We start from the raw sequence: 55,585 nt of genomic DNA, 5'->3' as shown, positions 1-55,585 counted from the left end.
CCCGCGGGGAGAGCACCGGCGGCCGGGACGACGGGGTGCGGCGCGAGGAGCCGGTCCACGCCGGGCGGGCCGGACGCTTCACGATGTGCTTGAAGACCTCGGCGATCTCCTCCTTGCCCAGGGTCTCCTTCTCCAGGAGCTCCAGGACGAGGTTGTCGAGAACGTCGCGGTTCTCGACGAGGATCTCCCACGCCTCGTTGTGCGCGGTCTCGATGAGCTTCTTGACCTCCTCGTCGACCAGCGCGGCGACCTCCTCGGAGTAGTCGCGCTGGTGACCCATCTCGCGGCCCAGGAACGGCTCGGAGTTGTCGGTGCCGAACTTGATGGCACCGAGGCGCTCGGTCATGCCGTACTGGGTGACCATCGCCCGGGCGGTGGCGGTGGCCTTCTCGATGTCGTTGGCCGCGCCGGTCGTCGGGTCGTGGAAGACCAGCTCCTCCGCCGCGCGCCCGCCCAGCATGTACGCCAGCTGGTCGAGCATCTCGTTGCGGGTGGTGGAGTACTTGTCCTCGTCGGGCAGGACCATGGTGTAGCCCAGGGCCCGGCCGCGGGACAGGATCGTGATCTTGTGGACCGGGTCGGAGTTCGGGGAAGCCGCCGCGACCAGGGCGTGTCCGCCCTCGTGGTACGCGGTGATCTTCTTCTCCTTGTCCGACATGATCCGGGTCCGCTTCTGCGGACCGGCCACGACGCGGTCGATCGCCTCGTCCAGGAAGTGGTTGTCGATCAGCTTCTTGTCGCTCCGGGCCGTCAGCAGCGCGGCCTCGTTGAGGACGTTGGAGAGATCGGCACCGGTGAAGCCGGGGGTCCGCTTGGCGACGGCCGTGAGGTCGACGTCCGGCGCGACCGGCTTGCCCTTCTGGTGGACCTTGAGGATCTCCAGACGGCCCTGCATGTCCGGACGGTCGACGGCGATCTGCCGGTCGAAACGGCCGGGGCGCAGCAGCGCCGGGTCGAGGATGTCCGGGCGGTTGGTGGCGGCGATCAGGATGACGCCGCCCTTGACGTCGAAGCCGTCCATCTCGACGAGCAGCTGGTTGAGCGTCTGCTCGCGCTCGTCGTGACCGCCGCCGAGACCGGCGCCGCGGTGGCGGCCCACCGCGTCGATCTCGTCGACGAAGACGATCGCCGGGGCGTTCGCCTTGGCCTGCTCGAAGAGGTCACGCACCCGGGAGGCACCGACACCGACGAACATCTCGACGAAGTCGGAGCCGGAGATCGAGTAGAACGGCACACCGGCCTCGCCCGCGACGGCGCGCGCCAGCAGCGTCTTGCCCGTTCCGGGCGGACCGTACAGCAGGACGCCCTTGGGGATCTTGGCGCCGACGGCCTGGAACTTCGCCGGCTCCTGCAGGAACTCCTTGATCTCGTGGAGCTCCTCGACCGCCTCGTCCGACCCGGCGACGTCCGCGAAGGTCGTCTTGGGCGTGTCCTTGGTGATCAGCTTGGCCTTGGACTTCCCGAAGTTCATCACCCGGGAGCCGCCGCCCTGCGCCTGGTTCATCAGGAACAGGAAGATGATCGGGATGAGGATGAAGGGAAGCAGCGTGATCAGCAGCCCGACGAACGGGTTCTGCTTCGACGGGGCGACCGTGTAGCCGTCCTTGATCTCGCCGGTCTGGTACTTGGCCTGCAGGTTCTTCGCGATGTCGACGCCCTGGTCGCCGATGTAGCTCGCCTGCAGCTTGTTGGAACCCTCGATCTTGTTGTCACCCGACAACTCGATCTTGATCTTGTTCTCGTCGCCGGTCGTCAGCTCGGCGGATTTCACCTTGTTGTCAGTGATCGCCTTGACGACCTGACCGGTGTCCACCGTCTTGTAGCCGCCGGATTCCCCGACGACCTGCATCAACACGACCACGGCGAGGACGGCCAGCACGATCCACATGACCGGCCCACGGAAGTATCGCTTCACGTCCATCCATACGGAGCCGTCAAGGCCCCGTCCCTCCTGCCACAGTGAGGCACAACAGCCCTGCGGAGGGCTGGTCGTGCGTACGGTGTATTACTGGCCCGAAAAATTGAGTGCCTTCGGACGGTACCCCAGCATTGTCACCCGTCGGCGACGCCGACAGCGAACAATGCCTGTGCGGATTCCGTTCTCTGCTTCAACGGCGGGCGGCCCCGGCGGGTTCCCGCCGCCGTGCGGCCGCCACGCCGTGGCCGCTTCGGGCCCTCGCCGATCCGTACGGCCGGCGAGCGGGTGCCGTCCTCAGCCGCCGTACACGTGCGGTGCGAGGGTGCCGACGAACGGCAGGTTGCGGTATTTCTCGGCGAAGTCGAGGCCGTAGCCGACGACGAATTCATTGGGAATGTCGAAGCCGATCCACTTCACGTCGATATCGACCTTGGCGGCGTCGGGCTTGCGCAGCAGCGTGCAGACCTCCAGCGAGGCGGGCTCGCGCGAGCCGAGGTTGGACAGCAGCCACGACAGCGTGAGGCCGGAGTCGATGATGTCCTCGACGATCAGGACGTCCCGGCCCTTGATGTCGGTGTCGAGGTCCTTGAGGATCCGCACCACACCGGAGGACTTGGTGCCCACGCCGTACGAGGACACGGCCATCCAGTCCATCGTGACGGGGGTGGACAGCGCCCGCGCCAGGTCCGCCATCACCATCACGGCGCCCTTCAGGACGCCGACGATGAGCAGGTCCTTGCCCGCGTACTCCGCGTCGATCTTCGCGGCCAGCTCGGCCAGCTTCGCGTCGATCTCTTCCTTGCTGATGAGTACCGACTCAAGGTCGGAGCCCATGTCCTTGTCGTCCACCCGTGCCACTCTCGCTCGGTTCGGTGTCGTGTCCGTCGCCGGACTGATCAGGCGGGGCAGCGGTCCTGCGGCTCAGCCCTGCCGAATGACAAGTCTGCCACCCTGCCGTCGAACACCGACGCGCCCGGGGAGATTGAGACCGCCCTGACCACGCCAGGCAGTGATCAACCTGTCCACTTCCTCGATGTGCCGGGCGAAGAGCGAACCGGCCGGTGCGCCCGCGTCGATGACCGCCCGGCGCAGCACCCGGCGGCGCACCGCGGGCGGCAGCGCGAACAGTCCGGCGACGTCGAGCGTGCCCTCCGCGCCGCGGACCGTGCGTTCGGCTTCGGCGGCCCAGGAGTCGAGGGCGTCGGCGTCGTCCCGGGAGAGCTGGGCCGTACGGGCGAGGGCTTCGACGACGCCCTTGCCGAGCGCCTTCTCCAGGGCGGGCAGCCCTTCGTGGCGCAGTCGGGAGCGGGTGTAGGCGGGGTCGGTGTTGTGCGGGTCGTCCCAGACCGGGAGGGACTGGATGAGGCAGGCGGTGCGGGCGGTCTGGCGGTCGACGCCGAGGAACGGGCGGCGGTAGCGGCCCAGGTGGCCGGTGGTCGCGGCCATGCCGGAGAGGGAGCGGGTGCCGGAGCCGCGGGCCAGCCCGAGGAGCACGGTCTCGGCCTGGTCGTCGCGGGTGTGGCCGAGGAGGACGGCGGCGGCGCCGTGGCGTTCGGCGACGGCGTCGAGGGCGGCGTACCGGGCGTCGCGGGCGGCGGCTTCCGGGCCGCCCGCCTTGCCGACGCGGACGGTGACCGACTCGGCCGGGTCGAGGTGGAGGGCGCGCAGCCGCAGGACGACCTCGGCGGCGCGGAGATCGGAGCCGGCCTGGAGGCCGTGGTCGACGGTGACGCCGCCCGCACGGACGCCGAGCCGGGGGGCTTCGAAGGCGAGGGCGGAGGCGAGCGCCATGGAGTCGGCGCCGCCGGAGCAGGCGACGAGGACGAGCGGGGGCTCGGCCTTGGCCTGGGCGCAGTGCCGGGTGAGCACGTCGTGGAGTACGCGGCGGACCGCCAGGCGTATCGCGGCGACCGCTGGATGGGGACCCATGTCCGTTTCCAATCGTTCAGCTGGGGAGCCTTGGTCCGTGGACGACACATTCGTCACACAGGGTGCCTAGATGGTGACAGAGGCGAGCAGTTCCCCGAGCATTGCACGCCTATCCCCTGGTAACGGTCCCTCAGAAGGGTGATTACGGGGGCGCACATCTGCCGTCCGGCGTGCGCGCGGCGCGTCTCTGTCCTACGGTGCTCCATCCCCCGCATCCGGTGCTCCGTCCCCCGCGCCCTTCACCCGTGCGATCCAGTCCGCGGGCGCGGCGATCTCCTGCTTGGTGGGGAGCGTGTTGGGTGACGTCCACACGCGGTTGAAGCCGTCCATGCCGAGGTCGTCGACGACCGCGCGGACGAAGCGTTCGCCGTCGCGGTACTGGCGCAGCTTGGCGTCGAGGCCGAGGAGCTTGCGCAGCGCGAGGTCGAGACGGCCGGCGCCGCTGGCCCGGCGCTGCTGGAACTTCTCGCGGATCTCGGCGACGGAGGGCACGACCTCGGGGCCGACGCCGTCCATCACGTAGTCGGCGTGGCCCTCCAGGAGGGACATCACGGCGGTCAGCCGGCCGAGGATCTCGCGCTGGGCCGGGGTCTGGACGAGGTCGACGAGGGAGCGGGGCTCCTCCTCGCCGGACTCGCCCTCGGGCCGGGCGCCGGTGAGCGCCTGCGCGGCCTCGCGGAGCCGCTCGACCAGGGTGCCCGGGTCGATGTCGGTCTCGGCCAGGAACGCCTGGACCTCGCCCTCGATGTGATCGCGCAGCCAGGGCACGGCGGTGAACTGGGTGCGGTGGGTCTCCTCGTGCAGGCAGACCCAGAGCCGGAAGTCGTGCGGGTCGACCGCCAGCTCCCGCTCGACGTGGACGATGTTGGGCGCGACGAGCAGCAGCCGGCCGCCGCGGGCGCCGGCGGGCAGGTCCCGCGTGGCCGGGGCGAACGTCTCGTACTGGCCGAGGACGCGGGAGGCGAGGAACGACAGGAGCATGCCCAGCTCGACGCCGGTGACCTTGCCGCCGACGGCGCCGAGCACCGCGCCGCCGGGGCCGCCGGGGCGGCGCTCGGCCATCTTGCCCAGCAGGGGTTTGAGCACCGCGCGGAACCCGGCGACGTTGGCCTTGATCCAGCCGGGGCGGTCCACGACGAGGACGGGCGTGTCGTGCGGGGCCCGGGCGCCCGCGGCCCCGGGCTGCGCCATGCGGGTGAAGGCGCGGACGTATTCCTCGGAGGACCGGGCGTGCGCGCGCAGCTCGGCGACGATCGCCCGCGCCTCGTCGCGGCTGACCTCCGGACCGGGCCGCACGAACCGCGTCGCCGTCGCCGCCGCGAGGTTCCAGTCGACCATCTCGACACCACCGATGCTCGTCATGCGTTTCACGGTACGTGGGCACCCGGCCCGGGGGTAGCCGACCGGTCGTCCCCGGGGACGGCGGATCAGCGGCAGCCGCAGTTGGCGACCGCCGAGGCGAGGGTGTCGAGGGCCTTCTGGGCGCCCTGGGCGTCGTTGGTGCCGTTGGTCATGAACGCGAAGACCAGCAGCCGTCCGTCGGCGTCGACGACGGTGCCGGCGAGGGTGTTCACGCCGGTCAGGGTGCCGGTCTTGGCGCGTACCGCCCCGGCGCCCGCGGTGTCGGCGTAGCGGCTGCCGAGGGTGCCGGTGAAGGCGGCGACGGGCAGTCCGGTGACGATCGGGCGGAGTTCCGGGTGCTCGGGCGCCGAGGCGCGCAGCAGGAGGCGGGCGAGGAGTTCGGCGCTGACCTTGTCGTCGCGGTCGAGCCCGCTGCCGTCGTCGAAGCGGGCGCCGGCGAGCGGCAGGTGCCGGTCGGCGAGCGTCCGGCGGACGGCGGCGCCGGCGCCGGCGAAGCTGGCGGGCTGGTGGGTGCCGAGGGCGGTCTGCCGGGCCAGGGCCTCGGCGATGTCGTTGTCGCTGTTGGTCAGCATCCGTTCGACGAGGGCGGCGAGCGGCTGGGAGCGGACGGTGGCCAGGCGGGTGGCGTCCTTCGGCGCGCGGGCGGCGGTGGGGGCGCCGGCGACGTCGATGCCGCGCTTCTTCAGGCGGTCGGCGAAGGCGCGGGCGGCATCGGCGGACGGGTCGGCGGCGCGCGGCGCCGGGCCGTTGTCGCTGTCGTCGAGGCGGCCCTCGTCGGCCATGAGCGGGGTGACGCGGGCGAGGTTCTCGTTGGGGCCGATGGGGTGCACGGCGGGGCCGGAGTAGAGCGAGGTGTCGTAGCCGAGAGAAACCTTCTTGCGGCCGCGCTTCGCGAGGGCGCGGGCGGTGTCGTCGGCGAGGTCGCGCAGGCTGGCGGGCCCGTCGGCGCCCTGGGACGCCCGGGCGGTGAGCGTCGGGTCCCCGCCGCCGACCAGCACGATCCGCTCGGCCGCCGGCTTGCCGCCCTTGGCGTCGCCCGCGTCCTTCCGGTCGCCCTTGGCGTCCTTGCCGTCGTGGCCGTCCTTGCCCTCCTTGCCGTCCTCGGGATGCTTCCCGTCGTCCGCCGCGTCCGCGGCCGTCACCACCGTCGTCTCGATGCGGTGGTCGGCGCCCAGGGTCGTGAGGGCGGCGACGGCGGTGGCGAGCTTCACGGTGGAGGCGGGCACCGCCGCCGCGGTCGGCTTGGCGGCGAACACCTGGTGACCGGTGGCGACGTCGATGACCGACGCGGTCCGCAGCGGGCCCAGCGCCTTGTCCTTGAGCAGCGGCGAGAGCGCGTCGGCGAGCCCGCCGCCGGTGGGCTGCGGGGCGGCGCCGCGCCCGGCGGCGTCGGCCGCCGGGAGTCCGAGCGCCGGGAGGACCTGCGGGAGCGCGGGGCCGCCGCCCGCGTTGCCCGGCGCACCGCCGCGGCCGGGCGCCCCGCCGTGATGTACGCCACCCGTACCGGCCGGGGCCCCCGCGAGCGCCCGCTCGGCCGTACGCTGACCCGAGTCCCAGGGCCCGGCCACCGCCACCGCGGCCGTCGCGGTCGCCAGGCCCGCGGCGGTGGCCACCGCCGTCAGGCGCCAGGTGCTCCGTGTGTGCGGCGGTGCGGCGCGCCAGGTCCGGCGGACCTCGTGGCCGGCCCGCTGTGCCGTACGGGCCGCGGTACGGGCGCACGCCCGGGCCGACCGTCGCGCCGTCTCCCATCCGACCTGCCACGATCCGGTCTCCGGCACCTTGGACCAGCCCCTTTCGCCAGCACCCACCTGCGTGGGGGACACTTAATCACCAGACCTATGTGTTGATCATGGAGGAGCCACCCGTGGAGTTCGACGTCACCATCGAGATCCCGAAGGGTTCGCGGAACAAGTACGAGGTGGACCACGAGACCGGTCGGATCCGTCTGGACCGTCGACTCTTCACCTCGACCAGCTACCCCGCGGACTACGGCTTCGTCGAGAACACCCTCGGCGAGGACGGCGACCCGCTGGACGCGCTGGTCATCCTGGACGAGCCGACCTTCCCCGGTTGCCTCATCAAGTGCCGCGCGATCGGCATGTTCCGGATGACCGACGAGGCCGGCGGCGACGACAAGCTGCTGTGCGTCCCGGCGTCCGACCCGCGCGTCGAGCACCTGCGGGACATCCACCACGTCTCGGAGTTCGACCGCCTGGAGATCCAGCACTTCTTCGAGGTCTACAAGGACCTGGAGCCGGGCAAGTCCGTCGAGGGCGCCGACTGGGTCGGCCGCGCCGAGGCCGAGGCCGAGATCGAGGCCTCCTACAAGCGCCTGGAGGCGCAGGGCGGCGCCCACTGACACCGGGCACCCCGGGGGCCGTCGCAGGCCCCCGGATCCGGCGCGGTCGCGCGCTGATTTTCGTAACGGAACGGGCGGCACCCACTCGGGGTGCCGCCCGTTCCGTTGCACGGCGCAGATCGGCCGATGGTCAAAAGCCGCGGGTGCGCTTGGCCGCGCGGCGGCCGGCGCCGGGCATCTCCGGCCCGGGGGCTCGCAGGAAGAGCCGGGCGACCTCGCTGCCGAGGTTCACGCCGACGGCGATGGCGAGCGCCAGCGACGCCGCCTTGATCAGCGAGGCGATGCCGTCGAGGAGGTTGCCCTGGGCGAAGTTGAGCAGCCCGAAGTACGTGGCGCTACCGGGCAGCAGCGGGCCGATGGCCGCGGTGACGTACGGCAGCGCCGAGGCGTAGCGGTAACGGGACAGCAGCTGGCCGAAAAGGCCGACGAGACCGGCCGAGATGGCCGTGGACGGCACCGCGTTGAGCCCGGCGACGTTGGCGAGGGCGCCGTAGACGACCCAGGCCACCCCGCCGTTGATGGTCGCGAACGCCACCGTGTGCCGCTCCTGCTGGAGCAGGACGCAGAAGGCCAGCGCCAGCAGCATGGAGGCGCCGGTCTGCACCAGCGGCTCGTTGTAGACGTGCAGCGCCTGTTCGGGGTTGAGCCGCTTGAGCCCGGGGTCGAGCTGGAGCCCGATGTAGAGGATGCCGAGCACGCCGACGACGATGCCGACGATGAGGTAGACGACCTCCAGGAGGCGGGCGGCGGCGGTGATGTAATAACCGGTCAGCCCGTCCTGGACGCCCGCCACGAGGGCCCGTCCCGGGATCAGCGCGAAGAGGCCACCGGTGATGACCGCGGACGCCTGGACGTTGGCGTGTGCCAGACCGAAGCCGACGCCGATCGCCGCGGGCGGCATCGCGGCCACCACGAACTGGTAGAACTCCGGCAGCCCGCGGCCGGACGCCAGCCACGCCAGCCGGTCGCCGAGCATCGAGCCGACCGCGGCGGCCACGAAGACCAGCAGGCCACCGCCGACCAGTATCGACGCGCCGCCGGAGAGCAGCCCGGAGGCGAGCGTCAGCGCCCAGGTGGGGAACGGGTGGCGGTTACGGCGGATCTCGGCGAGCCCGCGGTACGCCTCCTCCAGGGTGATGCCCTCGGAGGTGATGTCGTCGACCAGCCGGAAGACCGCCGACAGCCGCGTGTAGTCCACGCCGCGGCGCCGCACGGTGCGGCTGGCGGTGACCGGGTCGTCGACCAGCGACGGCTGGTACGAGATGGACAGCAGGGTGAAGGTGACGGTCGGCTCGACACGCTCCAGCCCGTAGGCGTGCGCGACGCCGAACATCGCCGCCTCGACGTCCTCGGCGCCCTCACCGCCGGCGAGCAGGATCTCGCCGATACGCAGGGTGAGGTCGAGGACGCGGGGCACCGCGGGCCCGGTCTCGTCCTCGGTGCGCTCCGGCCGCTCGGGCATCGGGCGCTCGTGGATCGGCATCCGCAGCATGGTCCGCATGCGGTCCTGCCACGGCGCCTCCTTGGTGAGGCTGAGCACCGGAATGCCGTGCGGCGGGGTGAAGGCGGGGAAGCCGCCGGTGGGCGCGCCGCCGGGCGGGGCGAAGGCTGAACCTTCCTGCTCGGCGGGGGCCTCCGGCTTCAGCCCCTCGGGCAGTGCGAACTCGGAGGTGGTGCTGGACTCGTCCTCGGGAAGCGGGGGCTGGGGGACGCCCAGCGGCGGGGTGAAGGCGCTGCGCACCTCGTCCGACGTCGGCTTTCTGTCCTCGTCGGGCGGCTCGGCCGGGCCGTTGCCGCCGCTGCCGTTCCGCCCGCGGTGGTAGCCGTTCTGGGCGTGCGGTGTGCCGTTGGTGGAGCGCTGGCCGCGCTGTGGATCCGACGCCACGTTTCTTCGCTCCTCGTACGCCTCCTGCGACCGTCAAGGACACGATGCCTGATGACGCTTCCGGGCGCGCGGGGCGGGGGTTGACCGGTTCCGACAAAGGAGTCGGACAGGATGAACTGCACATTCCCGACGGCGCCGGGGGTCATGCCACGAAGGCGGGACCGAGGGGAGAGTAATGGAGCGCGGCGGCATGCTGTGGAGGCGCACCCCGTACCGGGAGTACGCCCGCGCGCCCCACGGCGAACCGCCCGCCCCCGGGCGTGGGGACGGGCGGTCGAGGGGCGTGCGACGAGGACGGCGCGGGCCCGGCGGCGGCCGGTTCCGCGGGCCTCCCGCGGGGCTCAGCGCCGGGCGTGGCGGCCGCGGCGGGTGTCACCGGGCGCGCCGCCGGCCACGGCCTGCTCGGCGAGGGCCGCCTCGGCCTTCTTGGCCTTGCCGCGGGCCCGCAGGTACTCGATGGCGATCGGCACGACGGAGATCAGCACGATCAGGACCAGCATCGCCTCGATGTTCTTGTGCACGAACTCGACGTTGCCCAGCGCGGCGCCGAGCAGGGTGACCCCGGCGCCCCACAGGGAGCCGCCGATGATGTTGAAGGTGAGGAACGAGCGGTAGTTCATCCGGCTCACACCAGCGATGATCGGCGTGAACGTCCGCACGATCGGCACGAAGCGGGCCAGGACCAGCGACTTCGGTCCGTACTTCTCGAAGAAGTCGTGGGCCTTCTCGACGTTCTCCTGCTTGAAGAGCTTGGAGTCGGGCCGCTTGAAGAGCGAGGGGCCCACCTTGCGGCCGAAGAGATATCCGGCCTGGTCACCGAGGACGGCGGCCAGCACCACCAGCGCGCACACCAGCCACAGCGGCTTGTCCATCTTGCCGGTGGTCACCAGCAGGCCGGTGGTGAACAGCAGCGAGTCGCCCGGCAGGAAGAAGCCGATCAGCAGGCCGGACTCCGCGAAGACGATGACCAGGACGCCGATCAGGCCGAAGGTGCCGATCAGGAAATCCGGGTCCAGCCACTGGGGGCCGAGCGCGAGAGTGTTCACGGGGTGAAGGCTCCTGTGTCGAGGGCGCCGGATCTGCGGTGCGACGGGGGAAGCTGCGGGGATCGGGCGCGTGTGCGGGCCCAAAGCTATCAACGCCGGCCGGCCGGACACGGTTCCCGCCACCCGCCCGCCCGGGGCCGGCAGGGCCGCCGCACCCGGGGCGCCCCGCTCCGGCCATCCGGTACGAGACGCCCTCCACCGCAGGTCGGAGCGGGTGCCGGTGGCCGCTCGTCCCGGCGGAGGATGCCCGGCCGCGGGATGCGGGCGATGCTTGCGTCACAGGCACCACACAGTGAAGGAAGTGCGAGACGTATGGGCATCGAGGAATTCGGCGGCGGACAGCAGGCCCAGTCCGACGTCCTGGTGGTGACGACGAACGACGTCCCCGGCTTCACCGTGCAGCAGGTCATCGGCGAGGTCTTCGGGCTGACCGTCCGCTCGCGCCATCTGGGCAGCCAGATCGGCGCCGGGCTGAAGTCGATGATCGGCGGCGAGCTGAAGGGCCTGACCAAGACGCTCGTCGAGACCCGTAACCAGGCCATGGAGCGGCTGATCGAGCAGGCCCGCTCGCGCGGCGCCAACGCGGTGCTGATGTTCCGCTTCGACGTGACCGAGGCGGCCGACGTCGGCACCGAGGTCTGCGCCTACGGCACCGCCGTGGTCATCGCCCCGAAGAGCTGACCCGTACGGGCCGGGGCGGCCGCCGCCGGGGCCGCCCCGGCCTGTGCCTTTCCCGGCCCGGGCGGCCCGTTGCGAAGGGCGCGCGCCGCGGCGTCGCCCGCCCCCTGCCGGGGCCCCGCGCCCCGCCGCCCCGCCGCCGGGCTCCCGCCCCGGACACCGCGCCGCGTCCGGGGCGTCCGCATGCTGAAAAGACTTGTGGCGGGCCGGGCACCGGGTGAGATTCTGCGGCCCATGTTCGGGATAACTGACCTCTCCACCTATTTGGCGGGCCTCGCCCTGATCATCCTGCTGCCGGGGCCGAATTCGCTCTATGTCGTCTCGGTGGCGGCCCGGCTCGGCCCCCGCGTCGCCTACCGCGCGGCCGCCGGGGTGGTCTGCGGGGACACGGTGCTGATGGCCCTGTCGGCGGGCGGCGTGGCCTCGCTCCTCAAGGCCAGCCCGATACTGTTCGCGATCGTGAAGTTCGCCGGTGCGGGCTATCTGACCTGGCTGGCCGTCGGGATGCTGCGCGGCGCCGTGGCGCTGTGGCGCGGCCGGGCGGCCCGTACCCCCGAGGCAACACCGGCCGGCGCCGAGCCGACGGCCGCGACCGCGGTGGCCGCGGCGGCGAGCGCGAAGGCCCCGGCCGGCGCGAAGGAGCCGGTGGAGCGCCCGTACCGCCGGGCCCTGGTGGTGAGCCTGCTCAACCCGAAGGCGATCTTGTTCTTCATCTCCTTCTTCGTGCAGTTCGTCGACCCGTCCTACGCCCACCCGGTGCTGTCGTTCCTGGCCCTGGGCGCCTGGGCGCAGGCGTTCAGCCTCACCTACCTGTCGATCCTGATCTTCAGCGGCACCTATCTGGCCGCGACGTTCCGGCGCCGCCGGAAGCTGACCGCGGGCCTGTCCGCGGGCGCCGGCGCCGCCTTCCTGGGCTTCGCCGCCAAGCTCTCCCTCGCCGGGACGGGCTGACCGCGACCGCTCCGCCGCGCGCCCGGGCCGACCCGCCCGGGCGCCCCGACCGGCCCCCGCGAACCTCCCGCGCCCCCGGCCACACGCCCGGCCCCTCCCCACGGGCCGCCCGTCGTCCGCCGCCCTAGGGTCGGCCGAGGAGGTGCGGCCATGACCCTGCACAAAGGCGCGCCCGCGCGGCCCGGCCACCCGGTCAACCCCTTCTACGGCGAGGCCGACCCCATCGGCGGCATGGACGAATCGCCGCCCCGGCACACCCTCCCGGACGGCCCGCTCGCCCCGCACACCGCCTATCAGTACGTCCACGACGAGCTGATGCTCGACGGCAACGCCCGGCTCAACCTCGCGACCTTCGTCACCACCTGGATGGAACCGCAGGCCACCGCGCTGATGACCGAGTGCCGCGACAAGAACATGATCGACAAGGACGAGTACCCGCGCACCGCCGATCTGGAGCGGCGCTGCGTGGCGATGCTCGCCGACCTGTGGCACGCGCCCGACCCCGCCGCCGCCGTCGGCTGCTCGACCACCGGCTCCAGCGAGGCGTGCATGCTCGCCGGGATGGCCTTCAAACGGCGCTGGAGCCTGGCGAAGGACCGCGAGGGCGCCCGCCCCAACCTCGTGATGGGCACCAATGTGCAGGTCTGCTGGGAGAAGTTCTGCACCTTCTGGGAGGTCGAGGCGCGCCAGGTCCCCATGGCGGGCGACCGCTTCCACCTCGACCCGCAGGCCGCCGCGGACCTCTGCGACGAGAACACCATCGGCGCCGTCGCCGTCCTCGGCTCCACCTTCGACGGCTCCTACGAACCGGTCGCCGATCTCTGCGCGGCGCTCGACACTCTCCAGGAACGCACCGGCCTCGATATCCCCGTCCATGTCGACGGCGCCTCCGGCGGCATGGTCGCGCCCTTCCTCGACCCGGACCTGACCTGGGACTTCCGCCTCCCCCGGGTCTCCTCGATCAACACCTCGGGCCACAAGTACGGCCTGGTCTACCCGGGTGTCGGCTGGGCCCTGTGGCGCGATGCGGCGATGCTCCCCGAGGAGCTGGTGTTCCGCGTCAACTACCTCGGCGGCGATCTGCCGACCTTCGCGCTGAACTTCTCCCGGCCCGGCGCCCAGGTCGTGGCGCAGTACTACACGTTCCTGCGGCTGGGCCGCGAGGGCTACCGCGCCGTCCAGCAGGCCACCCGGGACGTGGCGATGTCACTGGCCTCCCGCATCGGCGCGCTCGGCGACTTCACCCTGCTCACCCGCGGCGACGAACTCCCGGTCTTCGCCCTCACCACCGCCCCCCGCGTCACCGCCTTCGACGTGTTCGACGTCTCCCGGCGGCTGAAGGAACGCGGCTGGCTGGTGCCCGCCTACACCTTCCCCCCGAACCGCGAGGACCTCTCCGTCCTCCGCGTGGTCTGCCGCAACGGCTTCTCCCACGACCTCGCCGACCTCTTCCTGGACGACCTGGCGCAGCTGCTGCCCGAACTCCGCGCCCAGCCCTGCCCTTTGCAACGTCCCACCCGCAAAGCCACCGCGTTCCACCATTGACGCGGACCGCCACGCGACGCACCGTCGCCCACCCGGCGACCGGACCGGCCACCCGGCGGCGGCGCCCGGCCATCCGCCCCTACGCGTCGTCCCCCGGATGGACCTCACCCGTCGCGTACGGGTTCTCCGCGCCCTCCGCCAGCACGCCCACGAACGGCTCGCCCTCCCCCGCGAAGACGTACGCACCGCCCTCGATCCGCGCGATCAGCCCGCGGGTCCAGGCCGCACCGTGGTCGGCGGCGTCCACCCACATCCGCATGATCTCGCCGATGTGCCCGAGCGCGCCGGGCCCCTCCTCGGGCAGGTACTCCTCACGCGCCGTGGCCCGCCACTCCTCCAGGGCCCGCACCCGCTCCCGCAGCAGCGCCACCGCCTCCGCGCGCTCCAGCTCCACGAGGAAGCCGAGCCCGGCGCTGAGCACGTCGTTGCGCTGACCGGGCCGCGCCAGCGCATCCCGCAGCAGCGCGAAGAACTCCGCCTCCCCGGCGTCCGTCACCTCGTACTCGGTACGCGGCGGACCGCCGTCCGGGCTCGGCGCGGTGGCGTGGGCGCGCAGCAGTCCCTGCTTCGCCATCTGCTTGAGCGCGTGGTAGATCGACCCGGGCTTGGCCTGCGCCCACTCGTGCGCGCCCCAGAACTCCAGATCGCCCCGCACCTGATAGCCGTGGGCCCGCCCGTGCTGCCGGACGGCGCCCAGCACCAGCAACCGCATCGCCGACATCGCCCCTCCGTCCGCCGCACCCGGGGCGCCCGCGAAACCGGCGCGCCCGGTGGCACCAGCCTAGGCGGCGCCCCGGGACCGGCACCCCGGGGCGTACGACGCCGCCGTCAGAACGGGAAGCGGGAGCGGCCGTGCTGGATGGAGATCCACTTGGTGGTGGTGAACGCCTCCACCATCGCCTCGCCGTTGAGGCGGCCCACGCCGGAGCTCTTCTCGCCGCCGAACGGCACGATCGGCTCGTCGTGCACCGTGCCGTCGTTGATGTGGATCATGCCGGTCTCGATGCGCTTGGCGAACCGCACGCCCCGCTCGATGTCCGCGGTGTGCACCGCGCCGCTCAGCCCGTACGGCGACGCGTTGGTCAGCCGCACCGCGTCGTCGTCACCGTCGAACGGCACCAGCACCACCACCGGGCCGAAGATCTCCTGGGTCAGCAGCCAGGAGTCCTCCGCCACCCCGCCGAGCACGCTGGGCCCGACGAGCGTGCCCTCGGTCTTGCCGTGCAGCAGCGCGGTGGCGCCCTCGCCGACCGCCCGCCCGACCAGCGAGGTGATCGCCTCGGCCTGGCCCTCGTTGATCAGCGGCCCGATGTGGGTCGCCGGATCGGCCGGGTCGCCGACCTTGAGGGACGCGACCTTCGCCACGAACTTCTCGGTGAACTCCCGCTCCAGCGACCGGTCGATCAGCACCCGGTTGGCCGCCATGCAGACCTGGCCCTGGTGGACGAAGCGGCTGAAGACCGCGGCGTCCACGGCGTAGTCGACGTCCGCGTCGTCGAGGACGACCAGCGCGCTGTTGCCGCCCAGCTCCAGCACGGCGTGCTTGAAGTGCCCGGCGGCGACCGTCGCGACGTGCCGGCCGACCTTCTCGGAGCCGGTGAACGAGATGACCTTGGGGACCGGGTGGGCGATCAGCGCGTCGCCGATCTCGGCGATGTCGGTGACCACGACGTTCAGCAGCCCGGCCGGCAGCCCGGCCTCCTCGAAGATCCGCGCGACCAGACCGCCGCCGCAGATCGGGGTGTTCTGGTGCGGCTTGAGGACGACCGCGTTGCCGAGCGCCAGCGCCGGGGCCACCGACTTCATCGACAGCAGCAGCGGGAAGTTGAACGGACTGATCACCCCGACGACGCCGACCGGCACCCGGTAGAGGCGGTTCTCCTTGCCGTCGATCGGCGACGGCAGGATGCGGCCCTCGGCACGCAGCGCCAGCTGCATCGCCTCGCGCAGGAACTCCCGGACCAGATGCAGCTCGAAGCCGACCTTGGCGTGGGTGCCGCCGACCTCCGCGGCGATCGCCGCGGCCAGCTCCGCCTCACGGTCGTCGATGATCCGCAGCGCCCGCTCGAAGACCAGCCGCCGGGTGTACGGGTTGGTGTCGGCCCATGCCCGCTGCGCGCGCTCCGCGGCACGGTACGCCTCATCGATCTCCGCCGCCGTGGCGACCGGTATGGAGGCCAGTTTCTCCCCGTTGTAGGGATTGAAATCGACGATGTCCCACGAGCCGCTGCCGGAGCGCCACTCGCCGTCGATGAACTGGTACGCCAAGTCGTCGAAGTAGGACATGCCATCCCGATCTGGAGAACTGGGCGCCCTTGGCGCCCAGTTGTGGGGTATTGCCTCCTGATGGCTGGTCATCCTACCCACGCGTCACATCAATTGGAGTAGACCACGCAAAAGGTCCCGGCTCTCCGCAGGGCTCGGCCCTTCCGCCTGCAACCGCCCCATCACTCGCGCGTACTGGGCGACTTCCTCGGGCTTGTCCACGTAGAGCGCACTGGTGAGCTGCTCCAGATAGACGATGTCCGGCAGCCCTTCCTCCTGGAAACCCAGCATCGTGAACGCGCCGCTCTCCCCGGAGTGGCCACCCATCTGGAAGGGCATCACCTGAAGGCGCACATTCGGCCGTTCCGACACCTCTATGAGATGTCTCAACTGCTCGCGCATCACCTGTCTCTCACCGTACGGACGGCGCAGCGCGGCCTCGTCGAGCACGCAGTGGAACTCCGTCGGCCGCTCGGCGACCAGCAGCTTCTGCCGCTCCAGCCGGAGCGCGACCCGGCGCTCGATCTCCTCCGGCGCGGCGTCCGGCATCCCGCGCCGCACCACCGCGTCGGCGTACTCCTCCGTCTGCAACAGGCCATGAATGAACTGCACTTCATAGGTGCGCAGCAGCGAAGTGGCGCCCTCCAGCCCGATATATGTCTGGAACCATCCGGGGAGCACATCGGAGTAACTGTGCCACCAGCCCGCGACGTTGGCCTCGCGCGCGAGCGACTGGAGCGCGGCGCGCTCCTGCTCGTCGCTCACGCCGTACAGCGCCAACAGGTCTTCCACATCGCGGGACTTGAAGCTGACCCGCCCCAGCTCCATGCGGCTGATCTTCGATTCGGAGGCGCGGATGGAGTAGCCCGCCGCCTCCCGGGTAATGCCGCGCGACTCCCGCAGTCGGCGCAGTTGCGATCCCAGCAGGATCCTCCGCACCACCGACCCGTTCGACTCACTTGCCGACACCGTTTCGCCCCTCCCGTGGGCCCGACCCGCCCAACAACGCCCGGCAGTCTGCCACGTTCCTACGTCGTTGAGTGCTCGGCCGGTTACTGATATGTGAGGTCCGCCCCCACCCTCCCCGCCCTGCACAGGAGAAGAATTCACCGCGAACCGGAATCCATCCCCGCAACCTCGGCACGTGCACGTGCATCTGCCCTTGCATCTGACGTACGCATTCGGAACCATGGGCGTCGCACGCATGCACGCTCGTGAAAGATCCGCCAGACCCCGCTAGACCGGCCGGGTCATGACGTCCGCGAACGCCAGGAGTGCCTCGCATGGGGACCAAGGTTTTGACCAGGCTCGATCCATTAGGACAGAGCGTCTTTCCCGTCGACCCCTGGACTGTCTCCGGCTCCGCCTCCTGCTCGCTGCCACCGCGCTACGAATCGGTGGGCGGCGCACGGAAGTTCACCCGTGACACGCTCCGCGACTGGGGCCTGGAAGGCCTCTTCGACGGCGTCGAACTGGTCGTCTCCGAGCTGGTCACCAACGCGCTGCGCCATGCGGTCCTCGCCGCCCCGCAGCTCGCCGACGACACCCCGCCGGCCCGGCTGCACCTGATGCACTGGTCCTCGCGGCTGGTGTGCGCGGTGCGCGACCCCAGCGACGATTCACCCGTCGCCGGCGAGGCGGACTTCGGCGCGGAGGGCGGTCGCGGGCTGTACCTGGTGGAGTCGTTCAGCGACAGCTGGGGCTGGCAGCCGCTCTCCGGCGCCCCGAACGGCAAGATCGTCTGGGCCCTCTTCCGGGTGCCGTAACCCCCTCCCCGGGGGCGCGCCGACGCGCCCCCGGCCGGACCGGCACGACCGCAGCACCCGCCGGGGCCACCACCACACGGGCCCCGGCGCATCTGTGCCCGGACACGACCGCGGGGCGCTCCCAGGGCGTACGAAGCTGACGGCGGACGGGCCACATGCATGACGGCTCACGGCGCGAACAAGGCCGCGCCCACGTGCTTCAGGGCGCGGACCGGCCTCGGCCCGCGCCTTCGTAAAACACCCCTGACCTGCGGCGATACGCCTCGGTCGGCGGCCCGGAAGGTCAGTCGCGGATGAGGTGGTCGAACTCCCCGTCCTTGACGCCGAGCAGCATCGCCTCGACCTCGGCCGGTGTGTAGATCAGTGCGGGCCCCGCGGGGAAACGCGAGTTCCGTACGGCGATCTCCCCGCCGGGAAGCTTCGCGAACTCCACGCAGGATCCCTGCGAATTGCTGTGACGACTCTTCTGCCAGGCGGCGCCAGGGAGATCGGTCGCGGCCATCCCGTTGTATGCGTGCGGCACAGGGCTCCCCCGGATCATGACTGACGTTCAACTACTCGGCAGCATAACCAGGTTCACATGCATATGCATGTACAGATGCACGTGCACGACGGGCGGTGCCGACACCGTTACCGCACGTCAAACACGGAAAGGCCACTCGGACCTCGCCGCCCCCGCACGCCCCACCCACCCCATCGGTTGCCGCTGGGACGTGCGCCGACCCCAACGGGTTCCCTCCACCCTCGCGGCAGCCCTCTCGCACCCCCATCCACCCCCGATCGACACAAACCCCTCACCCCGTCACACCTACCCAGCACCCTCCCGGCGATACCGGGCTACCATCGCCATATGATTACCATTTTCAATAAGATTCCCGAGGTTGCCACCGCCGCCCGCTACGCCGTCCGCCGCGCGGCCCACCGGGCCGTCACGCTCTCCGCGCACGCCCCGCGCGAGGAACGGCGCCCCGACGGCCGCGCGGCCCCTTGGTGAACGCCGGAAGACACCCCTCCCCCGGATGCACCCCTCCGCCGGACGCCGGGACCGTTCCGGTCATACTGGGCAGAACGTCCGCAGGCACCCCCGACGAAAGCGAGCGCCCCATGCTCCGGAACGCCTTCGAACCCTGGCACCTGGTACTGATCATCGTCGCCTGCGTCCTGCTCTTCGGCTCGAAGAAGCTGCCGGACATGGCCCGTGGCCTCGGCCGCTCGATGCGCATCCTGAAGTCGGAGACCAAGGCGCTCAAGGACGATCGCACCCCCGAGGCCCCCGAGCAGCCCGCCGCCACGCCCACCGCCGCTCCCCGCACGGAGGCGACCACCGCCGGGCGCTGACCCGGCCCCGGGCCGCGACCCCGCGGCCCGGCAGCCGCCGGTCCGGCTGCCCGGCGCGCCGCTCAGTGGTCCCCGCCCTCGTCGATCAGCCGCCGCACCTCGCGGTCCACCAGCCCCAGCCGGGCCTCGGCGACCAGCGGTACGGCGCGGCGCTGCCGGCGCGCCTCGGACGGGTCGACGTCGACGGTGACGAGCGCGGGCTCCCACTTGGGCTCCTGCGCCACCACCGCGCCCCGGGGGTCCACCACCCGTGAGCCGCCCCAGAAGGTCGCGCCGTGCTCGCTGCCGACCCGGTTGACGAAGACCACCCAGCACTGCAGCATCCGCGCCGTGTACGAGAGCAGGGTGTCCCAGTAGAGCCCGGTGTCCATCGCCTCCGGGTCCAGGCTCGCCGCGCTGTTCGTCGGCACGAACAGCACCTCAGCCCCGTCCTGCACCGCCAGCCACGGCAGCACCGGCTGCCATGCGTCGTTGCACACCAGCGTCGCCGCCCGCCCGCCGCCCGCCTCCTTCTCCAGGTCGTAGGCGCGCATCGACTGCCCGGGGCTGACGTGCTTGCGCTCCTCCCAGGCCAGATAGTTCGGCAGATAGAGCTTGCGGTGCGCATGCTTCAGCTCGCCCGCCGCGTAGTACGCCGAGGTGTTGTACGCCCGCAGGCTGGTGTGCTCGTGGAACCCGATCACGATGTCCGGGCCGAGCGTGCTCAGCTCCAGCAGCCGCGGATCGCGCGCCTCCATCGAGACATCCCGCTCCAGGGCGCCCAAGTGGTAGCCGTGCAGGCTCAGTTCGGGGAAGACCACCAGATCCGAGCCCTCCGCCGCGGCCCGCTCGATCTGCTCGCGGGCGACGGCGAGGTTCCCCGCCACGTCCCCCAGCAGACAGTCGGTCTGCGCCAGCGCTATTCGCATGCCACACTCCCCCTTTTTCGTCGCTTTTGAGCGCTTTATCCTGCCATTTTCGCAGAGGACGCCGCCTCCGGCGCCGGGCGCGCTCCGCGCCCTCGCCCGCCCCGGCGCGCACAACGGACACCGGCGCACCCGGCCGCTCCGTTCGAGCCGCTTCAAACCCCCGGGGAGCCCGGTCCCACCAATGAGGGAAAGAACGATCCTTCCCGTACCGGAGAAGGCCCCTGGCGCGTTGATCCGCACAGCCGTCGTCCGCGCCGGGTGGCTTCCAGCCGCAGCGCCACCGGGCCCGCAGGACGACGGTGCTGCGGTCGAGTCGTCCGGCGATGCCGACGGTCGTCTCGACCGGGCGGCCCAGGCCGAGCGGCCCGCCGGATCCGCTCGGCCGGCCGCCGAGCACGTCCCGCGCACCGGTCCCGCCGCGCACGGCCGGACCCCGCCCCTTTCCCCGCCCGCCCCGGGACCCGGAACGCGGCGACCTCACCACGCCACGCTCCGGGCCCGCGGCGAACGGCGCCCCGGCCCCCGCACCCGTACGCCCCCGGCAGCCGGCCCGCACCGCGAAGGTCACGGGACCGGCCGGCCGGCGACGCACACGGCGGCCGGGCCGCCGGGCCGTCAGCTGTTGCCCGCGCCGTTCGCGGACAGCGCCGAGATGTCGTCCAGGAGGTGCGACAGCGGCTCGTCGCCCTTGGCCTGGGTGGAGTTCTCGGCGCACTGCTGGTTCTGCGGCGAGGACAGCACGTTGATGTCCTGGGCCGTGATCGGCACCAGCAGGCCGATCAGCGAGCCGACGTTCACCTTGACCGGGACGCCGAGGCACAGGTCGTTCAGCGAGCTCTGGACCAGGCCGAGCTGGGTGCTGAGCTTGCCGTGCGTGGTGGAGTTGCCGTAGGCGGTCTGGGCACCGTTGCCGTTGACGGTGGTGGTGCCGTGTTCGTTGCCGGTCGCCATCGCCTGCGGGGCCGCCGCGGCCGAGAACCCGAGCATCGACACCGCGACAGCGGCGCCCGCCATGATCTTCTTCATCGTGCAAACCCTTCGGTACGCGGACTTCCGGTACAGAAGCCCTGTTTCAACAACCCGCCACGCCGCCCCTGGTTCCGGCTCGTCACCCGAACAGATGGCGATCCGGCGGGCGCCCGGCCGTCACCCTTCGCTCACACGCACCCCACGCCGCACCCGCCCCTCCCCCCAGCGGAAGAAGGAAGCCGTCGACCGGGCCACAGCCACCGCGCGGCAGTCCCGCCCCACGAAGTCCGCCGCCCGCCCCGGCCACGGGAACCGCGCGAGGCCGGACGACGCGGAGCGACGACTTGGAGCCCGGCATACACGAGGCCCGCGCCGTCGATTTCTCGGCGACGCGGGCCCGGTGCCGCTTCCGGCGGCATGCCCACGCGTCCGCAACCCCATCAATCCCGCGAACGCATGGGCATGCGTCCCTCCACACACCATGACCAACGAATGACCCGGGCCTGTAATGGTCACGTACGGGTAACGATGCCGGACATTCCGTCCCGGCATTTCCCGGCAACCCTTCCGTCACCCGGATTTTCCGTGCCCGGATTTCCCTCGCCCGCATTCCTCGCGTACGCACTTCCGTAATCCGTACGCGCGCCCTTCAGATATCCGTACGCATCACCACACCGGAACCCGTCCGAAGGGAGCGCGAAACGCGGGCAAAGGGAAACCCGGGCCGCCCGGAAGAAGGAGGGCCGGGCGGCCCGGGTCAGCGGGTGCCGGTCAGTGGTTGCCGGCGCCGTTGCCCGAGAGGATCGGGATGTCGTCCAGAATGTGCGACAGCGCCTCGTCACCCTTGGCCTGGGTGGAGTTCTCGGTGCACTGCTGGTTCTGCGGCGAGGACAGCACGTTGATGTCCTGGACCGTGATCGGCACGAGGCCGATCAGCGAGCCGAGGTTCAGCTTGGCGGGCAGACCGATGCAGGGCTTGTTGAGCGAACCCTGGATGAGACCGATCTGCGGGCTCATGTAGCCGTACGTCGAGGAGTTGCCGTACGCCTGCATGGCGCCGTTGCCGTTGACGGAGCTTGTGCCGTGCTGGTTGCCGATCGCCATCGCCTGCGGGGCGGCAGCGGCGGCGACACCAACGATGGACGCAGCCGCGGCTGCGGTCGCCAGAGCCTTCTTGATCATTGATTGTCCTTCGCTTTCCGGGTTGCCCGGGGCCGGGCAACGTGCCCAACTTCGGCCGTCCGGCCGAGTTGCGCTGATTCACTCAAATGAGCTGGCGTCCCGACCCGTAAAAATCTGATCGGAATCGCCTGGGAAGTGACCGCAGGAACACGGGGCATCCGGCGCCGCGGACGGAAATTCTCCGGTGCTGAGCCTTCCCGAACACATCGCCGCGCTCCGCGTACGGAATTACTTCCCGAGCGGCAGACCGCCGAGCAGCTTTCCGTCCTGGGTCGCCCCCGTGGCGCGATCCAGGATCTTCTTCGGCCCGGACTCCACCCGCTTTCCCGCCGCCACGACCGTGTCGACCAGCGGTTGGAACTGGTGACCGTCGAGCTGTTCACTGCTGAGCGCGTCGTTGATACCGCCGTTCAAGCTCATGCTCGGCATCGGCGGCTGCCCTTCCGCAAAAGCGGGAGCAGCCGCGCCGAGAGCCATGAGGGAACCGGCCAGAACGGCGGCGGACTTCGCGTACTTCACTGTGAACTGTCCCTTCTCGGGCGGTGCTTCGACGGGCGCGACATCCCGGCCGCGTGAGCATTCACTTCGCTGCTCGGATCACCGCATTCCCTCTGCCCAACGAGTCCCCGCGCGCGGGGAAACCCCCGAACATGCGTCTTTCCCGGAACGGGTACCGAAAATACGCGCGGAATTTCGCGGCCTCGGCGAATTCGGGGCGGACGCCGGTCGGCCCCGGCGCACGGAATGTGCACCGGGGCCGACCGGGACAACGCCATCCGGAAAGCTTCGGCTCAGCTGTTGATGCAGTTGTTGCCGAAGGCCGGGTTGAGCAGGCCGATGATGTCGATGGTGTTGCCGCACAGGTTGATCGGCAGGTGGATCGGCACCTGGATGTTGTTGCCGGAGATGACGCCGGGCGAGTTGGCGGCGACACCCGAGGCACCCGCGTCGGCGAACGCCGGGGTGGCGGCACCGACGGCCATCAGCGTGCCGGCGGCAACAGCGGCGATCTTGGTGAACTTCATTTCGAGCCCTTTCCTGCAGCGGATCGGGAGCGCGCACGTCCTTCGTGCCGCACGGGCGCAAACCGTCGCCCGTCACTCCGCTGCCGATATTGGTAACGAGGTCCCCCCGCCGACGAAACTCCCGCGGCGAAGTTTTCAGAAAAATCGTCCGAACGGCCTGGATCCGCCCGGCGATTGCCACGCATCAAAGCGCGGCCGCGCCGTCGAAAACACCGCGGGACATCTGTACGAGGGATTCGCCGAATACGAATTCCTACCGAGAGGGGTGGTGCTGTCCCGCCGTGTGCGTGCGGCGGGGTGCCGCCGGTCCGGTCCGCCCCGGGAGGAGAGAACCGGGAGACCGGACCGGCGGCCGGCGGCGGGATCAGCGGTTGCCGACGCCGTTCGCGGACAGCACCGGGATGTCGTCCAGAATGTGCGACAGCGGCTCGTCGCCCTTGGCCTGGGTGGAGTTCTCGGTGCACTGCTGGTTCTGCGGGCTGGACAGGACGTTGACGTCCTGAACGGTGATCGGGATGAGACCGATGAGAGAGCCGATGTTCGCCTTGAGCGGCAGCCCGACGCAGAGGTTGTTGAGGGTGCCCTGGATCAGCTCCAGCTGCGGGCTCATCTCGCCCTTGGTGGTGGAGTTGCCGTACGCGGTCTTGGAACCGTTGCCGTTGACCGTGGAGGTGCCGTCTTGGTTCCCGGTCGCCATCGCCTGGGGGGCGACGGCTGCCGAAACGCCGACGAGGGACGCGGCTACGGCCGCCGTGGCCAGGACCTTCTTGATCACGATTTACCCTTTCGAAGCGGAGTGTCCGTATCCGGAGCGTCCTGGACAACTCGCTTCGCGGGGCGCGGTTTCGCCGGTTCACCCGAATGACGCGAATCCGTAGGCAGATATCACCGCATCCGGGTGGCGTGGCCCCGCGGGCCGTGTCCCGGGGACGGCGAAGGCCGACCCGGGGACCGTGTGGTCCGGGGCCGGCCTTCGGGGCGGGCGTCCGCGGCGTACGGGCGCCTGCCGGGGGCGTCAGGCGTTGACGCAGGTGTTGCCGAACGCGGGGTTCAGCAGGCCGACGATGTTGATGGTGTTGCCGCAGACGTTGATCGGGACGGCCACCGGGACCTGGATGTTGTTGCCGGAGACGACGCCGGGGGAGCCCACGGCGACACCCTCGGCGCCGGCGCCGTGGGCGGAGGCGACACCGGCACCGCCCATGACGGCGATACCCGCGGCGGCGGACAGAACGGCGGCCTTGGAGACAAACTTCACGGCGAACCTCTTCACTGAAGCAGCTTTCGGGACTTGCGCGTACGCGTGGGCGACGCACAGCCGCGCGGAGCGACAAGCTGTTCAACGCACGAACGGCGGACGAGTGGCGCCACTTTCGGGTGAATCCGGGGCAGGAGTGTTCGCAGCGGCACACGGCGCCCGGCCTGCGCGGGCGTGCGGAGCGTGCGGCCCGGGCGTGTGGGCCGGACGGAGGCAGGTCGCACCGCGGGGCGAGCGGCCGGCGAACCGCGGGCGGACACGGCGAAACCGCTGGTCAAGCCGATTGTCAGACCCTGCTGCAAGACTCCTGGCATGAGATGGGCGGTGGCGGAGACGGGCGACGGGGGTGTGCGTCTCTGCCCGCTCACTCCGGACGGCAGACCCGCGGGGCCGGTCGTGCGGGAGCCGTCGCTCGCGGCGGCGGTGCGGGCCCGGCCCGAGGTGGAGCGGTGGGTGTGGCGCTCGACGCCCGAGCTGTACCGTGGGCTGCTGGCGGCGGGGTTGCGGGTGGAGCGGTGTTACGACGTCGAGGCGGCGGAGGCGCTGCTGATCGGGCACGAGGAGGGGCAGCGGGGGCAGCCGCGGTCGCTGGCGGCGGCGTGGGCGCGGCTGCGGGGGCTGCCGGTGCCGCCGGATGCGCCGGTGCGGGCGGCCGACACCCAGCCGTCGCTGTTCGAGCCGGGCCCGGTGCCGCTGCCGCCGGGTACGGACGAGCTGACGGCGCTGCTGGAGGTCTACGCGGGCCAGGTGGCGCGCACGGAGCGGGCGGAGCATCCGGAGCGGATGCGGTTGCTGCTGGCGTCGGAGTCGGCGGGGATGCTGGTCGCGGCGGAGATGACGTGGGCCGGGGTGCCGTGGCGGGCCGATGTGCACCGGGAGCTGCTGGACGAGCTGCTGGGCGAGCGCTTTCCCGGCGGGCTGGAGCCGCGGCGGATGGCGGAGCTGGCCGAGGAGGTGTCGCGGGCGTTCGGCGGGGCGCGGGTGCGGCCGGATCTGCCGCAGGACATCGTCCGGGCGTTCGCGGGCGCGGGCATCGCGCTGGCCTCGACGCGTAAGTGGGAGCTGCAGCGGATCGACCATCCGGCGGTGGCGCCGCTGCTGGCGTACAAGGCGCTGTACCGGCTGCACACGGCGCACGGCTGGGCGTGGTTGCAGCAGTGGGTGCACGACGGCCGGTTCCGGCCCGCGTATCTGCCGGGCGGGACGGTCTCCGGCCGCTGGACGACGAACGGCGGCGGCGCGCTCCAGGTTCCGAAGGTGGTGCGGCGGGCGGTGCGGGCCGATCCGGGGTGGCGGCTGGTGGTGGCCGACGCCGATCAGATGGAGCCGCGGGTGCTGGCGGCGATCTCGCGGGACCGCGGGCTGATGGAGGTCGCGGGCACCGGCCGGGATCTGTACGCGGATCTGGCCGCGCGGGCCTTCGGGGGCGATCGGGACCGCGCCAAGCTGGCTCTGCTGGGCGCGATCTACGGCCAGACGTCCGGGGACGGGCTGAAGCATCTGGCCGATCTGCGGCGGCGCTATCCGGCGGCGGTGGCGTACGTCGACGATGCGGCGCGGGCGGGCGAGGAGGGGCGGCTGGTGCGGACGTGGCTGGGGCGTACGTGCCCGCCCGCGTCGGTGGCGCCGCCGGAGGAGGCCGGGCTGCCGCAGGAGGAGGTGGCGGAGCCCGGGTACGGCGGGGGCGCGGCGGCGCGGGCGCGCGGCCGGTTCACCCGTAATTTCGTGGTGCAGGGCAGCGCCGCCGACTGGGCGCTGCTGGTGCTGGCCGGGCTGCGGCGGATGCTGCACGAGGCGGGGCTGCGGGCGGAGTTGGTGTTCTTCCAGCACGACGAGGTGATCGTGCACTGCCCGGCAAAGGAGGCGGAGACGGTCGCGGCGGCCGTCGCGGCGGCGGCGGATGCGGCGGGGCGGCTGACGTTCGGCCCGACGCCGGTGCGGTTCCCGTTCACGACGGCGGTGGTGGATTGCTACGCGGACGCGAAGTGAAGGGCGGGCCCGGGCGGCCGGGTGAGGGTTCGGCCGTCGGTCCACGGCCCGCACGCCGATTCGAGGACACGACCTAAAATCCCGGGGTGAGGGTTGTCCGCCGCGCGCCCGCCAGGGATGACGGGACAGCCCCAGGAGGCCGGCCGTGCCGAGGGCGGCCGACATCCGATCCGCGAAGGGACGACGCGTTGACCGACAGCGAAGGCAAGCGGGCCTCGGTCACGGACGAAGGCCCGCACGGCCGGGGCCCGGGGGCCGAGCCGTCGGGCCCGGCGGCCGGTCGGCGGAGCCCGGCGGCGGACCGGCCGGGTCCGGAGGCGGATCGCTCGGCTCCGGAGGCTGATCGCCCTGCCGCGGAGGCGCCCCCGCGCTCCCCGGACGCGGATCCGCGGGCGCCCGGGCCGGCGGCCGATCGTCCGCGGGCCGCCGCTCCGGACCGGCCGGATACCGCAGGTCAGGCGGGCGTGGCCGAGGCGCCCGCCAAGCTCAGCCCCCGGGAGCGCCGTAAGCGGATCGCGGACCGGGTGCTGGCCGAGGGGCAGGTGACCATCGAGGAGCTGGTGCAGGAGCTGGGCGTCAGCCAGATGACCGTGCACCGGGATCTGGACACGCTGGAGCACCAGGGCTGGCTGCGGAAGGTGCGCGGCGGGGCGACGGCCGCGCCGAACGCGCTCTTCGAGTCCAATGCGCGGTGGCGGGGGAACGAACAGGTCGCGGCGAAGGAGGCGATCTGCGCGGCGGCGCTGGCCATCGCGGAGCCCGGGCAGGCCGTGATCATCGACGACTCCAGTACGGCGCTGCCGCTGGCACGTGCGCTGTCCTCGCGCGGCGCGTACACCGTCATCACCAACTCCCTCCAGGTGATCAACGAGTTGGCGGAGGAGCCGGACATCCGGGTGATCGCGCTGGGCGGTGAGTATCACGCGGCGTTCAACGCCTTCCTCGGCATGTCCACCGCCGACAGCGCCCGCAGCTTCCGCGCCGATGTCGCGTTCCTGTCCACCTCGGCCGTCGACAACGGCCACTGCTACCACCAGGCGCAGGAAAACGTCCTGGTCAAGCGGGCGTTGATGGCGGCGGCGCGGCGGAAGGTGCTGCTCGTCGACCATTCGAAGTTCGGCCGTCAGGCGCTCTACGAGCTGGCGCCGCTCGCCGATTTCGATCTCGTCATCTCCGATGCGCGGCTGCCGCAGGAGGAGCAGGAGGCGTTGCACGCGCTGGGCGTGCGCTACGAGTTGGTGTCCGAGGAGACCCACCGGGCGTGACGCGGGCGGGCCTTGGCCTGCGAAAAGGGCGCCCGCCGCCGGATCTACCGGTGGCGGGCGCCCTGTGGCGTACGGGTGGCGGTCAGCTGCGGTGGCGGGCGGCGCCCACCGGGTCCTTCTTGAACGCCCAGTCCATCTTGGGCTCCATCGCGAAGCGGAAGACGCGTTGCACGGGTGGGGTGCACAGCAGGGTGATGACGGTGCCCGCGATGAGGGTCAGCACGATCGCGCCCCACGGGGTGTGCAGCCAGGCGGCGTCGTACCAGTCCCAGAAGCGGGAGCCCTTGGCGAGGAAGCCGTGCAGCAGATAGCCGTAGAGGGTGCCGGCGCCGAGGGCGGTGCACCACATCGTGCGGCCCGGGATCCAGGCGAAGAAGCAGGCGACGAGGACCAGCGAGCAGCCGAACATGGCGAGCGTCATGACGGCGCCGCTCCACCAGGGGGCGTGGAGTTCCTGCGCGGCGTCGCGGTGGTAGAACCACGCGGCGTTCATCCGCGGTGCGGCCCAGTACGCGAAGAGCAGTGCACCGGCCATGACCGGCACGGCGGCGATGCGGGCCCGGCGGTTGCGGACGAGCTTGAAGTGCTCGGCCTTGAGGTTCAGTCCGAGGACGAAGAACGGCAGGAACTGCAGGACGCGCTGGAGGTCGAGGTCGTCACCGATGTCCGGGGAGACGGAGGCGGCGACGGCGACGGCGAGCGCCAGCGGGATCGGCCAGCGGACGACCTTCCACAGCGGGGTGGTCAGCCGCCAGATGAAGAGCGCGACCAGGAACCACGTGAGGTACCAGGGGTCCAGCAGGCTGATGGGGTATCCGGGGTCGTCGTCCGCCCACCGCTTGAAGAAGGTGTACGCCGTCTCGAAGAGGATGTACGGGACGGCGACGCCGGTGATCAGCCGCTGCAGCCGATCCTTGCGCATGTCGAAACTGCGCGAGAAGTAGCCGGAGATGATGATGAACGCCGGCATGTGGAAGGCGTAGACCGTTATGTAGAGGGCGGCGGCGGCGCGGCTGCCGTCCCGGAGCGGTTCCCAGGCGTGGCCCATCGCCACCAGCACGATGGCGAGGTACTTCGCGTTGTCGAAGAACGCGTCACGCTGCTTCTTCGGCGCGGGCGCCGCGTCCTGGCGCGGGGCCGGGGACTGCCGCGGCACGGCTGCCGCGGCGGGCGGCGCGAGGGCGGTGGCGGTGGCACGGCCCGCGGCGGACTGCGGGGGCATCGGGACCCTGCGGTCACCGTGGTCGGGTATGTCGTTCGTCAAGGGCCCTCCCGGTACGAACCCAGAGGAGGGGCGGGACGAGGAATCGCGCCGGGTGCCACGAGGGAACCCATCGGCCGGATTCTGCGTCTCCATACGTATGCGGGGGGCGTGGCGGCGTCGAACATCTCAGGCACCTTAGCTCTGCCGCGCGAATCCCGTAAATCCCCGCCCTGACCGGGCCGGACAAGGGCCGGATCCGCTCCCCGGGCACGTTATGCGACAACTCCGTCGATTCCTCGCGCCGTGGCGGCGGGGGCGTCGAGGGTCGCGCCCGCGCCCCATCCGAAGATGCGCAGCGGGTCGCCGTGCGGGCCGCGCAGGCGGTGGACGGCGGCGGCCCAGCGCGGGGTGAGGCGGTCAAGGGGCGGGTTGATGCCGTCGGTGAAGCGGGCGTAGCGGACGGCGTCGCGGAGGGCGGGCGCGCCGAGGACAGCGGTGCGCAGGCGCGGGTCGAGGCGGTGGACGGTGCCCACGCAGCGGGCGCAGAAGCTCTGGACGACGAGCCGACCGTGGTGGGCGCGGTCCAGCCAGCCCCGGGCGCGCAGCAGGCGGAGGGTCTGGGCCTCGATGCCCGGGTAGCGGGTGGGGTTCTTCAACTCCAGCAGCAGCGACTGGTGGTTGCGCTCCAGACGCCGCAGATAGCGGTCGAGGGTCGGCACCCGCTCGCCCGCGAAGCGCGCGGCGAACCAGCTGCCGGCGTCGAGCCGGGCGATCTCGGCGGCGGTGAGGTCGGCCACGCGCCAGGGGGCGCGGCCGGGCAGGGCGCGTGCCGCGTCGGTGGTGCGGCGCAGCGTCGGGTCGTGGACGACGACGAGCTGTCCGTCCCGGGTGCGCTGGACGTCGTTCTCGACCCAGGTCAGCCCGGCGCGGTGGGCCGCGTCGACGGCGGCGAGGGTGTTCTCCGGTGCCTGGCGGGCCGCGCCGCGGTGCGCGATGACGAGCGGGGCGGCGACGGCGGGCGCGGGCGGCGGGCCGGGGTCGCCGGGTACGCCGAGGTCGTTGCGGGGGTGCGTCGCCGGGTACGCGGCGGGCCGGATGGCCGCGGTCCGGGCGGCGGGCCGGGTGGCCGGGGCGGTGAGGGCGGTGCCGGTGGCGAGGGCGGCGAGCAGGGTGACGGCGGCGGCGCGCCGTAGCGGTGCGTGCGGCACGGTGCCTCCAGGTCGCTCGCCCGGCGGACGGCACCGCGGCGGCCCGTCCCGCGCCGCGCCGCCGGGAGCCCGCACGGTCCCGGCGGACGGCACTCCTCGACGGTCACCCGGGGACGGGCACGGGGCGAGCCGGGGGCGGCTGTCCGGGGGCGGGGGACCCGGGTGGGGGAAGGCGGGGGCGGGCGCCTTTGCCGGGCGCGGGCCTTTGCCGGGCGGGCGCCTTCCCCGGCGCGGGCCCTTGCCCGGCGGGCGCCGTGGGCGGCGTATGCCGCGGGGTGGCGCGCGCCGGGCGAAGCCCCAGGTGGCGGGCTGTTCCGAGCGGCGGGCGGTGGGCCGGGAGCCGGGCGGCAGGCCGAGAGGCGCGCGACGGGCGACGGGCGACGAAGTCCCCTACGCGGCCGAGCCGTCCGACGGCGGCTGCGACGGCGACGGCGCCCCCGGCCCCGGCACCGGCACCGGCACCGGCCCCGCCCCCGGCTCCGGCGCCCGCCCCCAGGTCACCGGATAGCCGGCCGTCGCCTCCGGATCGACCTCTCCCGTGCGGACGAAGGCGGTCCACGCGCTCCGCAGGGCGCGGCCGAAGGCGTCCACGTCGGCCCATGGCACGTTGCCGAGCATCGGGGCGTCCCGCCACGCCGCCTCGTCGCCGAGCAGCAGCGGCAGTTCCAGGCAGTGGACGGCGCCGAACGGCGAGCCCTCGGGCGTCCAGTCCAGGTGGTAGGTGGTGACGCGGGCGCCCGCGGAGGCGGCCCAGGCGGTGAACTCCGTGATCGGGGCGGCGAAGGCGGGGCCCTCGGCGGCGCGGGCGTCGGGGCGGGTCAGGCCGAAGGCGGTCAGCTCCTCGCGGGCCCAGCCGACGAGCAGGTCGACGGCGGCGAGGCCGGTGGCGGGCGGGGTGGCGGGCACCGGGTCGGCGCCGACGACGGGGGCGAACGCCGGCGCGACGCGGCTGCCGGTGCGCTCCGCGGCGCTCTCGGCGGCGGCCGCGGAGGCGGCCAGCAGGGCGTCGGGGCCGGCGGTGAACGGGTCGTCGTCCAGCGCCGCCAGGAAGGCGGCGCCGTCCGCGTCGGCCTCGGCGGGGGTCGTCTGGGCGGGGCCGAGGACCGGGCTCTGGAGGACGGCGCGGCGCAGCAGGCCGGGAGTGTCCGGATGGCGCAGCAGCAGGGCCAGCGAGATCGCTCCGGCGGACTGTCCGGCGACGGTGACCTGCGCCGGGTCGCCGCCGTGCCGGGCGATGTTCTCGGCCACCCAGCGCAGCGCGGCCAGTTGGTCGAGGAGGCCGAGGTTGCCGGGGGCGGTGTCCTGGTGGTGGAGGAAGCCGAGCGGGCCGAGGCGGTAGTTGACGGAGACGACGACGAGGTCGCCCTCGGCGCTCAGCCGGGCCCCGTCGTACCAGTCGAGCAGGCCGGAGCCGCTGGAGAAGCCGCCGCCGTGGAGGAAGACGAGGACGGGCCGGGGCGCGGCGGGCGCGGCCGGGGCGGTGATGTTCAGGTGCAGGCAGTCCTCGTCCGGCGGCGGGTTCCGGGCGGGACCCATCACCGCTGCGAGCCGGGACGGCGGCTGCGGGCACATCGCCCCGGCCACCGGGACGTCGGCGCCCGCGGGGGTGCGGACCGGCGGCCGGAAGCGGGCGGCGGTGGCGTAGCGGAGGGGTCCGGTGCGGCGGACCGGCACGCTCCCCCGGTCGGTGGGGACGTCGACGACGCGTCCGGATGCGCTGGTCACTGCGGGTCTCCTTCGGTACGGGGACGAGGGCGGCGCGGCGCGGGCGGCCGGTGCCGCGGTGCCGGCGGCTGCGGCGCGGAGCCGGGCCCGATGCCGTGGGTCCGGATGCGGGCCGCGGCCGCCGTCCCGGTACAACGTACGGACCCCGGCGGCCGATCCCTCCGGGGGAGGCGGGACGGGGATCGGCCGCCGGGAGACAGCGGGGCAACGGGCAGGTGGCGAGGGTGAGTTGTGCGGGTCGTGCGGGTCGTGCGGGTCGTGCGGGTCGGCGTACCCGGTGAGCGCGCCTGGTGGGGCCGCCGGTGGCGCGCCCGACGTGTCCGCCCTGTGTGCCCGTCCGGCGCTCAGAGCGGCGGCAGCCCCAAAAAGCGGCGGGCGTTGCCGCCGAGGAGCGCCGCGCGCTCGGTCTCGTCCAGGAAGTCGGAGCGGTGGACGACGGCACCGACGGGGCGTTCGCCCAGCGGGTACGGGTAGTCGCTGCCGACCATCACCTGGCCGGCGCCGAGCGTGTCGACGAGGGTGCGCAGCGCCGCGGGTTCGAAGACGACCGAGTCGACGGAGAAGCGGTCGGTGTAGTGCGACGGCGGCAGCGCGGAGGTGGCGATGGCGTCGGCGCGGCGGTGCCAGGCGTTCTCCAGGCGGCCCAGCCAGAACGCGAACGAGCCGCCGCCGTGCGCGAAGCAGATCCGCAGCGTGTCGGGGACCCGGTCGAAGACGCCGCCGAGGACGAGGGCGAGCACCGAGAGGTGGGTTTCGGCGGGCATGCCGGTCAGCCACTGGGCCATCCAGCGCTCCAGCCGCGGGGAGGTCGGCATGTCCCAGGGGTGGACGAAGACGGGGGCGCCGCGGTCGGCGCAGTGCTGGAGGAAGGTGACGACGCCCGCGTCGTCGAGGTCGCGGTCGCCGACGTGGTTGCCGATCTCCACGCCGTAGTGGCCGGCTGCGAGGCAGCGGTCGAGTTCGCGGCAGGCGGCGTCGGGATCCTGCAGGGGAACCTGCGCGAAGGGCAGCAGCCGTCCGGGGGCGGGGGCGCAGATCTCCAGGGCTAGGTCGTTGAAGATCCGCGCGACCTTGACCGCCTGGTCGGCGGGGCGGGCGTACTGGAAGAAGGCCGGTGTGGGCGAGACGACCTGGGCGTCGATGCCGTCGGCTGCCATGTCGGCGAGGCGGGTGCCGGCGTCCCAGCAGTCGGCGCCGATCCGGCGGAACTCCCGGGAGCCGACCATGATCATGGCCTCGCGTTCGGAGGTGACGCGCAGCCAGGGCCAGTCGGGCGCGGGCCCGGCGGCGGTCGCCAGATCGGGCCAGCCGAGCGGGACGTAGTGGGTGTGGATGTCGATCGTGGCGGCGTCCTGGAGGGCGCCGGGGACGGGTCTGGTCACGGTGCGGTTCCGCCCTTGCCGGGGTGCAGGGTGCCGCAGGCGCGGCAGGTTCGGGCCCGGGTGTCGCCGTGGAAGGCGGCGAAGACCGGGGGGAGGTCGCGGACGATGTCGCGGACCTGGAGTTCGACGTCGTGGACGAGGGCGTGGCAGGCCGGGCAGTACCACTGGAAGCGTTCCGGGGTGCCCTCGTCCCGGACGCGTTCGACGACCAGGCCGACGGAGCCCGCCTCGGGGCGCTGCGGGGAGTGCGGGACGCCGCCGGGCAGCAGGAACATCTCGCCCTCGCGGACATCGATGCGCCGGGGCCGTCCGTCGACCATGACGTTGACGTGCATGGCGCCCTTGACCTGGTAGAACCACTCCTCGTAGGGCTCCAGGTGGTAGTCGGTGCGGGCGTTGGGCCCGCCGACGACCTGGACGATGAAGTCGCTGTTGCCGTCCCAGATCTGCCGGTTGTTCACGGGCGGCTTGAGGTCGTCGGCGTGGTCGCGCACCCACTGGGCGAAGTTGATGACCGGAGGCAGGTCCATCGTGCTCCTCGGGTTGGCGGTACGGAGGGGGAGGGCCGTGGGGCGTCACGGCCGGGCGGGCCGGTGGGCGATGCCCTGGATCTCGATGAGCAGATGGGGGTGGGGCAGTTGGTGGACGGCGACGGTGGTGCGGGTGGGGCCGCGTTCGTCGAAGTGCTCGGCCCAGACGGCGTTGTAGCCCGCGAAGTCGTTCATGTTCACCAGATACGTGGTGACCTGGACGAGGTCGTCAAGGGTGGCGCCGGCGGCGGCCAGCACCTCGCGGACGTTGGCCAGGACGGCGCGGGTCTGCTCGCGGATGTCGAGGGTGGTGGCGCCCATGTCGTCGGCGGTGGCCCCGGCGATGGTGTTGTCCGGTCTGCGGCTGCTGGTGCCGGAGAAGAACACCAGGTCACCGGCGGTTTTCAGATGCGGGAAGCGTCCGCGTGGGGTGGCCTTGCCGGGGACGACGATGCCGTCATCGGTCATGAAGGGTTCCTGTTCGTTGCGGCGGCCCGGGCCTGTCCGGCAGCGTCGGACGCCGCCACCGTGAAGGCGGCGCGGCCGAGTCCGGCGACGGTGGCCTCGATGTGGCTGCCCGGGGTGAGGGCGACGGCGGGGGTGGCGGCGCCGGCCAGCAGGACGTCTCCGGCGCGCAGCGGGTGGCCGAGGTCCCGGGCGCGGCGCAGCGCGGCGTGGACGGCGCGCAGCGGATGGCCGAGGATCGCGGCGGTGGAGCCGGTCTCGGCGATGCGGCCGTCGATCTCCAGCCGGACGCCGCGGTTGGCGAGGTCCCCGGCGTCGGCGAGGGCGGTCCAGGGCCCGAGGACGTAGCCGGCGGCGGAGGTGTTGTCGGCGACGACATCCTCCAGGGTGAAGCGGAAGTCGCGATACCGGCTGTCGATGATCTCCAGCGCCGGGGCGACGGCGTCGACGACCGCCTCCGGGTCGACGGTGTCCTCGGGCCGCACGTCGGCGGCGAGCCGGAAGGCGACCTCGGGTTCGACGCGCGGATGGACGTAGCGGTCCAGGGCGACGCGGGCGCCGTCGGGCAGGTGCATGGCGTCGGTGAGGCGGCCGAAGATGACGTCGAAGACGCCCATCTGCGCCGCCTTGGTGCGGCTGGTGAAGCCGAGTTTGACGCCGCTGGGCCGCTCGCCGCGGGCGGTGCGCCGCTCGATCAGCAGCCGCTGGACGTCGTACGCCGCAGCGAGGGTGAGCGGTGCGGCGGCGGTGAGCTGGGCCACGGGGGCGGCGCCGGTGGCCGCCCCGTCCAGCACCGCGGCGGCCTCCGCGAGGTCCCAACCGGCCTCGGTCACAACGGAGTTCATACCGGCTTCTGTTGCAGCGGAGTTCATACCGGATCGTCTTCCTTCCGGGCGGCGGGGGCGGTCATGCCGTGCTCCCGTTGGCGGCGTGGGTGGCGTGGGTGACGTCTCCCCGTACGAAGTCCGCGTGGACCTCCCCGAGCCCGTCCAGGCGGGCGCGGAAGACGCCCGGCCCGGTGACCGGGACCATCGGGCCGAGCGCGCCGGAGAGGACGAGGTCACCGGCGCGCAGCGGGTCGCCGCGGCGGGCGGCCTCGCGGGCGAGCCAGGCGACGGCGGCCACCGGGGTGCCCAGGCAGGCGGCGCCGGAGCCGGTGGAGACGGTCTCGCCGCGGTGGTCGAGGGCCATGCCGAGGCCCGGCAGATCGACCGCGGCGAGCGGGCGCGGGGTCGTGCCGAGGACGACGGCGCCGCTGGAGGCGTTGTCGGCGACGGTGTCGGTGATCCGGATGTCCCAGCCGGCGATCCGCGAGTCGGCGATCTCCAGCGCGGGCAGCAGGAAGTCGGTCGCCGCGATCACCTCCGCGGCGGTCACCGACGGCCAGTCCAGGTCCTTGCCGAGGACGAACGCGATCTCCGCCTCGATCCGCGGCTGGAGGAAACGTCCCAGGTCGAGCGGCTCCCGGTCGGTGTGGACCATCGCGCCGAGGAGGACGCCGTGGTCGGGCGCGAAGACCCCGAACTGCCGCTGCACGGCCGGTGAGGTCAGCCCGATCTTGTGCCCGACCCGCCGCGCCCCGTCCGCGAGCCGCCCGTCCAGCACCGCCCGCTGCACCGCGTACGCCGCGTCCTGGTCCCACCCGCCGATCAGCTCCCGTACGGGCGCACAGGGCACACCGGTCGCGGCGGCCCGCCGCAGCCGTTCCGCCGCCTCCGCGATCTGCGCGCCGGTGGCCCGTTCGGCAATCAACTCACCGCAGTATGCGTCCCGTTGAAGGATCCCGCCGCTCACAGCTGCACGCACACATTCGTCGGCTCGGTGTAGAAGTGGAGGGAGTGCGTCCCGCCCTCGCGGCCGATGCCGGAGAGGCCGGTGCCGCCGAAGGGCGAGCGCAGATCGCGCAGATACCAGGTGTTGACCCAGGCCATCCCGGTCCGCATCCGCTGCGCGACGCGGTGGCCGCGCTCCAGGTCCCGGGTCCAGACGCAGGACGCCAGCCCGTACGGCGTGTCGTTGGCCAGCCGGACGGCCTCCTCCTCGGTGTCGAACGGGATGAGCCCGGCGACCGGCCCGAAGATCTCCTCGCGCATGGTGCGCGAGGTGTGATCGAGCCCCGCCCACAGCGTCGGCTCGATCCACGCGCCGCCGTCCAGATCCGCGCCCATCTCGGGCACGCCGCCGCCGGCCAGCACCTGCGCGCCCTCGCTGCGGGCGAGTTCGAGGTGGCCGAGGACCTTCTTGCGGTGGCCCTGGGAGATCAGCGGTCCGGTGGTGGTCGCCGGGTCCTCAGGGCGGCCCGGGCGCAGCTCACGGGCGCGCTGCGCGAGGCCCGCGGCGATCTCGTCGAAGAGCGGCCGCTGGACGTAGACGCGCTCGGTGCACAGGCAGACCTGCCCGGTGTTGGTGAACACCGACCTGGCCAGCCCGTCCACCGTCCGCGCCACGTCCGCGTCGTCGAAGACCAGCGCGGCGTTCTTGCCGCCCAGTTCGAACGAGACGGGCCGCACGCCCGGCGCCGCCGCCCGCATGATCGCCGTACCGGTGGCGGACTCGCCGGTGAACGTCACCCCGTCCACGTCCGGGTGGCCGGCGAGGAAGGCGCCCGCGGAGTCCGGGCCGAAGCCGTGCACGACATTGCAGACGCCGTCCGGCAGCCCGGCCTCCTTGAGGATCTCCGCCAGCAGCGTCGCGGAGGAGGGCGTCAGCTCCGACGGCTTGACGACGACGGCGTTGCCGCAGGCCAGGGCCGGTGCGAGCTTCCAGGTGAGGAGGAGCAGCGGGAGGTTCCACGGCACGATCACGGCCACGACGCCGAGCGGCCGGCGCACCGCGTAGTTCAGCGCCGTGCGCCCGCCGGGCAGTTCGGTGAGGAAGGAGTCGAGGCCCGCGGCGGAGACGGTGTCGGCGAACGCCCGGAAGTTCGCGGCGGCGCGGGCCACGTCCAGGTCCCGGGCCATCGCCAGCGGCTTGCCGGTGTCGGCGACCTCGGCGGCGACCAGTTCGTCGGCGCGCCGGTCGATGACGTCGGCGATCCGCCGCATCAGCTCGGCGCGCTCGGGGACGGTGGTGTCGCCCCAGGGGCCGGACAGGGCGCGGCGGGCGGCTTGGACGGCGACGTCGACGAGGACCTCGTCCGCCTCGTGCACCGTGCCGACGAGCGTGCCGTCCACCGGGCTGAACCGGTCGAAGGAGCGCACGCCGTCCACGTAGGCGCCGGCCACGAAATTGCGGATCTCCCGCACGGGGAGCGAAGTGCTGCGGCTCATGACGCCGAGGCTAGGGAGCCCAGCCATGCCTGAATAATGCTCTTTGCGTTCCCCGCGATACCTCTACGGGCATACCGTGACCCCATGGAGAGCGAGAGGCTGCTCGACGGCCGCCTGAAACTGCGCCACCTCACCCTCGTCACCGCCATCGCCGACCAGGGCAGCGTCATCCGCGCCGCCCAGGAACTGCACATCACCCAGCCCGTCGTCACCCGCGCCCTGCACGAGCTGGAGACGATCCTCGGGGTCCCGCTGTTCGAACGGCATCACCGCGGGGTGACGCCGACGCTGTACGGGGAGTCGTTCGTCGGCCACGCCCGCGCGGTCCTGGCCCAGCTGCGGCAGGCCGGCGCGGAGCTGGGCCATCTCGCCGCCGGCCACCTCGGATCGGTCACCGTCGGCGTCCATCTGGCCGGGTCCAACCTGCTGCTGCCGCGGGCGATGGCGGCGCTGAAGCGGGCGCATCCGGCGGTCACCGTCGTCGTCCGCGAGGCCACGCCGGACACGCTGCGCGCCGGGGTCCTCTCCGGGGAGATCGATCTGATCGTCGGCCGCCTCTCGGGACAGCCGCCGCGCCGCCTCACCCAGGAGCAGCTGTACCGCGAGCCGGTCCGCCTCACCGCCCGCACCGATCACCCCGTGCACCGCCTGCGCCATCCGTCCCTCGCCGAGCTGCGCCGCTACCCGTGGGTGCTGCCCGTCGACCGGACCGCGCTCCGCGCCGAACTGGAGGAGCTGTTCACCCACGCCGACGTGGAACTCCCCGACGACCGCGTCGAGTGCACCTCCATGCCCACTCTCCGCCACTTCCTCCTGGCCACCGACGCCCTCGCCGTCCTCCCCCTCCTCCTCGCCACCCAGGACCCGGACCTCCGCCTCATCGACACGCCCCTGAAATCCATCAGCCAGGCCGTCGGCCTCACCCGCCCCGCCGACCGGCCGCTCTCCCCCGCGGCGGACACCCTGCGGACGTATCTGCGGCAGGAGGCGCGGGGGCTGGCGCGGTTGGTGGAGTAGGGGCCGTCCCTCACCCGTACGCCACCGGAGCAGGCCGACTGCCGGTGGCCCGCCCTACGATCCGTCCATGGGGATTCAGCGGATGGACAACGTCGGCATCGTCGTCGACGACATGGAGGACGCCAAGGCGTTCTTCATCGAACTGGGCCTGGAGCTGGAGGGCACGGCTCCGATCGAGGGCCCCTGGGTGGACCGGATCCTCGGCCTCCCCGATGTCCGTACCGAGATCGCGATGCTGCGCACCCCGGACGGCCACAGCCGCCTCGAACTGACCGCCTTCCACCACCCCGCGCCCGTCACCCCCGCCCCGGCGCCCCCGCCGCCCCACACCCTGGGCTTCTGCCGTCTGATGTTCGCCGTCGACGACATCAAGGACACGGTGGCCCGGCTGCACACCCACGGCGGCGAACTCCTCGGCGAGATCACTCGGTTCCAGGACGCCTATCTGCTCTGCTACCTGCGGGGACCCGGCGGCGTGATCATCGCGCTGGCGGAGGCGCTGGGGTGAGGTCCGGGTAGTGAGTCCCGGGGCCGTCCGGGGCGGTGTGAGTCAGGCCGCCGGGCGACCTGACTCACCGATCCCGGTCAGCCCGTACGCTTGCCGCGGTATCCCACCGGGCCTTCACCGGGGAACTGAGCGGTTCCCTGGAAGTTGCTGCCGTTGTCGAAGAAGGTCACCGATCCCTTCCCCGCATCGCCGCTCCAGGTGACCGTCGTCCCCGTCGCGGGAGCGCCGCTCTCGGGAACGACCTGATTGCGGTTGACGATGCTGAGCTTGAGCGGCGCGTCCGGCTGCCAGCCGCCGCCACCCGTGGAGATCTCCGTGCTGTACGTGGCCATGAGCTCCTCCTTGCTCTGCGGAAGATCGGGCGCCTGTCACGCCCCCTGCCCATGACGTTCGCCGTTCCCCAACGCCCGCAATCCCGTGGTGAGTTGATTGCCATGGCAAACCACACCCGGGAGGGATTCGCGCCGCGCACCTGGAGAGACGGGTTGACGAACGCCTCAACTCTCCGCACCCACCTCATTCCGAACGCAAAGCCCCACTCGCCCAGGACGAGCGCTCCCACCACAGATGCATGCCCCGAACGACACACCCCGGCAACCCGCCGCCGTCTCAGCCACCCGCTCCCGTACCCCACCGCCGCTCCAGCCGCTCGCGCGCGAACTCGCGTACCACGGCCGGCAGTTCCGCCACCTCCAGCAACGACGGCAACAGCTCCGCCTCCGTCATCACCGCGCGGAACGCGTACGCGACGCTCACCCCGTGCGCGGGCCGGTCCAGGACCGCCACCGGGTCACCGGCCCGGATCTCCCCCGGCGTGATCACCCGCAGATACGCACCCGGCAGCGCGGCCCGCGTGAACTGCCGGTTCCAGCCGCTCCGCGCCATCCACCCCTGGAACGTCCCGCACGGAATCCGCGGGCACGACACCTCCAGCACCACTTCCGCGCCGATCCGCCACCGCTCCCCGATCACCGCGCCGTTGACGTCGACCCCCACGGTGGTGAGGTTCTCCCCGAAGACCCCGTTGGTCAGCGTCCGGCCCAGCTCCCGCTGCCAGCCGTCCAGATCCTCCCGCGCATACGCGTATACGGCCTGGTCGGCGCCGCCGTGGTTCTCCACGTCGTACACCCGGTCCCCGGCGAGCCCGACCTCACCCGTCCCCTCCGAACCGGGCGCGGCCACCGCCACCGCCCCTGCCACCGGCCGCTTGTCGATCCCCGTCCACCCGCCCGTCTCCCGCCTGCTCTTCCACGGATTGGGGCGGGGCCTGCCTACGTTGACGGAAAGCAGTTTCATGGGCGCGACGGTACGGCGGCGGCCCGGCGCGAACCAGCGATTTCCCGGGGCCCGGCCGCACCCTCCCCCGGCCGCGCGGCCACCCGGCAGGCGAGTCCGCCCACAGCTCCTGGCGTCCGCACACGTCCCGTCAGCCGGTGACTCCTCGGGGGTGCGGACCGGGCCGCTCCGCCGCCTCCTTGACCCGCAGCAGGCGGGTCTCCCAGGAGCGGCCGATCCGGTCCAGCTCCCCGGCCAGCGCGCCGAGCCGGGCGCCGACGGCCAGGTGGACGACCTCCCGCCCGCGCTGCTCGGACTCGACCAGCCCGACCTCGCGCAGTACCTCCAGATGCTTGCCGATCGCCTGCCGGCTTATCGGCAACACCCTGGCCAGCGCGGACGCCGACAGGGGGCCCTCGCCGAGCCGGGTGAGGATCTCCCAGCGCGTCGGATCGCCGAGCGCGGCACACAGGGCGGGAAGGGCCGCGGTCACGGGCGCTCCCCCGGGCCCGGCGCGGGCTTCTCGGCGAACGCCTTCGCGGCCGCCAGCTCGGTGAGCCACCCCTTGTCGTTGCCCTCACGCTCCTTCAGCCACGCGGCCGGGTCATCGGCGAGACCGGAGAACCCGCTCTCGACGACGCGCAGCGTCACCCCGCCGGCGTCCCGCTCGTCGATCCAGAACTCGACGAGGGTCGAGGGCGCCGACTCGTTCCGGTACGGGGTGCCGATCCAGCGGAACGCCGCGTAGCGCGGCTTGTCCAGCTCCACCGTCCGGAACCGGAACTCGCCCAGCGAGGGATGGCGCACGACGGCCACCTCGCCTTCGTAGCTCGGCTCCGGGGCGTCCTCGACCCCGCCGTCGTTGATGTACCAACCCGGGCGCGCGATCAGCTCCCAGACCCGCTCCGCCGGGGCGTCGATGTCGATCTGCCGGGCGATCCGGTCCAGCTCGGCAAGCTCGGCGTCGGTGGCGCCGGCCGTGTCAGCGGTGATGTCGTCCATGACGTCCTCCTCGGGCATGCGTTCCCGCGAATCCATCTGCAACTCAACGATTGCATGCGGGAGCCTCACCCGCAACCCAATGGTTGCGGCTCGGGGTCACATCCCGAGCACGGCCCGCATCAGCGCCCGCCGGCGCGCCCACTGCCACTCGGCGCTCGCCGCCAGCTTCCGCTCGTACGCCACGAGGCACGGCGGCAGCAGCAGCCCCTCGGCCGGGGCCGGGCGCCGGGATCGCGGCGGCCGGATCGGCTCCACCCGGAACGCCTCCGGATCGGCCGGCCGGCCCCCGCCCTTCGCTCCACGCCGTCCGGGCGACGGCCACCACATCACGACGGCGAGCGGGACCAACGGTGCGAGCGGCGCCCAGGGGAGCACGTGCTCGTATGCCTGGACGAGGGATTCCCACATGTCATCAACTCCTGATCGTCGAGGGTCACGCGAGCGAGTCGACCGCGCTGCCACTGAGCCTCCGAAGGATCTCACTGCGTAGCGAATCCCTCACGGAGCGAGACTATGAGGGTGGGCCGACCCGGGGTGCGAAATGACGCCACCGGCACCACAGGGGAGTTGGCGCACGAGCGACCGGATGCTCAGGTGCAGGCGGGGAGCAGGCCGAGCAGTGTTCGGCGCAGTTGCTCGGGGGTGAGCCGGTGCGGGGCCGCCGCGGTCAGCTGGTTGAGGAGGAGGCCGTCCAGCAGCGCCACGAACGCGTTCGCCTGCGCCGCCGCGTCGGCCGCACCCGCGGCGGCGAGCAGCTTCTCGGCCACGGCCCGGTGGCGGCTGCCCGCGCGGTGGAGGGCGGCGCGCAGTTCGGGGCGGCGGGGCGCCTCCAGGGCCAGCTCGTAGCGGGCGAGCATGCGTTCGCGCCCCGCGGTGGTCCAGTGCTCGATGAGGCCCGCCGCGGCCTCGGCGATCTCGGCGATGCTCGCGGGCCCGGTGAGGGCGGGGCGCTCGTCGATCTCGGCGATGTCCAGTTCGGCCAGCCGCTCGACGGCGCCCTCCAGGAGCTGTTGGCGCGTGCGGAAGTAGTACGAGCACGAGCCCGGGGGGACTTCCGCGGCCTTGTCGACCGCGCGGTGGGTGAGTCCGCGCATGCCGGAATCGGCCAGGGTGGCGATCGCCGCGTCGGTCAGCCGTTGCCGCCGGTCCATGGTGCGCGTCACGTACTTCCCTCTCGTCGCCGCGACGCCTCCACCCGGACGCCTTCCTCTACAAGTGTAGAGTGAGCGAAATCCACTACAGGTGTAGAGGGGTGCAGAGGGGGTTCCGATGGGCGAGGCAGGACGGATCGGTGGCGCCGGGGAGGGCTCCGCGATCGTGGTCGGCGGCGGGATCGGCGGTCTGGCCGCGGGCGTCGCGCTGGCCCGGATCGGCCGGCGGGTGAAGGTGCTGGAGCGCGCCGCCGCCTTCGGCGAGGTGGGAGCGGGGCTGTCGCTGTGGCCCAACGGATTGCGTGCGCTGGACGCGCTGGGCGTGGGGGACCAGGTGCGCGAGCACGCCCTCGCCGAGACCCGAGCGGGCATCCGGAACGCGTCCGGCCGTTGGCTGTCACATACCGACACCCAGGAGCTGGCCAGGCGGTTCGGACCGGTGGTGATGATGCACCGCGCCCGGCTGTCGGAGATCCTGCGCACGGCTCTTCCACCGGGAGCGCTGTGTGCGGACACCGAGGTCACCGGGGTCGCTCTCCGCGGCCGGCGGATCGAGGTCGCGCACGGCACGGACGCCTCGCGGGCCGATCTGCTGGTGGCCGCCGACGGGATCGGCTCCACCGTGCGGCGCTCCCTGTGGCCGCAGGCCCCGGCGCCGCGGTACGCCGGGTACACCGCCTGGCGTCTCGTCGTCGGCACCGGCGGACGGCTGCCGGCCGGCGGCGAGAGCTGGGGGCGTGGTGAGCGCGTGGGCATCGCGCCGCTCGCGGACGGCCGCGCCTACCTCTTCTGCGTCGCCAACGCCCCCGAAGGGCAGCGCAGCCCCGGCGGCGAACTGGCCGAAATACGACGGCGCTTCGGCCGTTGGCACGAGCCGATTCCGGATCTGCTCGCGGCCGCCGACGAGACCGCGGTGCTGCGCCACGACATCTACGAGCTGCCGCCGCTGGACGGCTTCGTCACCGGCCGCGCCGCGCTGCTCGGCGACGCCGCGCACGCCATGACCCCCAACCTGGGCCAAGGGGCCAATCAGGCGCTGGAGGACGCGGTCACCCTGGCGGCGTGCCTGGACGCGCACCCCGGCGTGGAGTCCGCACTGGCCGCCTACGACCGGCACCGGCGCCCTCGCGCCCAGGCGATCGCCCGGCGCTCCCGCCGGATCGGCAGCGCCGCGCAATGGCGCTCGGCACCGGCCACCGCACTGCGCGATCTGACGCTCCGCCTCACTCCCGGCCCGGCCGTCCTCCGCGCACTGACCCCGGTCCTCGACTGGCGGGCGCCCGGCCGCGACAACCTCCCCGCAGATCACGGCCGTTGATCCCCGCCGGAGGCGACAGCGCCCCAGGCGGCGGCAGCCAGACATCCCGGGCCGGTAGGACCGGCCGCCGCCCGCACGCCGGGACCCCCACCCATCCGCCGTGGGGGCGGGGACGAGGCAGGGGTCCGGGTGCGCGCGCTTCGGTGGGCGCCGCCGCTCGGGTGGGTCAGTGGGCGAAGCCCCAGTCGAGGATCTTGGTCGCGTCGTCGAAGCGGCCCTGGTCGTCCTTGAGGATCGCGCCGACGAGGGTGCGGTTGTCGCGCTCGGCGGCGAAGACGAGGGCGTAGCCGCTCTCGGGACCGCTGCCGGTCTTGATGCCGAGGGCGCCGTCGTAGCTGCTCAGCAGCTGGTTGGTGTTGTTCCAGGTGTAGTAGCGGGTGTGGCCGTTGGCCGCGGGGGCCTCGGTCTTGAACTGCTTGTTCTTGACGACCTCGGCGAACACGGGCTGCAGCATCGCGCGCTGGCCGAGCTTGGCCAGATCGCGGGCGGTGCTGCGGTTGTCGCCGTTCGAGATGCCGTCGTAGCTGTCGAAGTGCGTGCCCTTCAGGCCGAGCTGCTGCGCCTCGTCGTTCATCTGGCGGACGAAGTCGGCGACCCGCTCGTCCGTGGTGGCGCCCTGGCCGTAGTGGTCGGCGAGGGCCCGCGCGGCGTCCGCGCCGGACGGGATCAGCATGGCGTGCAGCAGCTGGCGGACGGTGAGCGTGTCACCGGTCTGGAGGTCGGCGGTGCTGGCGCCGACCTTCTGGACGTAGTCCCGGTACTCCTGCTTGACCTGGATGCCGTGCTCCAGCCACTCGGGGTGCTTGAGCACCACGAGCGCCGTCATGATCTTGGTGGTGCTGGCCATCGAGACGCTCTCGTCGGCCTTGGCGCCGGCCCACATCTCGCGCTCCTGGCTGCCGTCGCGGGCGTCGAGGAGGAAGGCGTGGTCGGCCTTGACCTGGGGCGCGTCCTGGGACTTCGGGTCCTGGGCGGCGTCGGCGGCGCGCTGCTGAACGGCCTGGTCGGCGGCCTGCTGACGGTGCGCGTCCTGGTTGTCGTCAGCGGAGTGCGTGGCACCGGGGGTGGCGGCCTGCGCAAGGCCACTTGCGGTGATCGGCAGGGCGGCGCCGACCATCGCGACCATCGCGATCCGGACCCCGGTGCGGTGTATCCGGTTCGGGCGGGCGTGGGAACCCATGGGTATCCCTTTCTCCCGGCGCGGGAACGCCGGTAGGTGAGGCAACTTGGTTTATATCGAACCTACTTGTGTGTGGACACCGACCGTCAAGCCCGGTATGTCATAGCCCGGTAACGAGCTGAGGCGAGATGGAGAAGTTGTGTGCGCGACGGGCGGGACATGTGGGGTTGCTCGCGTGGAGTGAACGGCCGCCCACTTCTGGACATCAGGGTCGCGCCACGTCATTTACGTACCGGCCGACCGGTAACTCGTAGATGACCTGCCCGTTTTGGCGACCGTTGCGCCCGCCACGCCGAGCCGTGGGCCCGCTTCCGCCCGTTTGACGCGAGCGCATCCGACCTCGTTCGATCACATTCCGTGAGGGTCATTCCGGCCCGGGAACGGCAGCGGGCCCGGGGGCGTAGCCTGCCCCCGGGCCCAGTGGTGCCGCCATGTGCGGCCGCCGGCGCGGTGAAGAGCGCGGGTCATGCTGAGGTCGTCGTGTTCTGCCTTTGAACTACCGTGTATCGGAAAAGTGGCTACACGGGCCGGACTTGAACCGGCATCCGACGACGCGGGCCCGGCCCGGTCGTTCCGGCGAACGGCGGCGCATACTGAATCTGGAGCAAGAGTCTGAGATTGATCGCGGTGTGCCTCTGCCGATTGGGCCACCGCGGCCCGAAGAGCCGCGGGGAGGGCTCGAACCTCCACTGACCACCGCGTTCGTCACGACAAGCCTCAGTTTCAGCTTGCGCTCCTCGCGCACCCCGGGCGCGCTGAGGCGCCCGGGGAGTTGTTGGGGCTACCCGAAGAGGTAGCCGAAGACGGCGTCACCCACCCTCTGGTCGGTCACCTCCGCGCCGTTCGCCTCCTCGCGGGCGAACTTCACGGCGGTCTGCAACTTCTCGACGCGGTCGAGGAGTTCGTTGACCCGGCGGGCGGGGAGCGCGCCGGAGAACTTCACGGTCGTCCAGTACCCGACGGGTATGTCCTCGTAGTACACGTCGACCTGCGCCGGGTGCTTCTCCGTCGCCTCGGCCTTGACGTGGTTGCGGGGCACCTTCTTCGTACGGACGGTGCGGACCGGCTCGGTCTTCCAGGCGTCGGTGGACGGATCCTGCACCCAGGACTCCGACGCGTCGAGCACCGGCAGCTTGCGAATGAAGGCGGCGAGGTCGCCGAGCTGTTTCTCCAGGAAGAGCAGGTACGACACCGGCACCTGGGAGAGGATCGCGCGGCCGTCGACCGTCACATCGGCGCGGGCGGTGCAGTTGGCCCAGTCCTTGGTGGCGGTCACATCGAACAGCCTGGTCAGGGTGGTGGCCGTCGCCCGCAGGACGTCCTCGGCCTTGACCTGCACCCGGGTGGACTCGGGCGGCAGCTGCTCGCCCTCCTCGTCCTTGGGCTGGTACGTCCGCGCGATGCCGGACAGCAACGCCGGCTTCTGGAGGCCGTGCTGGGCCGCCGTCAGGTCCTGCTGGGACTTGGACTTGACGCCCTTCTCGACCGCGATGATCTGATTGAGTTTCGCCACGTCCCCCACAGAACCACGCCGCGGCGCGACTGCCGAATGATTTTTCGAGCGGGAGCTACGGGGGTCTCGGTTCCTTACCTGCGCCTTACCTCTGTGCTTCAACTCTGCGCTTCACCTCTGTGCTTACGGGGGCGGGCTTCCGGGGCTGTCGGGGTCGGCGCCGCTCCCCCTGGGTTGCGTCCGCAGGCGGGCGCTCGCGGTGGTCAGGGCGGTGAGGCGTTCCGGGGCGGTGGCGGCGCGGACCGCGAGGTACACGCGCAGGATGAGCGGGTCGCCGTCCAGCGGGCGCAGGGTGACGCGGCGGGAGGCCACGGCGTCCGCCGCCGTCGGGTACAGCGGGGTCCAGCCCGGCTCGCCCGCCCCGATGTCGGCCAGCGTGTCCTGGAGGCGGACCGACGGCGGGCCCATGACGGGCGTGAATCCGGCGGCGCGGCAGGCGGTGTGGACGGCGTCGAAGAGCACCGGGTTCGTCTCACGCGGTGCGATGCGCAGGGGAAGCGCGGCGAGGTCGGAGAGCCGGAGCGGGTCGCGGACGGCAAGAGGGTGCGCGGTGGGGAGGGCGACCCGCAACGGGTCGTCCCAGAGGGGGAGAAAGCGCAGGTCGGGGTGGGTTCCGTGGCCGGGAAGGGGCCCGGGGGCGGAGTCCGTTCCATGGGCAGGGCTTGTTCCAGGGCTGGGGGCCGTTCCAGGGCGTGCCGCCCGTATGAACGCCGCGTCCAGTCGGCCCGCGCGGACCTCCGCCAGGCGGCGCGGTGCCTCCAGGGTGCGGAACACGAAGCGGGTCCCGGCGCCCTGGCCGGGCAGCGCGTCCAGGAAGTCGTCGAGGCGCCGTCCCAGGCCCGTACCGATCCCGACGTGGAGGACGGCCTCCTCCTGGGCGGCCAGCCGGCGCGCACCGGCGGTGAACGCGTCCCGGGCGGCCAGGATGTGGTGCGCCTCGGGCAGCAGCTCCCGGCCGGCGGGGGTGAGCGTCACGGTGCGCCGCGAGCGGTCGAAGAGTGCCAGGCCCAGCTCCCGTTCCAGCCGTCGTATCTGCTGGCTGACCGCGGGCTGGCCGATGTGCAGCCGGGCGGCCGCCCGCCCGAAGTGCAGTTCCTCGGCGACCGCGACGAAGTACTGGATCTGCCGCAGCTCCACGCCGTCCCGCCCCTCCGCCGGGCGGCCGTGGGCGGTGACTGCGCCCGGGCCCGTGCCCCGGTCCCGTATCCGCGTCTCCTGGACGGACGCGGCCCGCAAGAGCGTCGCACAGCGGGACCGGGCGCCTCCCGACGGGCCGGTCAGCGGGCGGCGGGCCCGCCCCGGTTCGCCGCCCTCAGGAGGACCGCGAAGGCGAGGGCGCCCGCGGTCGCCGCACCGGTCACGAACCAGCCCAGGGCGGCGAGATCGCCCGCGGGGATCCTGCTGGTGACGTAGATGCCCAGGGACGCGCCGAGCAGTTGGACCGCGCCCATCAGCCCGGACGCCGATCCGGCCGTCTCGCGGAACGAGGTCACGCCCGCGCTCATCGACAGCGGCAGCAGGAACCCGTTGCCGAACGTCATCACCGGCATGAACACCAGCACCAGCAGCCCCCAGGGCGCGCCCGCTCCGCTCAGCCCGAGGCCCAGCATCAGCAGCGCGCCGCCGCAGAAGAAGGCGTGCCCGCACCACAGCAGCCGGTCCACCGGGCGCCGGCGGACCAGGGCACGCGAGGTGAGGTTCCCGGCGACGTACGCGAGCGAGACGGTCAGGTAGCAGTAGCTGGTGGTCTCGGTGGCCAGGCCCAGCCGGGCGAAGACCAGCGGGGAGGCGGCGAGGTAGCCGAAGTAACCGCCGTACGCCACGGCGAGGTTGAGGGTGTATGCCCAAAACCGCGGCCGGATCAGCAGCCTCGGGTAGCCGCGCAGCGTGGCGCCGAGGTGGCGGCTGCGCCGCTCCGGCGGCAGGCTCTCGGGGATCGCGGTGACCATCACCACGAGCGTGACGAGCCCGAGCACCGCGGTCACCGCGAACGGCGCGCGCCACGAAACGTACGTGGTCAGGTAGCCACCGATCAGCGGGGCGACGGACGGTGAGACGCCCACGACCGGCATCACCGTCGCGAACATCCGGGCCGCGTCCGTCGCCTCGTACAGATCGCTGATCACCGCCCGGCCGAGCACCATCCCGGCGCCCGCGCCCAGCGCCTGGAGCAGCCGTCCCGCGCCGAACACCTCGACGGTGGGCGCCACCGCGCATCCCACGGAGGCGACGGCGAACACGCCGAGCCCGAAGACGATGACCGGCTTGCGCCCGTACGCATCGGAGATCGGCCCGTACACCGCCTGCGAGACGGCGATGCCGATCATGAACGCGCTGAACGTCCACTGCACGGACGCGACCGGCGTGTGGAACGCGGCCGCGGTGGCCGGGACGCCCGGCAGGTTGATGTCGGAGGCGAACAGGCCACCGGCGTTCAACGCGCAGAGGACGGCGAGGAGGAGGGCGCGGGAGGTGCGGTGGGGCGCCGGGCCCGGTGCGGGGCGCGGTCGGACGGCGGGGGCGGTGCCGGGTGCCGTGCGGGCGGCGGGGGACATGGGGCCTTCCGGGGTGAGGGGGCGTTCCTGGGGCGGTGCGGTGTGGGCGCGCCCCCAATGGGTGGTCGGGCAGGCGGGGCGTCCCTGGGGTGGACCGGTGGCCGGTGCGCCCCAGGGGAGGCCTGGCCCGGCGGGCGGGTTCGGGCGTTCCCCTGTGCCGCCCGAGGCCCGCCGGGCTCCGGGGGCCGGACGGGGCCCGCCCGCGCCGCCGTCAGCGGGCGGCCGCCCGCGCCGCCAGCGTCTCCCCGGCGATGGACCAGCTGTCGGCGCCGATCTCCTGCACCGTTACCCAGACGCTCTCGCGCTTGCCGCCGGTGGCGGACACGTACGCGTCGGTCAGCGCGCGGACCAGTTCGGCCTTCTGCTCGGCGGTCTTCCCGGGGGTCTGCTGCACCTGGATGAGAGGCATGAGGTCTCCTGCTCGAACGAGTCGGATGGATGAGGGATCACGGGGGGGGAGGCGGGGACGCACGCAGGAACGGGTCCCGACGGACCGGGTCCTGCCGGTGCTTCCGCCGTCCGTTCCAGTCCAGCACCGGGCCGGGTGCCGGCCAAGGCGCAATCCGCACCGGCAGCGATCAGCGATCGTGATGAGTCGAGGTCAGCGGCTTCCGCAGACCGCCCGGGAAGCGGCTCGGCCGGTGCGTGCCGCCGGGAATTCCGTGTACGGCGCGGCGTCTTGCATGCCACGATCCGCCCCATGCCGACCCCGCCTTCGCCGCCGCTCCGCTACCCGGCCCCGCTCCGCCCCGGTGACCGCATCGGCGTCACCGCCCCGTCGAGCGGCGTACCGGCCCGGCTGCGCGCCCGGCTGGACGTGGCGCTCGACGACGTACGGGCCCGCGGTTACGAGGTCGTCGTCGGCGCCTGCATGGACGGCGCCGGCCACGTCAGCGCCCCGGCGGCCGAACGCGCCGCCGAGCTGACGGCGATGCTGTGCGATCCGGGGATCCGGGCGGTGGTGCCGCCGTGGGGCGGGGAGACGGCGATCGATCTGCTGCCGCGGCTGGACTGGGAGCGGCTGCGGGCGGCCGAGCCGACCTGGCTCGTCGGCTTCTCCGACCTGTCGACGCTCCTCACCCCGCTGACCCTGCTCACCGGCGTCGCGACACTGCACGGCAACAACCTGATGGACACCCCGTACGCGGTGCCGGACGGCCTGCTGTCGTGGCTCGATGTCGTCGCCGCGCCCCGGGGCCACCGGTTCACGCAGGTGCCCCCGGGGCGCCACCGCTCCACCGGGTGGGACGACTACGCGGCCGACCCCGGGGTCCGCACCTGCACCCTGGACGCCACCGGGCGCTGGACCCGGCTGGACGGCACCGGGGACGTCACGGTCGCCGGGCGGCTGATCGGCGGCTGCATCGAGACGCTGTGCCACCTCACCGGCACGCCCTACCTGGACACCGCTCCGTTCGCCCGGCGCGTGGCCCCGGAGGGACTGCTGGTCTACGTCGAGGCGTCCGGCGACGATGCCTTCACCATCTGCCGCGCCCTGCACGGCATGCGGCTCGCGGGCTTCTTCGACCACGCCGCCGCGGTGCTCATCGGCCGTACCGCGGCGCCCGACGCGCCCTCCCTCAGCCAGCACGAGGCCGTTCTGGACGCGCTCGGCCCGCTGGGCGTGCCGCTCCTCGCCGACGTCGAGTGCGGCCACGTCCCGCCGTTCCTCCCCCTCGTCAACGGAGCGCGCGCCCGCGTCGTCCACACCGCGGAACGCAGCGCGCTGACCCAGACGCTGGAATGAGAGCCCGGGCCGCCGGAGCACCGGGAGGGGAAGGCGGGGCGACGGGATCCCGGCCGTGCGGGCGGACGCCCGGAACGGTCAGGGACCCGGGCCGTTCCAGGCGCCCGGAACGGTCGGGAATCCGGGCCGTTCCAGGCACCCGGAACGGTCAGGAAACCGGACTGATCCGGCCGCCCGGAAGAGTCAGGAACCCGAAGGCGAGGAGCGCCGGGCGGCCGCCGCCGCCAGCAAGGACCAGCCGTCGATCTCCGCGGCCCGCGGCTCGCCCGGCCGCCACCCATGGGCCGAGGCGGCATCGAGCAACGCCCGGACCGCGCCCGGTTCATGCAGGTTCAGGGAGGGCCCCTGGACGTACCCGACGTCTCCGGAACCCAGGGGGAACCCGCCCGGGACGTACCGGCCCGGCCCCTCGGCGAAGACGAGGTGCAGCGGGCCGCCGGTGCCCGCGGGCTGCGGGTGCAGCGTGAGAATCTGGCGGCAGTCCGCGGACCGGCCGGTGTCCGTCACGCGGTGGCGGTGGCGCAGGACCCACAGGTAGGTGCGCCCCTCGGCGACCAGACGACGGGGCTTCTTCGGGTGACGGGGCACGGGCCGAGGGTATGCGGCCCGATCCCGCTCCGGAACGGGAACGGGCATCGGAACGGCTCAAGCGTCCTGAACGGTTCAGTCGTACCGAACGGCTCAGGCGTCCCGAACGGCTCAGGCGTCCGGGCCGGCCGCCGCCCGCACATCCGCCACCCGGAACAGCCCCATCGACCGCGTCCCCACCCGGAACTTCCGGGCCGGTACGCCGGGCACCGGCGGGAACTTCCGGCCCCGGACGCCGATCGCGATGACGCCGCGTTCCGGCAGCACCCGGGCCAGGCTCGTCAGCAGGCCGGGCAGGCCGGTGCCGCTCGCGCCCCGCCACTGGACGCGTTCGCCGTAGGGGACGTCGGTGACGACGACATCGGGGGCGAACCCGGCGGCGGCGCGTTCCAGGGCGGACGGGTCGAAGGCGTCGGCACGGGACACGGTGTGCGGGAGGTCGCCGCCGTCCGCGGCGAGGCGGTCCGCGAGGCGTTCGGCGGCGGCCGCGGCCTCGGTGTAGCCGGGCTTGCCGAAGCGGGCGGCCTTCTCTGCCTGTTCGGCGGCGCGGGCGGCGAGGCCCTGCGCGGTCAGCAGGGCGAGGTTGGCGCGGGCGATCTCCAGGGAGGCGTCGTCGATGTCGGACGCCACCACGGCCGCGATCCGGTCGCGGTGCACCAGCCCCAGCACCGTCGAGAGGTACCCCTTGCCGCAGCACGGGTCCCACAGGACGGCCGGTTCGTCGCCGCCGCGCAGCGCCAGCGCGCGCTGGAACGTCTCCGAGGCCAGCCGCACCGGGAACGCCGTGAAGCCGGGCGCGGAGCGCAGCACGAAGCCGCTGGCGAGGTCGGAGTGGTCGACGCGCTCCGTCGCGTAGCGGTAAGCCACCGGTCGTCTCCTCCGCCTTCCGGGCCCGCGGTCCGCCCTCGGCGCACCGTCCGGTCACGATATCCGCCCTCGTCACGGGCCCGGGGCCGGCCGTACGGCGACCCAGGGGCGGCCCGGTGCTGCCGTAGACTCCCGGGGAGTTTCGGGGCAGGACAGGACACAGAGGGCGGAGGGCTCGCGCGTGGGCGTGCGGCTGCTGGCACGGACCCTGCGGGGCATCGAAGAGGTCTGCGCGCAGGAGATCACCGCCCGCGGGCTCGGCACCGTGGAGCGGCTGCGCCACCGCGAGGTGTGGTTCACCACCGAGGAGCCGGACGCCCGGCTGCTGGACCTGCGCACCGCCGACGACGTCTTCCTGGTGGCCGCGGTGATCCACGGCGTCGGCCACACCAAGGCCGACCTCGCACGCTTCACCCAGCCGTCCCGCACCGCACCGTGGCGGCGCCTGCTGCGGCTGCGCGGCCGGTGCGGCGGGCCCGCCGCCGCGGACCGGATCGACGTCGTCGCCTCGTACGTCGGCAAGCGGAACTACAACCGCTACGACATCGAGGACGCCGTCGGGGAGCAGGCCGCGGCCGTTCTCGGGCTGGTGCACCACTCGCGGCGCGACGGCGCGGTGCCCGAGGGCGGGCGGCCGTTCCCGATCCGCGTCACCGTCGAGGGCACCGAGGCGGCGCTCGCGGTGCGGCTCACCGAGCGCCCGCTGCACCGCCGCGCGTACAAGCAGGAGTCGGTGCCCGGCACGCTGCACCCGCCGCTCGCCGCCGCGATGGCACTGCTCGCCGGCCTCTCCCCCGGCGACCGGGTGCTCGACCCGTCCTGCGGCACCGGCACCCTGCTCATCGAGTCCCGGCTGACCGTCGACGGCCTGCGCACCCTCGGCACCGACCACAATCCCGCGACGCTCGCCGCCGCCGTGGCCAACGCCTCCGCCGCCCAGCCGTCCGGCGCCGCCGGCCGGGCCTGGGCGGTCGCCGACGCCGGCCGGCTGCCGGTCGCCGACGGGCAGGCCGACCGCGTCCTGAGCAACCCGCCGTGGGGGCTCCAGGTCGCCCCGGGCGGCACCCTCGCCGACCGGCCCGCCGCGTACTACGAGGAGGTCCGCCGCGTCCTGAAGCCGGGCACGGGCCGCGCCGTCCTGCTCCTGCACGACCCGGACACCCACCTCGCCCTCGCCCGCGCGGCCGGGCTGCGGGTGCACGACAGCCGGCCGGTGAGCCTGTTCGGCAGCCGTCCGGCCGTGGTGACGCTCGGCGCGTGACGCCCGCGGCGGCATCGCCGCTGGTCACCGGCTGTTGTCAGTGCCCTCACCTACTGTTTCGGCATGGCGTTGGCAGACCTCACTCCCACGGCGGTGCTCCGGGCGATCGAGGAGTACGACCGCCTCGGTCAGGACGCGTTCCTGCGCAGGTACGGATTCCGGCGCGCCCTGCGGTACGTCCTCGTCCACGACGGCCGGCGGTACGACTCCAAGGCGATAGCCGGCGCCGCCCACGGCCATCTCGACGGCCGCGCCCCGCTGCGGCCACGGGACTTCTCCGGTGGCGCCGCGCACTGCGTCGGGCTGCTGCGCGGCCTCGGCTTCAAGGTGATCGACGACATCGCCGCGACCGACGGAGCGCTGAGCCAACTCCTCGACCGCACCGGCACCTTGCGGGTGAGCCGCGCCGCCGGGCGCCCTGCGCTCCATCAGCCGATCGTGCTGCTGTGGGCCGTCGGACGGGCCGGGCTCGGCAAGCCGCGGATCCTGCCCTGGGACGAGACGGAGCACACCCTCGGCGCCCTGCTGCTCCGCCACGGCCTGCCCGGCGAACGCCCGCGCCCCGACTACCCGCTCGCCGCCCTGCACCGCGCCGGGCTGTGGGAGCTGACCGGCCACACGGAGCCGGTCCCCCGCGCGCACGGCGACACCGCGCTGCGCAACTGGTTCCGGCGGCAGCAGCCCGCCGGCGGCCTCGACGCCGAGGCGCACGCCCTCCTCGGCCGGTCGGCCCGGGCCCGTAGCGCCGTCGTCGAAACCCTGCTGACCACGTACTTCGTGGATCTGGAGGCGGGGGCGCTGCTGGATGACGTCGGATTGGGGGAGCTCGCGTCGGGAGAACCCACGTCGAGGGGACTCGCCTCGGGGGAACTCGCATCGGGGGAACTCACGTCGAGGGAAGGCGCATCAGGGGAAGGCGACTTCGGCGCAGACAGGCGGAGCGGTGCCGACCCGCTCGCCCCCGACCCGCTCGCCTCCGATCCCCTCGCCCCCGACCTGCACGGCGCCATGCTGGCCGCCGAGTACGACCGGCTCTCCCGGATAGCCGAGCGGCAGCAGTCGGTGAACCGCGGCCGCCGGGCGCCCCGTTCGGCGGCGCCGGTGCGGTCGGCGGAGGCCCGGCGGGCCGTGCTGCTGCGCAGCGGCCGCCGGTGCGAGAACCCGCGGTGCACGGGCGCGCCCGATGACGTCACGGTCGCCGGCGAGCCGATACTCGAAGTCGATCACGTCCTCGATCTCGCCGCGGGCGGGCCCGATCTCCCGGACCACATGGTCGCGCTCTGTCCCAACTGCCATGCGGTCAAGACGCGGGGCCGCACCGGCGAGCAGCTCCGTGCCGTCCTCCTCGACGTGGCCCGCAGCCGCCATGCCCGGCTGCTGCGCGGCACGGACGGCTGACCGGCGCTCAGCCCGCGATCCCGTATCCCGCCGGAATCCGCTCCAGCACCCCGCCGGCGAAGACGTCGTACAGCGGCAGCGTCTCCAGGTGGACATAGCCGATATGGCAGTCGCAGCTGGTCAGCGGGCAGGGACGGGGTCGCAGGGCGGGGCGGAAGGTGTCGTCGTAGAGATTGCCCAGCTCGGTGGGGACGAAGTGGCAGCGGCGGACGGTGCCGTCGCCGTCCACGGAGAGGACGGACTCGCCGGTGCGGCAGGGCAGGCCGGCGCTGCGGTGCGGATGGCGGCTGTAGGGGAAGAGGGGGTCGAGCGCGGTCCAGGCGGCGGCCTCCGCGTCGGTGTAGGTGTGGCCCTCGGCGGCGTTGATCCAGAGGTAGACCTCGGCGGGCAGCTCGCGGCGGAGGCGGGCGGCGAGGGCGTGGTGCTCGGGGAGGCCGACGACGCCGACGCTGAAGCGGGCGCCGAGCGCGGCCAGTTCGCGGGTCTTGCCGAGGAAGCGGTCGTACGGGGTCTGGCCCGGGTGGAAGGTGCACCACAGGGCGAGGGTGTCGAGGTCGGCGCCGGCCAGCCAGTCGGTGCGGCAGCTGAGGTTGGTCTGGATGGCGACGCGGCGCAGGTGCGGCAGATGGGACAGCTCGGTCAGCGCCCGCCGGTACCAGGAGCGCACCAGGCCCTCGCCCCAGGGGGTGAAGAGGACCGACAGCCGGTCGCCGGTCGGCTGCTGCGCCGCCGCCCAGCCGGTGAAGCGCTCCAGCGCGGCGCGGTCGGCGCGCAGTTGCTCGCG

General features: G+C 72.9%; 56 protein-coding genes (2 of these 56 only partly in view). 15 read left to right on the top strand and 41 right to left on the bottom strand.

Annotated elements, in window-relative coordinates; all coding sequences use genetic code 11:
* From ftsH to dacB, 5 genes are all read right to left on the bottom strand, one after another.
* Positions 1–1,921, bottom strand: the 5' portion of a protein-coding gene (gene ftsH / locus ABT345_RS14235) for an ATP-dependent zinc metalloprotease FtsH (RefSeq protein ID WP_345077473.1). The gene continues 101 nt to the left of window position 1, outside the view; only the first 1,921 of its 2,022 coding nucleotides appear in the window; the start codon lies at positions 1,919–1,921; its stop codon lies beyond the left edge, outside the window.
* A 291-nt stretch (positions 1,922–2,212) separates the two neighbouring features.
* Positions 2,213–2,752: a hypoxanthine phosphoribosyltransferase gene (gene hpt / locus ABT345_RS14230; protein WP_345078539.1), complete on the bottom strand. Its 540-nt coding sequence runs from the start codon at positions 2,750–2,752 to the stop codon at positions 2,213–2,215.
* An 87-nt stretch (positions 2,753–2,839) separates the two neighbouring features.
* Positions 2,840–3,847 carry a tRNA lysidine(34) synthetase TilS gene (gene tilS / locus ABT345_RS14225; protein WP_345077476.1) on the bottom strand — a complete coding sequence of 336 codons (1,008 nt, stop codon included), beginning with the start codon at positions 3,845–3,847 and terminating at the stop codon, positions 2,840–2,842.
* Between the two features lie 192 nt (positions 3,848–4,039).
* On the bottom strand, positions 4,040–5,209 hold the full coding sequence (locus tag ABT345_RS14220) for an Rv3626c family coenzyme F420 biosynthesis-associated protein (RefSeq protein ID WP_345077479.1): 1,170 nt from the start codon (positions 5,207–5,209) through the stop codon (positions 4,040–4,042).
* A 65-nt stretch (positions 5,210–5,274) separates the two neighbouring features.
* Positions 5,275–6,987, bottom strand: a complete 1,713-nt coding sequence (gene dacB / locus ABT345_RS14215; protein WP_345077482.1) for a D-alanyl-D-alanine carboxypeptidase/D-alanyl-D-alanine endopeptidase — start codon at positions 6,985–6,987, stop codon at positions 5,275–5,277.
* Between the two features lie 86 nt (positions 6,988–7,073).
* Between dacB and ABT345_RS14210 the strand changes: the two genes are divergently transcribed.
* Positions 7,074–7,568 (top strand): inorganic diphosphatase, encoded by a 495-nt coding sequence (locus ABT345_RS14210; RefSeq protein WP_003968257.1) that lies wholly within the window; start codon positions 7,074–7,076, stop codon positions 7,566–7,568.
* 130 nt (positions 7,569–7,698) lie between these two features.
* On the opposite strand, the gene ABT345_RS14205 is transcribed toward ABT345_RS14210, so the two are convergent.
* Positions 7,699–9,453, bottom strand: coding sequence for a threonine/serine exporter family protein (locus ABT345_RS14205; protein WP_345077485.1), 1,755 nt, complete (start codon positions 9,451–9,453; stop codon positions 7,699–7,701).
* A 341-nt stretch (positions 9,454–9,794) separates the two neighbouring features.
* Entirely contained in the window at positions 9,795–10,499 is a 705-nt protein-coding gene (locus ABT345_RS14200) for a DedA family protein (RefSeq protein WP_345077488.1), read from the bottom strand.
* Positions 10,500–10,811: 312 nt separating this feature from the next.
* Here ABT345_RS14200 and ABT345_RS14195 point away from each other — a divergent pair, with 312 nt between their 5' ends.
* The 3 genes from ABT345_RS14195 to gad all read left to right on the top strand — a co-directional run bounded on the left by ABT345_RS14195 (position 10,812) and on the right by gad (position 13,673).
* Positions 10,812–11,180 carry a YbjQ family protein gene (locus tag ABT345_RS14195; protein WP_345077491.1) on the top strand — a complete coding sequence of 123 codons (369 nt, stop codon included), beginning with the start codon at positions 10,812–10,814 and terminating at the stop codon, positions 11,178–11,180.
* Between the two features lie 231 nt (positions 11,181–11,411).
* Complete coding sequence (leuE, locus tag ABT345_RS14190; RefSeq protein WP_345077494.1) at positions 11,412–12,128, top strand: leucine efflux protein LeuE; 717 nt, start codon at positions 11,412–11,414, stop codon at positions 12,126–12,128.
* Positions 12,129–12,278: 150 nt separating this feature from the next.
* A complete protein-coding gene (gene gad, locus ABT345_RS14185; protein ID WP_345077497.1) occupies positions 12,279–13,673 on the top strand; it encodes a glutamate decarboxylase in 1,395 nt (464 codons plus the stop codon).
* Positions 13,674–13,752: 79 nt separating this feature from the next.
* Here gad and ABT345_RS14180 read toward each other — a convergent pair whose 3' ends face one another.
* The 3 genes from ABT345_RS14180 to ABT345_RS14170 form a co-directional block, all read right to left on the bottom strand.
* Positions 13,753–14,394 carry a PadR family transcriptional regulator gene (locus ABT345_RS14180; RefSeq protein WP_345077500.1) on the bottom strand — a complete coding sequence of 214 codons (642 nt, stop codon included), beginning with the start codon at positions 14,392–14,394 and terminating at the stop codon, positions 13,753–13,755.
* Positions 14,395–14,501: 107 nt separating this feature from the next.
* A complete protein-coding gene (locus ABT345_RS14175) occupies positions 14,502–15,959 on the bottom strand; it encodes an aldehyde dehydrogenase family protein (RefSeq protein ID WP_345077503.1) in 1,458 nt (485 codons plus the stop codon).
* A gap of 84 nt (positions 15,960–16,043) precedes the next feature.
* The gene (locus tag ABT345_RS14170) at positions 16,044–16,907 is read right to left on the bottom strand and encodes a Sco1979 family transcriptional regulator (protein WP_345077506.1); all 864 of its coding nucleotides are present in this window, start codon (positions 16,905–16,907) and stop codon (positions 16,044–16,046) included.
* A gap of 314 nt (positions 16,908–17,221) precedes the next feature.
* Here ABT345_RS14170 and ABT345_RS14165 point away from each other — a divergent pair, with 314 nt between their 5' ends.
* The gene (locus ABT345_RS14165) at positions 17,222–17,704 is read left to right on the top strand and encodes an ATP-binding protein (protein ID WP_345077509.1); all 483 of its coding nucleotides are present in this window, start codon (positions 17,222–17,224) and stop codon (positions 17,702–17,704) included.
* Positions 17,705–17,987: 283 nt separating this feature from the next.
* Here the strand turns inward: ABT345_RS14165 and ABT345_RS14160 are convergent, their stop codons facing one another.
* Entirely contained in the window at positions 17,988–18,227 is a 240-nt protein-coding gene (locus tag ABT345_RS14160) for a DUF397 domain-containing protein (protein WP_345077512.1), read from the bottom strand.
* A 327-nt stretch (positions 18,228–18,554) separates the two neighbouring features.
* Here ABT345_RS14160 and ABT345_RS14155 point away from each other — a divergent pair, with 327 nt between their 5' ends.
* Entirely contained in the window at positions 18,555–18,698 is a 144-nt protein-coding gene (locus ABT345_RS14155; protein ID WP_345077515.1) for a hypothetical protein, read from the top strand.
* A 110-nt stretch (positions 18,699–18,808) separates the two neighbouring features.
* Positions 18,809–19,042: a Sec-independent protein translocase subunit TatA gene (gene tatA / locus ABT345_RS14150; protein ID WP_345077518.1), complete on the top strand. Its 234-nt coding sequence runs from the start codon at positions 18,809–18,811 to the stop codon at positions 19,040–19,042.
* A gap of 62 nt (positions 19,043–19,104) precedes the next feature.
* On the opposite strand, the gene ABT345_RS14145 is transcribed toward tatA, so the two are convergent.
* The 7 genes from ABT345_RS14145 to ABT345_RS14115 all read right to left on the bottom strand — a co-directional run bounded on the left by ABT345_RS14145 (position 19,105) and on the right by ABT345_RS14115 (position 24,384).
* Positions 19,105–19,950 (bottom strand): nitrilase-related carbon-nitrogen hydrolase, encoded by an 846-nt coding sequence (locus tag ABT345_RS14145; protein WP_345077521.1) that lies wholly within the window; start codon positions 19,948–19,950, stop codon positions 19,105–19,107.
* A gap of 615 nt (positions 19,951–20,565) precedes the next feature.
* Complete coding sequence (locus tag ABT345_RS14140) at positions 20,566–20,976, bottom strand: rodlin (protein ID WP_345077524.1); 411 nt, start codon at positions 20,974–20,976, stop codon at positions 20,566–20,568.
* 714 nt (positions 20,977–21,690) lie between these two features.
* Positions 21,691–22,101, bottom strand: a complete 411-nt coding sequence (locus ABT345_RS14135) for a rodlin (RefSeq protein WP_345077527.1) — start codon at positions 22,099–22,101, stop codon at positions 21,691–21,693.
* Between the two features lie 228 nt (positions 22,102–22,329).
* Positions 22,330–22,620, bottom strand: coding sequence for a hypothetical protein (locus ABT345_RS14130; RefSeq protein WP_345077530.1), 291 nt, complete (start codon positions 22,618–22,620; stop codon positions 22,330–22,332).
* Positions 22,621–22,892: 272 nt separating this feature from the next.
* Positions 22,893–23,126, bottom strand: a complete 234-nt coding sequence (locus ABT345_RS14125) for a chaplin (RefSeq protein ID WP_345077533.1) — start codon at positions 23,124–23,126, stop codon at positions 22,893–22,895.
* A gap of 364 nt (positions 23,127–23,490) precedes the next feature.
* Positions 23,491–23,901, bottom strand: coding sequence for a rodlin (locus tag ABT345_RS14120; protein ID WP_345077536.1), 411 nt, complete (start codon positions 23,899–23,901; stop codon positions 23,491–23,493).
* A 240-nt stretch (positions 23,902–24,141) separates the two neighbouring features.
* On the bottom strand, positions 24,142–24,384 hold the full coding sequence (locus ABT345_RS14115) for a chaplin (RefSeq protein ID WP_345077539.1): 243 nt from the start codon (positions 24,382–24,384) through the stop codon (positions 24,142–24,144).
* 312 nt (positions 24,385–24,696) lie between these two features.
* On the opposite strand from ABT345_RS14115, the gene ABT345_RS14110 reads away from it, so the two are divergent.
* Both ABT345_RS14110 and ABT345_RS14105 read left to right on the top strand, forming a co-directional pair.
* A complete protein-coding gene (locus ABT345_RS14110) occupies positions 24,697–26,373 on the top strand; it encodes a bifunctional 3'-5' exonuclease/DNA polymerase (RefSeq protein ID WP_345077542.1) in 1,677 nt (558 codons plus the stop codon).
* A gap of 464 nt (positions 26,374–26,837) precedes the next feature.
* Complete coding sequence (locus ABT345_RS14105) at positions 26,838–27,638, top strand: DeoR/GlpR family DNA-binding transcription regulator (RefSeq protein WP_345077545.1); 801 nt, start codon at positions 26,838–26,840, stop codon at positions 27,636–27,638.
* An 82-nt stretch (positions 27,639–27,720) separates the two neighbouring features.
* Here the strand turns inward: ABT345_RS14105 and ABT345_RS14100 are convergent, their stop codons facing one another.
* The 9 genes from ABT345_RS14100 to ABT345_RS14060 all read right to left on the bottom strand — a co-directional run bounded on the left by ABT345_RS14100 (position 27,721) and on the right by ABT345_RS14060 (position 37,421).
* Entirely contained in the window at positions 27,721–28,902 is a 1,182-nt protein-coding gene (locus ABT345_RS14100; protein ID WP_345077548.1) for an acyltransferase family protein, read from the bottom strand.
* 212 nt (positions 28,903–29,114) lie between these two features.
* On the bottom strand, positions 29,115–30,050 hold the full coding sequence (locus tag ABT345_RS14095) for a glycerophosphodiester phosphodiesterase (protein WP_345077551.1): 936 nt from the start codon (positions 30,048–30,050) through the stop codon (positions 29,115–29,117).
* A 390-nt stretch (positions 30,051–30,440) separates the two neighbouring features.
* Complete coding sequence (locus ABT345_RS14090) at positions 30,441–31,775, bottom strand: carboxylesterase family protein (RefSeq protein ID WP_345077554.1); 1,335 nt, start codon at positions 31,773–31,775, stop codon at positions 30,441–30,443.
* A 344-nt stretch (positions 31,776–32,119) separates the two neighbouring features.
* Complete coding sequence (locus ABT345_RS14085) at positions 32,120–33,157, bottom strand: amidohydrolase family protein (protein WP_345077557.1); 1,038 nt, start codon at positions 33,155–33,157, stop codon at positions 32,120–32,122.
* Positions 33,154–33,687 (bottom strand): 3-hydroxyanthranilate 3,4-dioxygenase, encoded by a 534-nt coding sequence (locus tag ABT345_RS14080; RefSeq protein WP_345077560.1) that lies wholly within the window; start codon positions 33,685–33,687, stop codon positions 33,154–33,156. The genes ABT345_RS14085 and ABT345_RS14080 overlap by 4 nt, the downstream gene beginning before the upstream one ends.
* Before the next feature lie 45 nt (positions 33,688–33,732).
* On the bottom strand, positions 33,733–34,155 hold the full coding sequence (locus tag ABT345_RS14075; protein WP_345077563.1) for a RidA family protein: 423 nt from the start codon (positions 34,153–34,155) through the stop codon (positions 33,733–33,735).
* On the bottom strand, positions 34,152–34,997 hold the full coding sequence (locus ABT345_RS14070; RefSeq protein ID WP_345077566.1) for a 2-keto-4-pentenoate hydratase: 846 nt from the start codon (positions 34,995–34,997) through the stop codon (positions 34,152–34,154). The genes ABT345_RS14075 and ABT345_RS14070 overlap by 4 nt, the downstream gene beginning before the upstream one ends.
* A 61-nt stretch (positions 34,998–35,058) precedes the next feature.
* Positions 35,059–35,904: a 2-keto-4-pentenoate hydratase gene (locus ABT345_RS14065; protein WP_345077569.1), complete on the bottom strand. Its 846-nt coding sequence runs from the start codon at positions 35,902–35,904 to the stop codon at positions 35,059–35,061.
* Between the two features lie 38 nt (positions 35,905–35,942).
* The gene (locus ABT345_RS14060) at positions 35,943–37,421 is read right to left on the bottom strand and encodes a 2-hydroxymuconic semialdehyde dehydrogenase (RefSeq protein WP_345077572.1); all 1,479 of its coding nucleotides are present in this window, start codon (positions 37,419–37,421) and stop codon (positions 35,943–35,945) included.
* A gap of 84 nt (positions 37,422–37,505) precedes the next feature.
* Here ABT345_RS14060 and ABT345_RS14055 point away from each other — a divergent pair, with 84 nt between their 5' ends.
* Together ABT345_RS14055 and ABT345_RS14050 are read left to right on the top strand one after the other, a co-directional pair.
* Positions 37,506–38,438: a LysR substrate-binding domain-containing protein gene (locus ABT345_RS14055; RefSeq protein WP_345077575.1), complete on the top strand. Its 933-nt coding sequence runs from the start codon at positions 37,506–37,508 to the stop codon at positions 38,436–38,438.
* Between the two features lie 67 nt (positions 38,439–38,505).
* Complete coding sequence (locus ABT345_RS14050; RefSeq protein ID WP_345077578.1) at positions 38,506–38,946, top strand: VOC family protein; 441 nt, start codon at positions 38,506–38,508, stop codon at positions 38,944–38,946.
* Between the two features lie 77 nt (positions 38,947–39,023).
* Here the strand turns inward: ABT345_RS14050 and ABT345_RS14045 are convergent, their stop codons facing one another.
* The 6 genes from ABT345_RS14045 to ABT345_RS14020 all read right to left on the bottom strand — a co-directional run bounded on the left by ABT345_RS14045 (position 39,024) and on the right by ABT345_RS14020 (position 42,386).
* Positions 39,024–39,278, bottom strand: a complete 255-nt coding sequence (locus ABT345_RS14045; protein ID WP_345077581.1) for a hypothetical protein — start codon at positions 39,276–39,278, stop codon at positions 39,024–39,026.
* 277 nt (positions 39,279–39,555) lie between these two features.
* The gene (locus ABT345_RS14040) at positions 39,556–40,242 is read right to left on the bottom strand and encodes an MOSC domain-containing protein (RefSeq protein WP_345077584.1); all 687 of its coding nucleotides are present in this window, start codon (positions 40,240–40,242) and stop codon (positions 39,556–39,558) included.
* 130 nt (positions 40,243–40,372) lie between these two features.
* Positions 40,373–40,714 (bottom strand): ArsR/SmtB family transcription factor, encoded by a 342-nt coding sequence (locus ABT345_RS14035; protein WP_345077587.1) that lies wholly within the window; start codon positions 40,712–40,714, stop codon positions 40,373–40,375.
* On the bottom strand, positions 40,711–41,223 hold the full coding sequence (locus tag ABT345_RS14030; protein WP_345077590.1) for an SRPBCC family protein: 513 nt from the start codon (positions 41,221–41,223) through the stop codon (positions 40,711–40,713). The genes ABT345_RS14035 and ABT345_RS14030 overlap by 4 nt, the downstream gene beginning before the upstream one ends.
* Before the next feature lie 96 nt (positions 41,224–41,319).
* Positions 41,320–41,631, bottom strand: a complete 312-nt coding sequence (locus ABT345_RS14025; RefSeq protein ID WP_345077593.1) for a hypothetical protein — start codon at positions 41,629–41,631, stop codon at positions 41,320–41,322.
* A 182-nt stretch (positions 41,632–41,813) separates the two neighbouring features.
* Entirely contained in the window at positions 41,814–42,386 is a 573-nt protein-coding gene (locus tag ABT345_RS14020) for a TetR/AcrR family transcriptional regulator (protein WP_345077596.1), read from the bottom strand.
* 106 nt (positions 42,387–42,492) lie between these two features.
* Between ABT345_RS14020 and ABT345_RS14015 the strand changes: the two genes are divergently transcribed.
* Positions 42,493–43,692: an FAD-dependent monooxygenase gene (locus ABT345_RS14015; RefSeq protein ID WP_345077599.1), complete on the top strand. Its 1,200-nt coding sequence runs from the start codon at positions 42,493–42,495 to the stop codon at positions 43,690–43,692.
* A gap of 166 nt (positions 43,693–43,858) precedes the next feature.
* Here the strand turns inward: ABT345_RS14015 and ABT345_RS14010 are convergent, their stop codons facing one another.
* The 5 genes from ABT345_RS14010 to ABT345_RS13990 form a co-directional block, all read right to left on the bottom strand.
* Positions 43,859–44,872 carry a D-alanyl-D-alanine carboxypeptidase family protein gene (locus tag ABT345_RS14010; protein ID WP_345077602.1) on the bottom strand — a complete coding sequence of 338 codons (1,014 nt, stop codon included), beginning with the start codon at positions 44,870–44,872 and terminating at the stop codon, positions 43,859–43,861.
* A 781-nt stretch (positions 44,873–45,653) separates the two neighbouring features.
* A complete protein-coding gene (locus ABT345_RS14005) occupies positions 45,654–46,385 on the bottom strand; it encodes a DUF7873 family protein (protein WP_345077605.1) in 732 nt (243 codons plus the stop codon).
* A 123-nt stretch (positions 46,386–46,508) separates the two neighbouring features.
* Positions 46,509–47,522, bottom strand: a complete 1,014-nt coding sequence (locus ABT345_RS14000; RefSeq protein ID WP_345077608.1) for a LysR family transcriptional regulator — start codon at positions 47,520–47,522, stop codon at positions 46,509–46,511.
* A 140-nt stretch (positions 47,523–47,662) separates the two neighbouring features.
* On the bottom strand, positions 47,663–48,940 hold the full coding sequence (locus ABT345_RS13995; RefSeq protein ID WP_345077613.1) for a multidrug effflux MFS transporter: 1,278 nt from the start codon (positions 48,938–48,940) through the stop codon (positions 47,663–47,665).
* 211 nt (positions 48,941–49,151) lie between these two features.
* Complete coding sequence (locus tag ABT345_RS13990) at positions 49,152–49,349, bottom strand: tautomerase family protein (protein WP_345077616.1); 198 nt, start codon at positions 49,347–49,349, stop codon at positions 49,152–49,154.
* Between the two features lie 291 nt (positions 49,350–49,640).
* On the opposite strand from ABT345_RS13990, the gene ABT345_RS13985 reads away from it, so the two are divergent.
* Positions 49,641–50,687 carry a S66 family peptidase gene (locus tag ABT345_RS13985; protein WP_345077619.1) on the top strand — a complete coding sequence of 349 codons (1,047 nt, stop codon included), beginning with the start codon at positions 49,641–49,643 and terminating at the stop codon, positions 50,685–50,687.
* Positions 50,688–50,870: 183 nt separating this feature from the next.
* On the opposite strand, the gene ABT345_RS13980 is transcribed toward ABT345_RS13985, so the two are convergent.
* Positions 50,871–51,275 (bottom strand): hypothetical protein, encoded by a 405-nt coding sequence (locus ABT345_RS13980; RefSeq protein ID WP_345077622.1) that lies wholly within the window; start codon positions 51,273–51,275, stop codon positions 50,871–50,873.
* Positions 51,276–51,386: 111 nt separating this feature from the next.
* Positions 51,387–52,142, bottom strand: a complete 756-nt coding sequence (locus tag ABT345_RS13975) for an rRNA methyltransferase (RefSeq protein ID WP_345077625.1) — start codon at positions 52,140–52,142, stop codon at positions 51,387–51,389.
* Positions 52,143–52,323: 181 nt separating this feature from the next.
* On the opposite strand from ABT345_RS13975, the gene ABT345_RS13970 reads away from it, so the two are divergent.
* The gene (locus ABT345_RS13970) at positions 52,324–53,403 is read left to right on the top strand and encodes a methyltransferase domain-containing protein (protein ID WP_345077628.1); all 1,080 of its coding nucleotides are present in this window, start codon (positions 52,324–52,326) and stop codon (positions 53,401–53,403) included.
* Positions 53,404–53,466: 63 nt separating this feature from the next.
* Positions 53,467–54,801 (top strand): HNH endonuclease signature motif containing protein, encoded by a 1,335-nt coding sequence (locus tag ABT345_RS13965; RefSeq protein ID WP_345077631.1) that lies wholly within the window; start codon positions 53,467–53,469, stop codon positions 54,799–54,801.
* Positions 54,802–54,808: 7 nt separating this feature from the next.
* Here the strand turns inward: ABT345_RS13965 and ABT345_RS13960 are convergent, their stop codons facing one another.
* A protein-coding gene (locus tag ABT345_RS13960; RefSeq protein WP_345077634.1) for an STM4011 family radical SAM protein crosses the window boundary here: on the bottom strand, positions 54,809–55,585 show its 3' portion. The gene runs 87 nt beyond the window's last position; the window shows 777 of its 864 coding nt (coding positions 88–864); the start codon falls outside the window, past its right edge — the gene reads right to left on this strand; its stop codon occupies positions 54,809–54,811.

It is taken from the genome of Streptomyces sp. NPDC000404 (assembly GCF_040300365.1).
GTDB lineage: Bacteria > Actinomycetota > Actinomycetes > Streptomycetales > Streptomycetaceae > Streptomyces > Streptomyces ramulosus.
Note: the sequence above shows the minus strand (reverse complement) of the source record. Positions and strands in the feature narration are given on the sequence as shown.

Bases quoted from the DNA above. Each gene is read 5' to 3' on its own strand.
- hpt (WP_345078539.1), bottom strand. From the start codon at position 2,752: ATGGGCTCCGACCTTGAGTCGGTACTCATCAGCAAGGAAGAGATCGAC.
- tilS (WP_345077476.1), bottom strand. From the start codon at position 3,847: ATGGGTCCCCATCCAGCGGTCGCCGCGATACGCCTGGCGGTCCGCCGC.
- ABT345_RS14220 (WP_345077479.1), bottom strand. From the start codon at position 5,209: ATGACGAGCATCGGTGGTGTCGAGATGGTCGACTGGAACCTCGCGGCG.
- ABT345_RS14195 (WP_345077491.1), top strand. From the start codon at position 10,812: ATGGGCATCGAGGAATTCGGCGGCGGACAGCAGGCCCAGTCCGACGTC.
- leuE (WP_345077494.1), top strand. From the start codon at position 11,412: ATGTTCGGGATAACTGACCTCTCCACCTATTTGGCGGGCCTCGCCCTG.
- gad (WP_345077497.1), top strand. From the start codon at position 12,279: ATGACCCTGCACAAAGGCGCGCCCGCGCGGCCCGGCCACCCGGTCAAC.
- ABT345_RS14180 (WP_345077500.1), bottom strand. From the start codon at position 14,394: ATGTCGGCGATGCGGTTGCTGGTGCTGGGCGCCGTCCGGCAGCACGGG.
- ABT345_RS14175 (WP_345077503.1), bottom strand. From the start codon at position 15,959: ATGTCCTACTTCGACGACTTGGCGTACCAGTTCATCGACGGCGAGTGG.
- ABT345_RS14165 (WP_345077509.1), top strand. From the start codon at position 17,222: ATGGGGACCAAGGTTTTGACCAGGCTCGATCCATTAGGACAGAGCGTC.
- ABT345_RS14155 (WP_345077515.1), top strand. From the start codon at position 18,555: ATGATTACCATTTTCAATAAGATTCCCGAGGTTGCCACCGCCGCCCGC.
- tatA (WP_345077518.1), top strand. From the start codon at position 18,809: ATGCTCCGGAACGCCTTCGAACCCTGGCACCTGGTACTGATCATCGTC.
- ABT345_RS14145 (WP_345077521.1), bottom strand. From the start codon at position 19,950: ATGCGAATAGCGCTGGCGCAGACCGACTGTCTGCTGGGGGACGTGGCG.
- ABT345_RS14140 (WP_345077524.1), bottom strand. From the start codon at position 20,976: ATGAAGAAGATCATGGCGGGCGCCGCTGTCGCGGTGTCGATGCTCGGG.
- ABT345_RS14135 (WP_345077527.1), bottom strand. From the start codon at position 22,101: ATGATCAAGAAGGCTCTGGCGACCGCAGCCGCGGCTGCGTCCATCGTT.
- ABT345_RS14125 (WP_345077533.1), bottom strand. From the start codon at position 23,126: ATGAAGTTCACCAAGATCGCCGCTGTTGCCGCCGGCACGCTGATGGCC.
- ABT345_RS14110 (WP_345077542.1), top strand. From the start codon at position 24,697: ATGAGATGGGCGGTGGCGGAGACGGGCGACGGGGGTGTGCGTCTCTGC.
- ABT345_RS14080 (WP_345077560.1), bottom strand. From the start codon at position 33,687: ATGGACCTGCCTCCGGTCATCAACTTCGCCCAGTGGGTGCGCGACCAC.
- ABT345_RS14075 (WP_345077563.1), bottom strand. From the start codon at position 34,155: ATGACCGATGACGGCATCGTCGTCCCCGGCAAGGCCACCCCACGCGGA.
- ABT345_RS14070 (WP_345077566.1), bottom strand. From the start codon at position 34,997: ATGAACTCCGTTGTGACCGAGGCCGGTTGGGACCTCGCGGAGGCCGCC.
- ABT345_RS14060 (WP_345077572.1), bottom strand. From the start codon at position 37,421: ATGAGCCGCAGCACTTCGCTCCCCGTGCGGGAGATCCGCAATTTCGTG.
- ABT345_RS14055 (WP_345077575.1), top strand. From the start codon at position 37,506: ATGGAGAGCGAGAGGCTGCTCGACGGCCGCCTGAAACTGCGCCACCTC.
- ABT345_RS14050 (WP_345077578.1), top strand. From the start codon at position 38,506: ATGGGGATTCAGCGGATGGACAACGTCGGCATCGTCGTCGACGACATG.
- ABT345_RS14045 (WP_345077581.1), bottom strand. From the start codon at position 39,278: ATGGCCACGTACAGCACGGAGATCTCCACGGGTGGCGGCGGCTGGCAG.
- ABT345_RS14040 (WP_345077584.1), bottom strand. From the start codon at position 40,242: ATGAAACTGCTTTCCGTCAACGTAGGCAGGCCCCGCCCCAATCCGTGG.
- ABT345_RS14030 (WP_345077590.1), bottom strand. From the start codon at position 41,223: ATGGACGACATCACCGCTGACACGGCCGGCGCCACCGACGCCGAGCTT.
- ABT345_RS14025 (WP_345077593.1), bottom strand. From the start codon at position 41,631: ATGTGGGAATCCCTCGTCCAGGCATACGAGCACGTGCTCCCCTGGGCG.
- ABT345_RS14015 (WP_345077599.1), top strand. From the start codon at position 42,493: ATGGGCGAGGCAGGACGGATCGGTGGCGCCGGGGAGGGCTCCGCGATC.
- ABT345_RS14010 (WP_345077602.1), bottom strand. From the start codon at position 44,872: ATGGGTTCCCACGCCCGCCCGAACCGGATACACCGCACCGGGGTCCGG.
- ABT345_RS13995 (WP_345077613.1), bottom strand. From the start codon at position 48,940: ATGTCCCCCGCCGCCCGCACGGCACCCGGCACCGCCCCCGCCGTCCGA.
- ABT345_RS13990 (WP_345077616.1), bottom strand. From the start codon at position 49,349: ATGCCTCTCATCCAGGTGCAGCAGACCCCCGGGAAGACCGCCGAGCAG.
- ABT345_RS13985 (WP_345077619.1), top strand. From the start codon at position 49,641: ATGCCGACCCCGCCTTCGCCGCCGCTCCGCTACCCGGCCCCGCTCCGC.
- ABT345_RS13965 (WP_345077631.1), top strand. From the start codon at position 53,467: ATGGCGTTGGCAGACCTCACTCCCACGGCGGTGCTCCGGGCGATCGAG.